This window comes from Bradyrhizobium sp. UBA2491 (genome assembly GCF_002341725.1).
GTDB lineage: Bacteria > Pseudomonadota > Alphaproteobacteria > Rhizobiales > Xanthobacteraceae > Bradyrhizobium.
This window is the reverse complement of record NZ_DDOP01000100.1, coordinates 48,665-103,346: the sequence shown is the minus strand read 5'-3', so window position 1 is coordinate 103,346 and position 54,682 is coordinate 48,665. Positions and strand designations below refer to the sequence as shown.

Here is a 54,682-nt window from a genome sequence, read left to right as displayed (position 1 = left end):
TTGATCAGCCGAAAGCCCCGACCGTGCGCCGCGCCGCGCCGACCCGGCGTGCGACGGCGCGCGCGCCGGTGCGCCGGCAGCAGGCGGCTGCGCCGCTACGGCAGACGGCGCCGGTTCGTTATCTGACGCCACCGACCGCAACGCTTGGCGCGCCGCCGTCGCCGTACGCCGGCGGCCAGGTCGCGAGCGGCGCAGGCCTCGGGCTGCTTGGGAATCGCAGCGTGATGGACACGCCGTTCAACCAGACGAGCTACACCGCCGAGCTGATCCAGAACCAGCAGGCGCGCACGATCCGCGACGTGCTGATCAACGACCCGTCGGTGCGGGTGATCCAGGCAGCCGGCGGCGGCGCCGACAGCCTGTTCATCCGCGGCTTCTACTACGACAGCGGTGACTACGGACTGAACGGCCTGTACGGAATCGCGCCATATTATTCGACCGGCGCCAATTTCGTCGAGCGCGTCGAAGTCCTCAAGGGCCCAAGCGCGCTGCTCAACGGCATGACTACCGGCGGTACCGGCGTATCGAGCGGCGGGGCGGTCGGTGGCAGCGTCAATCTGGTCACGAAGCACGCGCCCGACGTCGATATCACCCAGCTCACCACGACCTATGCCTCGAAGTCGCAGTTCGGCGAGACCATCGACGTCAGCAGGCGCTACGGCGAGAACAAGGAGTGGGGTGTTCGGCTGAACAGCACCTATTCGAACGGCAACACGCCGTGGAATCGCCAGACTGACGAGTTCGGTAACGCTGTGATCGGCATCGACTATCGCGGCGAGCGCGCGCGCCTGGCCGTCGATATCGGCTACCAGGCCGACAATCTCAACCCACCGCTGCGTTTCTTCACCGTCGGCTCCAGCATCATTCCGCCACCGCCCAAGCCGGGTAGCAATTTCCAGGTACCGTGGGCGTATTATGCGCCGACCGATTTCTTCTCGACGGTTCGCGGTGAGGTCGACGTCACCGACCAGGTGACCGCCTATGCGGCGTTCGGCTATCACGACAGCAACATCAACTATGCCTATCCGTCGCCGATCCTCAGCAACGCCGTGCCCGGCGCGCTGGCCTCGCCTCCCGGCGCCTTCCAGCTCGGTGGCCTGCGGTCGACGCCGTTCACCGGAAAGGAGACCTTCGAGACGCTGGCGGGCGAAGCCGGCGTCCGCGCCACGGTGGATACCGGGCCGGTCAATCACGCGGTCAACCTCAACTACGCGATCAATGACCGCACCTACACGCAGCGAGTCCGGATTCCCGGTAGTCAGATCTTCTGGAATCTGTACACCGAACCGACCAATATCCCGCTGCCGAACTTCACGACGCTCGCAGCCAACCAGTTGACCGGCGTCGACCTGTGGAGCGTCGGCGTGTCCGACACCATGTCGATCCTCGACAAGCGCGTCCAGCTCACGGTCGGCGTACGTCGCCAGACCGCCGGCAGCGAGGTCACGAACTATCTGACGCCGACGCTGAGCCGGCCAGAGACCGACACCTCGGTCTGGACCCCGGCCTACGCGCTGGTGGTGAAGCCGGTCGAGAACGTCTCGCTGTATGCCAACTACATCGAAGGGCTTCAGACGCCGGTCGTCGTAGGCGGCACCTTCGCCAATGCCGGAACGGTGTTTCCGCCGGCCCAGACCACGCAGGCCGAGGGCGGTGTCAAGGTCGATATGGGCCGGATCACCGCAACGATGGGTTACTTCGATATTTCGCAGCCGAGCATCATCACTGTTGGCTCCGGCTTGCTGGCGACGCAGCAACTCAACGGCCGCCAGCGCAACCGCGGTGTCGAGCTCAACGTGTTCGGCGAGCTCACGCCATCGTTCCGCTTGCTCGGCGGCGTAGCCATGATCGACGGCGTGCAGGAGAAGACCGCCGGCGGCATCAACGACGGCAAGAAGGCGGTCGGCGTGCCCGGCTTCAACGCCAATATCGGCGCCGAGTGGGACACCCCGTTCCTGCACGACCTGACGCTGACCGGGCGGGTGATCTACACGTCGTCGCAATATGTCGACGTAGCCAATCTCGTCACGCTGCCGGAATGGACGCGGGTCGATCTCGGCGCACGCTATACGTTCATCTCGCCCTGGAACGGCAAGCCGATCGTGGTCCGCGCCAATATCGAGAACCTGTTCAACAAAGCCTACTGGGCTTCCGCTTATAGCGGCGTGATCACGCTCGGCGCGCCGCGTACCTACCTCGTCTCCACCACCTTCAACTTCTGACGGGACATGAGCCGGGGCAGGTTGCAGACATCGTTGCGCGTCATCACTGTCGTGGTCGGCGGCTACGGCGCCACGTCCGTCATCGTCGCGCTGCTTGCGGTGGGGCTGCCGTTGTCGACTGGCCTGGCGCGCAGCGAGGCCGTGGTGCTGGCCTCGATGCTCGGCTTCCTGATCTATCTGGCGCTGCTGCTCTGGGGTTTCTCGGTGCAGAAACTGTCGCGGCTCGTGCTCGGACTTTCCGGGTTCGCGGCCGTGGCCCTCGCGCTGGTCGCACTGCTGCATCGTCACGGTGGATAGGATGGAGCCGACCTTCCGGCAATCGATGAACTGGCTGCACACGTGGGCGGGCGTGGTGGTTGGCGGGCTGTTGTTCGCGATCTTCTGGATGGGCACGCTGTCGGTATTCGACAAGGAGATCGACCGCTGGATGGCGCCGTCGACCCGGCTCGCAATGCCGTCCGGCACGCTGTCGCTCGACGCCCAGCGTTCGACCTATCGCGATGCCGTGGCCGACCGGGCCGCGACTTGGAACGTGTTCCTCCCCAACGATCGCCTGCCGGTGGCGCGCACCGCCTGGTTTGGCGCGCGGGGAATCCAGTCGCACTACCATGATCCCGCAGACGGGCATGAGCTTGGGGATCCCGGGACACTGGCGGCGAGCGGATTCTTGTATCCGTTCCACTACCATCTACATTTGCGCTTCATGAATCTCGGCCTGTGGCTGGTCGGCGCCGCCAGCATGGCGATGTTGGCGCTGTGCGTGTCCGGCGTCATCATCCATCGCCGAATTTTTGCAGACTTCTTCACCTTTCGGCCGGAACGAAGGCCACGACGCGCGATCCTCGATTTGCACAATATAGCCGGGGTGCTCGGACTGCCCTTTCATTTCGTCATCACGCTGTCTGGCCTCGTCATTTTCTACAATCTGTATTTCATGAGCGGCTGGGTTTCGGCGTATGGCGTGACCAATCTGCGCACGTTCAACCAGGGGGCCTTCAGTTCGTTCGCGCGGCCGAAGGCCAACAGGCCCGGCGAACTGGCATCGCTCGATGCCATGGCCGAGCAGGTGCGCCGGCTGTGGCCTGGTAGCGAACTGGCGTCGCTGACGGTCTTCAATCCCGGCGACGCCGCGGCCTATGTCCAGCTCAACGTTTCCAATGCCGATCGCATCACCAGCGCGGCAAGTACCGCGTTCTTCGACGGTGCCACTGGAAGGCTGCTGTTCCAGCGTTCCGAACTGGCGCCGGTCATGACGAGCTTTCGCTTTCTGTTCGGGCTCCACGTCATCCAGTTCCAGAATTGGGCGCTCCGCTGGATTTACTTTGTGCTGGGCGTTGCCGGCTGCGTACTGATCCTGACCGGATTTCTGTTCTGGCTGGAATCCCGGCGCAAGCGGCATGTGAGTCTCGGGCTGCACGGCGTTCGCGTCGTTGAGGCGCTCGCGGTCGGCGGCACGAGCGGCATCATCGCCGCGACCCTGGCTTTCTTCGTTGCCAATCGGGCGTTGCCGGCCAATCTGGCAGACAAGGCCGCGCTCGAGGTCTGGGTGTTCTATTTGGCCTGGCTCGCTACCTTTGTGCATGCCGGAGTGCGGCCCGGCGTGCGGGCCTGGCGCGAGCAGGCCGGTGCGATCGGTGTTCTCGCCATCGTCGCTGTGACGCTCAATGCCGTCACCACCGGCGATCATCTGCTCCGTAGCCTGACGCAACCTTATCTCTGGCCTGTCGCAGGAATGGACATCCTCCTGCTACTCTGCGCAGCAATCGCCGCTGTTACGGCATGGCGGCTACGCGCGGCGGCGCGCCTGACACCGCTTGCAGTGGAAGGGACGGCGGAGCATGCGTGAGGCGATGTTGCTCGTCGCGTTGCTTGCGGCCGCCTATTGCGGCTTTGCCGCGTTGGCGCTCGCTCAGCCGCGGCATTGGGGGCGGGCGATCGGTCAGGGTGCGCCATCACGGCGGCAGGTCTGGCGGCTTCGCGTCGGCGGTTACGGGCTGCTGGCACTCGGCCTTGCTCTCGCGCTGCTGCGCGATGGCGCAGGTTTCGGCACTGTGCTGTGGGCGACCACGATCAGCGTTGCGGCGATCGCCGTTACGCTCACCCTGGCTTGGCGGCCGCGATGGGCCCGCGCGATCGCCGCGCCGTTTGGCCTGCCGGGCGCGGCCCCCTAGCGTTGATTTGCCGATGACGCAAGCCTCTTCGTGAAGAGTATGGTCTCTGCCTGCGCAGGGACGACGGCGAGTAGCTGGCGCTATGGCCACACAGCTCCTTCGGTGTCATCACCCGCAAGGCTTTCGCGGGTGATGACACCGAACTTGGCGGCTACCGGACGGACTGCTTCGCATCGCTCGCAATGATCGGTAGGATGACAGCCGCTCGCAAATGGAGACACAACTCCAATGGCCAAACAACAAGCCGGGCGCTCGCGGCGCGCCTTCATCGGTGTCGCGATCGCAGGACTTCCCGCCGCACTTCTGCTGCGAACTGCGGCAGCTTCCGACAAGATGACAAAGCCGCAGGCCGAATATCAGGGCGCGCCGAACGGCATCTACTCCTGCGGCCTGTGCACGCTGTTCGTCGCGCCCGATGGCTGCAAGGTGGTCGAGGGGACGATCAGCAAGGACGGCTGGTGCAAGGCCTTTGCCGCGGTCGATTGACGCATAGCCCTTCTCCTCCAGGGGAGAATTGAGACGAGCCTACAATTCCCGCGCATTCGAGAATGCGAACGACGACACCCGACGCGTGGTCTCGTCCAGGATCAAGGTGCGCGTGATCGGCGGCTCGGCGCGCTGGCTGCAATTCTCGCGCTCGCAGAGCCGGCAGTTGACGCCGATCGGGGTGCCTTCGGTCTTTTCCAGGTCGATACCGGTCGCATAGACGAGCTTTGCCGCATGACGGATCTCGCAGCCGAGCCCGATCGCAAAGCGTGGCTGCGGCTGCGGGTAGGGCGCCACCGGCCGCCGCACGGTCTGCGCGATCGAGAAGTAGCGCGTGCCGTCGGGCAGCTCGATCACCTGGCTAAGCAGGCGGTCGGGCACGTCGAAGGTCGAATGCACGTTCCAGAGCGGGCAGGTGCCGCCGAACTTGGAGAACGGGAAGGTACCCGAGGAGAACCGTTTCGACACGTTGCCGGCGGTGTCGACCCGCAGCAGGAAGAACGGCACGCCGCGCGCGTTCGGCCGTTGCAGCGTGGTGAGGCGGTGGCAGACCTGCTCGAAGCCGGCGTTGAAGCGCTGCGCCAGCACGTGGACGTCATAGCTGAGCGCTTCGGCCGCGGAATGAAATGTCGGATAGGGCATCATCGCGGCGGCCGCGAAGTAGTTGGCGAGCGTGATGCGGTAGAGCCTGCGCGCGGTGTCGTCGAGTGCGCCGGCGCGGCTGACGATGGCGTCGATCGCGGCGCCGCATTCGACGAAGCCGATCTGGAGCGCGAGCTGGAAGTTGCGGCCGGAGCTGTCGACCAGTTCGGAGATCAGGAGCTGCCGGCGGTGCCGGTCGAAACGGCGCAGCGTCTCGCGCATCACGTCGACCGGCATCACGCGGCAGACGATCGAATGCTTTTCGCGCAAACGCGCGGCGAGCGCCGTGAACAGGCCCTCGGTCGGCACGTTGAGCTCGTCGCGCAGATTTTCCGCTGCGGTCTCGAGCTCCGGAAAATAGTTGCGGTTGGCCTCGATCAGGTCACGCACCCGCTCGATCGGGTTGGCGTCGAATTGCGAGCCCTCGCGGCGGTCGGCCATCTGCGCCGCCACCAGCGTCTCGCCGCGGCGCGCCTCGGTGTATGCGGCATAGAGCCGTTGCAGCGCATGGGTCACGCCCGGGCAGAGCTCGGCGAGGTCGCGCAGCTCCTGCTTCGGCAGGTCGATCTGGCGGAACAGTGGATCGGAGAAGATCTCGTTAAGTTCCGCGAAAAAGCGGTCCTCGTCGGCAGTGGCGAGGTCGCGCAGGTCGAGGTCGTAGGTCTCGGCCAGCCGCAGCAGGATCTGCGCCGTCACCGGGCGCTGGTTGCGCTCGATCAGGTTGATGTAGGAGGGCGAGATGCCGAGCCCCTCGGCGATCTGGGTCTGCGACAGCCCCAATTGCTGGCGGATCCGCCGGAACCGCGGCCCGACGAACAGCTTCTTTCCGGACTCGCCGGGCATGGCAGTCTTCCTGACCTATTTTGTGACAAAATTTACAAATCGACATTTATTACAAGTTCAGATGTTACATGACATCACCAATAAGAAACAAGCTATCTATACGAACTTCGCCTTTTCGCGTTTATCTCCTGACACGCGCTTCGCGATGCTCTGTCAAGAATGTCGCTCCGGCGAACAGGCGGCGAGGATCAGGTTTCAGGCGGCCGAGCAGAGGCGGCCCGAATTTTAGAGGAGACTGACGATGAGCAAGGGCAGCAATTTCTGGGTGATCGGCGGCGAGTTCGGCTCGATGAACTTCCACAAGCTCGTCGAAGGCTCGGCTCAGGTCCGCGGTCCGTTCAAGACCCGCAAGGAAGCCGAAGAGTGCTGGAAGGAAGTCTCCGAGGAGAGCCGCCACAAGGCCGGCGTGCGCTTCTCCATCGTTGAGGAGCCGTCGCGGGTTTCGGCGTAACCGCCAAAATCATCAGAGCTAAGAAGACGTCCAAGGACGGCGGCCCCATCCGGTTCATCCGGGTGGGGTCGACCGTTTCCGGGACCCGGCCCGGGGCATTTGATCTGGGGATAAGTGGCGGCCTAAGTGCTTGGGAACCAACGCCCTTTGCGGGCGTCATGGTTGCTGATAGGTTAACGTCCCGGAAACCCGTCAGTGCGAGACCGCAAGGCATGTCCGATCCGCAGAATACCGGCAGCGAGGCGCGCGATATGCGGCCGACGCTGCGTGAGGCGCTGCGGCGGGCCCGGATCGAGGCCGCCGACCGCACCGGCGTGGTGGTCGAGTTGCGCGATGCCGAGGTGGCGCGGCTCGAGATCCTCAACGAGGCGCTCGATCCCCTGTTCGCGCAGGTGCCCGACAAGGTCGACCTGTTCGACCGCGGCATCAGCCAGGGCGAGACCCCGCGGCTATGGATCGACGTCGTCGCCCATGTGCTGATGGGGCGCGACAAGCGCATCTACCGCTTCGTGCAGGACACCAGGTTCGGCCGCATCGTGCTCGCCGAATCGCACGACGTGCCGGTCATCGTCGACGCCGTCACTGACTATGTCGCACGCCGCATGATCGAGCGCGAGCACGCGATGGTGGCGACGCCGCTTCCGGTCGCCGAAGCGCCGGCGGCGCCGCCGCCCGCACCCGCGGTCGTGCCGAAGCGCCGCGGCGGGATCGGCATGTTCGTGTTCGGCTTCGTCGTCGGCGCGCTGGCGCTGTTCGGCCTCGCGTTGCTCACGAGTTGGCAGAATTTCTGAAGCATGATCCGGAAAAGTGCGAAGTGGTTTTCCGAGAAGATCATGCTCAGATACCGGCCGGGGGCATCGTGGTCATAACGCCCGCCTCGGCGTTCTTCGGCATCCTGGCGACGGCCGCGGTGGTCGGGAGTGCCGTGCTGTTCAGCAAATGGCAGGCGCTGCGGCGCGCCGAATACATCCGCACCTTCGCTCTCCCGCGCGGCCTGCTGGCCCGGCTCGAGAAGCGCCATCCCGGCTTCACCCGCAAGGACAGCGCGCTGGTCTCGCGCGGCCTGCGGCAGTTCTTCCTCGCCTATCTGATGAGCGGCAAGCGCTACGTTGCGATGCCGTCGCAGGCTGCCGACGACCTCTGGCACGAGTTCATTCTCTACACCCGCGAATACGATGCGTTCTGCCGCCGCGCCTTCGGCGGCTTCCTGCATCACACGCCCGCGGTCGTGCTGGTGAAGGAGCGACGGCAGAGCAATGAGGGCTTGCGGCGGGTCTGGTGGTACTGCTGCAAATACGAGAACATCGATCCGGTCAGGCCGACGCGGCTGCCGCTGCTGTTCGCGCTCGACGCCAAGCTGAACATCGCGGGCGGCTTCATCTATCACACCGATTGCGAGGCGCTGCGCCGCAGCGGCATTGGCGGCAGCAGTCCGTATTGCGGCGGTGATTTCTCGGATTCATCGATCGACGGCTCGTCGGCGGGTTTTGGCGATGCCGGCAGCGACGGTAGCCACGGCGGGGATGCCGGCGGCCATGGTGGCGACGGCGGTGGTCACGGTGGCGATGGTGGGGGCGGCGGTGATGGTGGAGGCGGTGGCGACGGCGGAGGCGGCTGCGGCGGTGGTTGTGGTGGCGGCGGCGGAGGCGATTAGGACAGCCGCACCTGCTTGAGCTCGCGAATGCCGTCGTGATCGCCGAGGCCGCGCACGGTCTGCTCGCAGCGCCAGGTATTGCCGTCCCGCTCGATCGAGAACAGATTGTAGGCCGCCGCCGGATAGTGCTTGCGCGCCAGCGCCGATGCCGACGGCACGCCGATCGCGGGAATCTTCCGCTCGGGGCCGTCGAACCACATCGTCGAATGGATGTGGTCATGGCCATGCAGCACCAACTCGACGCCGTGCCGCTTCAGCAGCGCCAGCAACTGGTGCGAATCGGTCAGCCGCTTGGCGCGGCCGTCGGAGTGCAGCGGATGATGCACCAGGAGGACACGGAAGGCATCCTCCCGCGACAGCTGCGCAAGGATCGCATCCAGTGCATCGAGCTGGGCATGGCCGAGCCAGCCGGTCGCCATCAGCGGCGGCGTCGGCACCGCCGAGGAGACGCCGATCAGCGCCACCGGGCCACGCCGACGCACGAACGGAAAATGCGTGGCGCCGTCGGCGTCGCCGCGCAGATAGTCGCCGAACATGCCGACGAAGCGGTGCCGGGTCGCGCGCACATAGGCGTCGTGATTGCCGGGAACCACGGTCACATCGGCGGGCGCGCCGACGCCCTCCAGCCATTGCCGGGCCGGATTGAACTCGGCGTCGAGCGCCAGGTTGACGAGGTCGCCGGTGACGGCGATATGGTCCGGCTGCTGCGCCTGCATGTCCGATACCAGCGCGTCGAGCACGTCGCGGCGGTGATATTTGTGACGGTTGCGCGTCCAGTTCAGATAACCCAGCGCGCGTTTGCCGGCGAGATCGCGCAGCCGCGCCGCCGGCAGCGGCGGCAGATGCGGATCCGACAGATGCGCGAGCCGGAATGCTGCCGCCATCATGCGATTCCCTTAAGGATTGTCCGTGAAAACTGGCCGGCAATCGGTCATGTCGTGCTATCCCGAACGTCCTGCCCTGTATTGGCAAGAGCTGCGCGGGTGCGCAAGGATCAAAGCAAGGATCAAACACCGGATGGCGAGGACTCAGTGACGATCCTTGACGATCTACGCAAGCGCTGCGAGCCGCAGATCAGGTGGGTGTTTCATTTCTACTGGCGGCTGGTCCGCAGCATGACGCTCGGGGTCCGCGCCGTCGTGCTCGACGCCGACAACAAGGTGTTCCTGGTCAAGCACAGCTACGTCCAGGGCTGGTATCTGCCCGGCGGCGGGGTCGAGGTTGGTGAAAGTTTCATCGAAGCGCTGCGGCGCGAGCTCGAGGAGGAGGGGCGGATCGAGCTCGTTGGCACGCCGGCGCTGCATGGCATCTTCTACAACAGCCACGTCTCGCCGCGCGATCATGTCGCTGTTTATGTCGTCAGAAACTACCGGCAGGACCGGTTGCCGGAGCCGAATCGCGAGATCGTGGCGTGCGGCTTCTTCGATCCGGCTGAGTTGCCCCATGACACCACTCCCGGGACGCGGCTGCGGATATCGGAGGTGCTCGACGGCAAGCCGCCGACCGCCACATGGCGGTGATGGACCGCGCCCGCGCCAGATGCTATCCCCCGCCCCACGATGACCGAACTGACCCTGACCATCCTGCCCGAGACCCCGAAAGACGCCCAGGCGATCGAACGCCTGCACGAGCGTACCTTCGGGCCCGGCCGCTTCGCGCTCAGTGCCTACCGGCTGCGCGAGCATGTCGATCATCTGCTCGATGTCTCCTTCACGGCGCGGATCGGCACGCTGCTGGTCGGTTCGGTGCGGCAGCTGCCGGTGTGCATCGGCGAGACGCCGGCTTTGATGCTCGGGCCGTTGACCGTCGAGCCGCCGTTCCGCAGCCGCGGCGTCGGTCGTGCGCTGCTCGAGCGCGCGATCAATGATGCCCGCGCCAAGGACCATCGGATCATCGTGCTGGTCGGCGACGAGCCGTACTATTCTCGCGTTGGCTTCAAGCCGGTGCCGAAGGGACGGATGACGATGCCCGGACCTGTCGACTACAGTCGCCTGCTTGTCATGGAACTGGTCGACGGCGCATCCGAGGGCGTGTCCGGCCCGATCCAGCCGGACTGGAGCAAGGCGATCTGACATTCCCGCGAGCGCTGCCGGAACGGTTGCGCGCTCTTGGAAACTGAAGCACAGTTGAGGCAAGCGCCGGGGCAGACCGGCGCATGTCATATCAACAGGGAGAGTGCGCGCCATGATCAAGGTCAGTGTGATGTATCCGAACAACCCCGGCGCACGCTTTGATCACGACTATTACCGCGACAAGCACATGCCGCTGGTGAAGGCGCGGCTGGGCGACGCTTGCAAATACTACACCGTCGACAAGGGGCTCGCCGGCGGCGCCCCTGGAACGCCCGCCACCTATGTCGGCATGTGCCACATCTTCTGCGACTCGGTCGAAGCCTTCGGGGCCGCCATGGGCAAGCACGCCCAGGAGATCATGGGCGACATCCCGAATTACACCGATCTGCAACCGGTGATTCAGATCAGCGAAGTCGTCGTCGGGCATTGAAGCCGGACGTTGGATTGTGATCCCTCTGCCGCATGCGGCAGAGGGATAGGGTCGTCTCAGAACTTCAAGTTCGCAAAGGCCCGTACGCCGAGGCCCGGCATCAGTACCTCGTCCTTGGTGTAGGAGACGGAGCTGCGGATGTTCTGGTTGAGCAGATTGTTGCCGACCAGGCCAAGCGTCATCTCGCGCGCGCCGATCCAAGACTGACTGAGCTTGGCGTTGTAGGTGATCTCCGCGTTGAGGAGATTGTAGCCTGCGGTCGGGGTCTCGCCGATGTCGGCGATATTGCTCTGCGCGAAAGCGTGCACCAGGTTGACCCGGGTGAACCAGTTGCTGTCGCGCCAGTAGACGCCGCCGCCGAGCCGCACCGGCGGAATTCGCGGCACGTTGCTGCCGTCGGTGAAGGTGGCGCGCACCACGTCGAACTGGTTCTCGATGCCCCAGATGCCGCCATTGAACGCGCCGATATCGAACTGGCTCTGGAATTCGGCGCCACGGAAGATCGCATCACGCTGCGAATAGACCGCCTGACGTCCCTCGTTGTTGGGATCGCCATTGCCGCAGGAGTCGAAGTCCTCGCCGCACATCACCCCGGTCAGGCGACGATAGATGAAGTTGCTGAAGCGGGTGTAGTAGGCGGTGGCCTCGAACCGGAACGGGCCAGTCGCCTTGCGCAGGCCGATCTCGACCGATTTCGCGGTCTCGATGGTCAGGTTCGGATTGCCGATGTCGAAGGTCGCGGTCGCATCGTGCGCACCGCGTGAGAACAGCTCGGCGGGCTTCGGCGCGCGCTCGACATACTGCGCGGTGACGCTGCCGACGAGATCGCCGGGCAAGTTCTGGATCAGCCCGATGCTGCCGCTGACCGGCGTGTAGGACGGGTTGCGTGTGATCGAGCTTTGCGCCGCGCCGTCGGGCAGGAAGTCGGCCGGGAAATCCGGCGTCGCGCCGTGTAGTTCGATATGCTCGATGCGGCCGGCGACCTGCGCCTTGGTCTGGTCCGTGAACTTGAACTCGTTGAACACGTAACCCGCGACGCGGTTGTTGTTGTTCGGGCTCCACAGGCCGTTGAACAGCGCGCCGGGATCGTCCGGGCTCGGCGCGGTCAGCTCCTGGTGCCCGGCTTGCAGGCCGAACGCCGTGGTCACGGTGGCGAACCGCGCGTTGAACGGCATCATCTGCACTTCGAGGCGGGCTTCCTGCTCCTTGTTGGTGAAGGTCTGGCGCACGCCGTCGCTGAACAGGTTGGCCGGATCGGCGAGGCCGAGTTCGTTGTGGCGGTAGTCGGTCGCGCCGACCCAGAACCGCACGGCGTCGATCGCGGCCGTGTCGGGCCGGTACTCACCCTTGACCGCGATCTTGGTCTGGTGCGCGTCGATCCGGGTGCGGTGATCGGAGCCGTCGATGCCGGGGATATGGTACAGCGAGTCGTTCTGGGTGATCGCCGCGCCGATATAGCCGCCCTGGAAGAAATACGACGCGCCGACCGAGGCGCCGTCCGACTGCGTCGCGGAGTTCGGCTGGCGGCCGTTCACCGATCGGGTTTGGTCGAACAGATAGGGATAGCTCGGGATGCTGTAGTCGCTGGTGGTGCGACCATAGACGTCGGCATGAACGGCGACATTGTTGCCGCCGGCGTCGAGCAGCATGCCGCCCTCGACGCCGCGATTGACCGAGCTCACCGACGTGCGGGTCTCGACATTGAGGCAACCGGGACCGCCGGCATCGGCCAGCGGTGCCTTTACCGGCAGCCCATAGCTCTGGAACGGCGTTGCCGCGCAGGTCGGCATCGCGTCGGGAATGCGGTTGTTGGTGGCGCTGACCACGCCGCCGATCGAGGTCGAGCCGTAGCGCAGCGCAGCGGGTCCCCGCACCACCTCGATCTGATTGGTCGAGAATGGATCGATCGGTACGAAATGATCTTCGCCGAGATCGGATACGCCGCCGCCGCCGAGACCGTTCTCGACGATGCCGACGCGGTTGACGTCGAGACCGCGGATGATCGGCCGGCTCGATGCGCCGGGCGCGAAGCTCGAGCCGGTGATGCCGGGCTTCGAGAACAGCAGGTCGCCGAGCGTGGCGCCGCCGGCGCGCCGCAGTTCCTCGTTGGGCACCACGGTGACGGTCGCGAATTGGTCGGTGACGACGGGCAGCACACCCTGCTGCGGCGCCGCTGCCGCGGGTGCCGGTTGCACCGCTGCGGCGCGTTCGCTGTTGCGGCTCGGAGCGGCCCGGACCGCGCGGGTCGGCGTGCGTGTTGGCACGATCCGATGCCGCTGGATCGGGCTTGGCGCCGTCACCGTGACGTCAGGGAGTTGCGTCGGCGTGTCGTCGGCCAGCGCGCCGCCATGCATTGCGCCAAGCAATAGCCAGCTCACGCCCCCGATGTGGAGTGCTCGTTTCTTCTGAAGTGTCATTGTCCCGATCCAGGTCCGTCGACATGACGGATCGATTCCGATGTGCCCCGCTGCAACGGGTCGCGTATGCGACGCGACACTCGTCAGTCAGCTCAGGGCGTGCAGCAATCAGTTGGACGTCAGGACAGCGGCGGTGCGCGGGAATGGAAGGCCGCGGGCGCCGATTTCAGATGGAGGAATTCGGCGCTGGTGGTGCGAAACAGGAGCTCGACGGCTTCGGGGAGCAGCAGGACCGGCGGTGCCGTGAACAGTATGCTGCTCGCGAGCGAGACGACGGCGCAGATCGCGCAATGGTCGGCCGGATGCCGTTCGCGGTCCTGTTCGGTGGGCGGCTGTGTCCCGGTGACCTGGACTGCGAGGTCCGGCGTCGCCGAAGTCCCGATATAGGCGAGATCGGTCAGCGTCAGGCCGTTCTGGATCGCGGGGGCTGCTTGCGCAGCCGCGATCGGATGGAAATGCCCGAACGACAGCACGAACTGGACGGCGAGCGCGAACAGCGCCAGCCGCGAGCCAGTCCTGATGCGTCTCAGGAACCATTTCATGCCGATTGAGCCCCATCGATCGGGACGGCGCTCATCACCCCAGCGGCCCGATGTTACATTATAACATCGGAGGCAGGCCGCGATGTCAACGGTGGTTCAGACACACTGTATCGATCCGTTGCTGGTGTGTGATTGCAGCAACGGCCGTGGTTGGATGTCGGGAGTTCTCAGCGCCCTTCGCGCAGCCAGGTTGCGGAGAATGCGCCGAGCAACAGCAAGAGGCCGACCAGGCCGGCGAACATCGGCAGCACGCCGACGCCCTTCACGACGCTGGCGTCGCGCATCTTGACGCCGAGCCAGCCGTCGCCGCGGAAGATCGAGGACGCCCGCACCGGCACGATGCGCGGCATGTCGAGGCTCGATCCGTCGACGATGCGCCGCGCGTCGCCGCCGGTCGCCTGCGTCAGCGGCTTCAGGGTCTCGGTCGTCGAGGTGACTTCCGAGAATTCCTTCGGGTTGGTCGGGCCGACATTGATCAGTGCCTTCAGCGTGCCGTCGGTGGCTTGCCAGAGACCGAGCTCGCTTGCCGGCAGCGTGGCGCGCCACTCGCCGGGATCGCCGGCAGTCAGCGTCAGTTCATGGGTGGCGCCGCTCGGCGACGTCACGGTGACCGGCGCGACGGTGTCGGCCATGGTCTGGCGCACCACCATCAGGTCCTTGCCCTGCACCTGCATGCGCAGCGCCTCTTCATCGAGATCGGGCTGCTTCATCAGCCAGTGCGACACCCGTCGCAACAGATCGAGATGCGGGCCGCCGCCCTCATAGCCGCGCGCCCACAGCCAGATGTGGTCGGTGAGCAGCAGCGCAACGCGGCCTTCGCCGAACCGCGACAGCAGCAGCAGCGGCTTGCCGTCGGCGCCGGTCATGACCGGCGGCGTCACCGCGTTGCGGGTGTCGACGGTGCGGAAGAACCGGCTCCAATGCGGCGGCTCGGCGTTCGAGCCTTCCAGCCCGCGCGTCACCGGATGGCGTTTCCCGGCGTCGCTCAAGTGTGCGTAGAACGGCTTCTCGGTGACGCCGACCGGTTCGGCCGGCAGCACCGAATCCAGCGGCGTGCGCCAGATGCTGGTGGTCGAGGCATAGTCGGGGCCGGCCGACACCAGCACCGCTCCGCCGGAGCGGACATAGCGCGCGATGTTGTCGAAATAGGCGATCGGCAGCACACCCTGGCGGGCGTAGCGGTCGAAGATGATCAGCTGGAATTCGTTGATCTTCTGCTGGAACAACTCACGGGTTGGAAACGCGATCAGCGACAGCTCGTTGATCGGCGTGCCGTCCTGCTTCTCCGGCGGCCGCAGGATGGTGAAGTGCACGAGATCGACGCTGGGGTCGGACTTCAGCAGGTTGCGCCAGGTGCGTTCGCCGGCATGCGGCTCGCCGGAGACCAGCAGTACGCGCAGCTTGTCGCGCACGCCGTCGATCGAGACCACGGCGCGGTTGTTGACCGGCGTGAGTTCGTTCTCGAGCGGTGAGGCCTCGATCTCGACGATGTTCGGGCCGGCATGCTTGATGTCGATGTCGACGCTGGAGGTCTGGCCCGAGGTTAGCGTCCGCTCGTTGATCACTTCGCCGTCGCGGCGGACGGTGACCTTGGCACGCTCGCCGGTGACGCCCTGGTCGTCGAGCCGGTAGGTGATGGTCTGGGTCTGGCCGACGATGCCGAAGCGCGGCGCCGCCGTGATCGCGATGCGGCGGTCGCGCTCGTCCTTGCGGCCGGTGATCAAGGCGTGCACCGGTGCCTGGAAGCCGAGCGCCTGGGTGTTGGCCGGAATATCGTGCACCCGGCCATCGGTGATCATGAAGGCGCCGGCGACGCGCTCGACCGGAACATCCGACAGCGCCGAGGTCAGCGCGCCGAACAGCTTGGTGCCGTCGGTTTCGCCGTCGGCCTGGCCGGCTTCGACGACACGGACCTCGAGGCCCTTGATCTGCTTCAGGCTGTCGACCAGCGCCTGCCGCGCCTTCTCGGTCTCCTGGTTGCGCGTGCCGAAGTTCTGGCTCGGGCTCTTGTCGACCACGACGACGGCGACCGAGGACAGCGGTTCGCGGTCCTCGCGGGTGAAGGAGGGATTGGCCAGTGCGAGCAGGATCAGCGCCAGCGCAGCAACGCGCACCGCGGCGCCGCGCGCGCGCGACACCAGCAGCAACAGCGCGATGACGACGATCGCGCCGAGCGCGAGCCACAGCACGAGCGAAGGAACCAGCGGTGTGAACGCGATACCGTAGTTCATGACGCAAACCTATCAGCGTCGTCATGGCCGGGCTTGTCCCGGCCACCCACGTCTGCCTTTCCTTCTACAGCAAGGAAGACGTGGATGCCCGGGACAAGCCCGGGCATGACGGCGAAGTTGTGGAGACAATGTTTGCTCATGATACGCATCATTGTCCCAGCCGCTCGATCAGGGCGGGTGCGTGCACCTGGTCGGCCTTGTAGTTGCCGGTCAGCGTGTACATCACGATGTTGACGCCGGCGCGGAAAGCGAATTCGCGTTGGCGCGGCTCGCCCGGCGTCAGCGGCAGCATCGGCTGGCCGTCGGGACGGATCGCCCAGGCGCCGGCGAGATCGTTCGAGGTGATGATGATCGGCGAGACGCCGTCGCCGCCGCGCGCCGGGCGCTGCGCGGCTTCCTCGTCATCCTCGCGCGGCAGCGCCTCGACCCAGGTCCGGCCGGTGTTGAAGCGGCCGGGGAAGTCGCGCAGCAGGTAGAATGTCTTGGTCAGCACGTGCTCGCGCGGCACCGGCTCGAGCTCCGGCACGTCGAGGGTCGACAGCAATTCGCGCAGCGTCTGCATGCCCGGCGTTTGCGAGGCCCCGTTGTCGCCCGGCGGCGCTTCGACGGCGTCGCGGGTGTCGAAGATCACGGTGCCGCCTTGCTTCATGTAGGCGTCGATCTTGTTGATGGCGTCCTGCGGCGGCTTCGGCGCGCCCGGCACGATCGGCCAGTAGATCAGCGGGAAGAACGCCAGCTCGTCGCGCGCCGGATCGATGCCGACAGGATCGCCGGCTTCCAGCGCGGTGCGCTGCCCGAGGAACAGCGTCAGTCCGGACATCCCGGCCTTGACGATGGAGTCGACGTCGGCATTGCCGGTGACGACATAGGCGAGCCGGGTCTGCGACACCGCCTTGATGGCGAAGTCGTCGGCAGCGCTGTTCTGCGCGCGTGTCGGCGAGGGCACCATCGTCGTCGCGAGCACGAAGGCGAGCGCGAGCACCGCCGGCGCGGCGCGCCGCCGGATCAGCGCCGCAAGTCCGCCGCCGAGCATCGCCACCACGATCGCATCGAGCAGGAACAGCGCCAGCGCGGTCGACAGCATGATGCCGCGCAGGTCTCGCGGCTCGGCGTTGGTGTAGCTCGCATGCGTGGCGAGCAGCGCGGAGGTGTCGAGCGGCGCGATGCGATCGGCGGAAGCGAGCGTGTTGACCGCGATCGGGCTCTCGGCGGTGCCGTAGAAGCCGGGCGGATGCTCCGCGGTGCCGCGGTCGCGATAGTCCGCCGACATCGGCCGCGCGGTCGAGGGCGGCGGGCCGAAGGCGCCGAAACCGTCGAGCGTGCGCAGCGGCGCAACCGTCTCGGCGTTGGGGTCGCTGGCGACGCCGGGGCCGGGCTTCGAGGTGTAGCCGGACATGTCGATCAGCCGCCGCAGCATCTCGACGAAGGTGCCGGACATCGGCAGATCCGACCAGCGCATGTCGGCGCCGACATGGAACAGGCTGACCACGCCCTTGCCGCGATGCTCGCCGGTGACCAGCGGCGTGCCGTCTTCCAGCGAGGCCCAGCTCTTGGTCGCGAGCACGGCGTCGGGCTCGGCCAGCACCTGGCGGTTGACGGTGATGTCTTTCGGCACGTTGAGGCCCGCGAACGGACCGTCGGCTGCGAACGAGGCCATGTGCTGCGGCTTCTCCCAGGTCAGGCTGCCGCCGAGCGTGCGGCCGCCGCGGCGCAGCTTGACCGGAACGAGGTCGTCATCGGCCTGGGCGAGGCGGGGACCGGCGAAGCGCACCAGCACGCCGCCTTGCTCGATCCAGGCGTTGAGACGGTCGCGGATCTCCGGCGACAGCGTGCCGACATCGGCCATTACGATCATCGGCAGCCGCTGGTCGAGGAATTGCGCGATCACCTGCTGCGGCGCGCCGCGATCGCCGAGCCTGACGTCAGCGAACGGCGACAGCGCGCGCGACAGATAGAAGGTCGAGGCCAGCAGCGGCTGCGCGGTGTCGCTGCTCGATCCCGAGACCACGCCGATGGCGCGGCGGCGCCAGCGCCGGTCGAGCAGCTGCACGGCGCCGGCGGAATGCTCGCCGGAAATCTCGAGCCGCGCGATGTCGTTGCGCAATTCGACCGGAAGATCGAAGGCGGCCTCGGTCTCGCGCTCCTGCGGACCGAAATTGTAGCGCGCCTCGCCGATCGGCGAGCCCTTGGCATCGACCGCGCGCACCGTGCCGGCCGCGAGGCCGTTCTCGGTGCGCAAGACCTTCACTGTCATCTTCGCCGCCGCGTTCTCGGCCGCGACCAGCGCCTGCGCCGGCTGCGCGCCGCCGGCATAGATCGTCAGGTTGCGGTTCTCGATCACCTTGCCGAGGCCTTCGGTGAACTCGCTGCCGCGGCCAGTATCGACGCCATCCGACAGCCAGGCGATGTCGCAGTCGCCGGTCGATTTGAGGAAACGTTCCAGCGTCGGGAGGGTGTCGACGCGGTCGACCGAGTACGGCTTCGGCGCGAGCTGGCGCAGTGCGACGCGTGCGGTGCCGGCCGGCATCAGCGTGATGTCGCGCGCCGGCTCGGACAGCGGCACCAGCGCGACGCCGCGGCGGTCGCTGTCGGCATTGGCGATCAGCTCGTCGGCGGCCCTGATCCGCGCGTCCCAGCTCGAGGCCGCGCTCCAGCCATCGTCGAGCAGGATCACCAGCGGCTGCTTGCCGGCGGCAACGCCGGTCTGCGGATTCCAGATCGGACCGGCGGCGGCGAGAATGACCAGCGCGGCGGCGGCGAGCCGCAGCAATGTCAGCCACCACGGCGTGCGCGACGGCGTCTCCTCCTTGGGCGCGATGTCGAACAACAGCCGCGTCGGCGGGAATTCGACCCGCCGCGGCCGCGGCGGCATCACCCGCAGCAGCCACCACAGCACCGGCAGGCTGACCAGCCCCAAGAGCAGCAGCGGTTCGGCAAAGGAGAGCGGGAGGCCGGCGATCATGCGCTGCGTCCCGCTTTGACGGGTGAGCGGCCGCCACCCTTGCTGACCATCATGCCGGCGTGCAGGAACAGCAGCAGTTCGGCGGCGGAGCGGCTGGTGGTATGGGTCGAGAACAGCCAGTCGAGCCGATTGGTCTCGGCACGAATCTGGTCGCGATGCAGCGCGACCCGGGCGACGTAATCGCTCGCCCAGCTTTCGGCGCGGCCCGCGGTGATGACGCTGCCGGCCTCGGGCTCGACGAATTCGACGCGGCCGGAATAGGGGAAGGTCTCCTCGGCCGGATCGACCACCTGGACCATCGTGCCATGCGCGCCTGACGAGGCGAGCCCGGCCAGCATGGTCGTGATCTCGGTCAATGGCGACCAGAAGTCGGATAACACCACGATCTCGGCGAGCGACGACGGCACGAATGACGGCGGCAAGCTGGCGCGCGTCGTCTCGTCATGCAGCATCGCCTGCGCCATCTTGTCGATCACGGCGCGGCTGCCGGTCGGGTTCATCAGGCCGGGAACGCCGACCCGCTCGCCGCCGGCGACCAGCAGTTCGGCCAGCGCAAAGGCGACGATCAAGCCGCGCTCGAGCTTGCTGTCGCGCGCCTCGCGCGAGGCAAAGGCCATCGACGGCGAGCGGTCGGGCCAGATCCACACCGTGTGCGCAGCCTCCCACTCCTGCTCGCGGACATAGAGATGATCGTCACGCCCGGAGCGGCGCCAGTCGACACGCTGCGCCGGCTCGCCCGAGACGAAGCGGCGATATTGCCAGAAACTTTCGCCGGTGCCGGCGCGACGGCGGCCATGCAGGCCATGGATGACGTTGGCGGCGATGCGGCGGGCTTCGAGCACCAGGCGCGGCAGCGATGCGGCGAGCGTACGGCTTTCGCCATCTGCACGTCGAACCGCAAGGATCTCCCCGTTCTGTTGCCTGGTGTCAGCGGCCATCAACCAATCCGCGTCTTCAATTGCTTGATCACGTCGGGAATGGTGCGGCCCTCGGCGCGCGCCGCGAAGGTCAGCGCCATGCGGTGCTTGAGCACGGGCTCGGCCAGATCGAGCACGTCGTCGATCGACGGCGCGAGCCGGCCGTCGAGCAACGCGCGGGCGCGCACCGCGAGCATCAGCGACTGGCTGGCGCGGGGGCCCGGTCCCCAGGCGATCAGCTTGCCGGCGTCGCCACCCTCGGTGCCGGGACGCGCGGCGCGAACCAGCGTCAGGATCGCCTCGACCACGGAATCGCCGACCGGCAGGCGCCGCACCAGGCGTTGTGCCGTGAGCAGCGTCTCCGCGTCCATCGACGGCTTTGCCGTTGCCTCCTCGGCACCGGTGGTCTCGAACAGGATGCGCCGCTCGGCGTCGCGATCGGGATAGTCGACGTCGATTTCCATCAGGAAGCGATCGAGCTGCGCCTCGGGCAGCGGATAGGTACCCTCCTGCTCGAGCGGATTTTGTGTCGCGAGCACGTGGAACGGCTTCGGCAAATCATGCCGCGCGCCGGCAATGGTGATGTGCTGCTCCTGCATGGCTTGCAGCAGCGCCGACTGGGTGCGCGGGCTGGCGCGGTTGATCTCGTCGGCCATCAAGAGCTGCGCGAACACCGGGCCTGAGATGAAGCGGAACGAACGTTTGCCGGCCGAGCTCTCATCGAGCACTTCGGCGCCGAGAATATCCGACGGCATCAGGTCGGGCGTGAACTGGATGCGCTTGGCATCTAGCCCGAGCGTGACGCCGAGCGTCTCGACCAGCTTGGTCTTGGCGAGGCCGGGCACGCCGATCAGGAGTGCATGGCCGCCGGAGAGGATCGTCACCAGGGTGTTCTCGATCACGCGATCCTGGCCGAAAATCACCGTGGAGACCGCTTCCTTGGCGGCCTTGATCTGGCCGGCGACCTGTTCGGCCGAGCGGACGATCACATCCTCCAGTTTTTCGACGCTGTCTGCACCAGCCATTCGGTCCGCTCCTTACTTGACGATCCGCGTGATTCCCGCGTCGCCATCTGTCGTCATCGCCTGGCCCACATGCTAAACCTGCACGAAGGCCATGTATTCGTTGAATTAAACTATCCCCACCTTATCGGTATTTCAGAGTATGAACGGCATCACGATGTGGCGAGAATGACATCCCGACCACATCTCAGGATACGTGCACCAAATGTGCCAGATTGAGGGTAGGAAATTTAAGGCAAACAATGGCGAAGCAAGGGCAGAGCGATCCCGGCGGTGAAACTACGGGTCTCGGAAAGACGGGTCTCGAAGGGCTCACCACCGCCGCCAATCAAGCTGCGACATCCGGTACGGCCGGACGCAAGGGCCTGCCGCCGGTTCATTTGTGGAATCCGCCATTCTGCGGCGATCTCGACATGCGAATCGCGCCCGACGGCACCTGGTTCTACATGGGAACGCCGATCGGCCGGCCCGCGCTGGTGCGGCTGTTCTCGACGATCCTGAAGCGCGAGGACGGCAAGCACTTTCTCGTGACGCCTGTGGAGAAGGTCGGCATCCGCGTCGACGACGCGCCGTTCCTTGCCGTGGAAATGCAGACCGAGGCCGACGCGCGCGGCCGGCTGCTCAAGTTCCGCACCAATGTCGACGACTGGGTCGATTGCGAGAAGGGGCATGGCCTCCGATTCGAGGCGGCCGAGGATGGCGGATTGACGCCCTATCTGCATGTCCGCGCCGACCTCTGGGCCAAGGTCACCCGCGCGCTTTATTATGATCTGGTTGACATGGGCGAGGAGCGGATGGTCGATGGTCAGCAGATGTTCGGCATCGAGTCCGGCGGCGAGTTCTTCGCGATGGCCGATGCCAGCCAGGTGAGGGACGCACTTTGAACGAGCCGTTGCTGAAGGTGAAGCCGGCGACGATCACCTCGACGGAATTCTTCGCGCGGGCCCATATGCGGCTCAATTTCGAAGTGCCGCCGGGCCTGGTCGATCCGCATATCATTCCGCGCACCGGCGATTCCGGCAACGACCGCATGCTCGAGATCGTGGCGCAGGAGCAGCCGGTGCGGCCGGCCGCGGTGCTGATCCCGGTGGTCGACCATCCCGAGCCGACCGTGCTGCTGACGCAGCGCTCGCCGCATCTGTCGAGCCACGCCGGCCAGATCTCGTTTCCCGGCGGCAAGATCGATGCCACCGACGCCTCGCCGCTGGATGCCGCGCTGCGCGAGGCCTGCGAGGAAGTCGGGCTGAAGCGGGAATTCATCGACCCGGTCGGCTATCTCGACCTCTATGGCACCGCGTTCGGCTTCCGCATCCTGCCGACGGTCGCCAAGGTGAAGCCGGGATTCACCTTGAAGATCAACGAGGCCGAAGTGGTCGATGCATTCGAGGTGCCGCTCGCCTTCCTGATGAACCCCGAGAATCACCAGATCCACACTAAGGAATTCCGCGGCATGGACCGCTCCTATTATGCGATGCCGTTCGCCGAGCGCTACATCTGGGGCGCGACCGCGGGCATCCTGCGTGTGCTCTACGAGCGGATCTATCTGTCATGATCCGCACGGTGTTGACCGAGATCGGAGTCTTTCTGATCCCGTTCGCGGTCTATGCCATCTTCCTCAGCGCGACGCGGTCCGGCGTGATGCTGCCGGCATCCTGGCCGCTCGACATGCTGGCGAAGCTGACGCTGGCGGCGCTGGTGCTGGTCATCATCAGCTTCCTGCTGCTCGCCGAATTGACCGGCGCGCCGCCGAACTCGACCTACGTTCCGGCCCATATCGAGAACGGCAGGCTGGTGCCGGGAGCTGAGAGATGAGCGGAGTGCGCCTGCTGTCCGACGCGCCGTGGCTCGCTTCGGGGCCGGCTGCGCGCGTGCTCGGCCTGCTCAATGCCGACGGCGAGGAGGCGCGGGTGATCGGCGGCGCGGTGCGCAACGCGCTGATGCGGATTCCGCTCGCCGACATCGACATCGCCACCACGGCGCTGCCGGAGGAGGTGATCCGGCGCGCCAAGCGGGCGGGCATCAAGACCGTGCCGACCGGCATTGAGCACGGCACGGTGACGCTTGTCGTCGACGGCCAGCCCTTCGAGGTGACGACACTGCGCGAGGACACCGAGACCTATGGTCGCAAGGCCAAGGTGGCGTTCGGGCGCGACTGGGTGCGCGACGCCGAGCGGCGCGACTTCACCATCAACGGCCTGTCGGTCGACGCCTCGGGCGTGGTGCACGATCATGTCGGCGGCCTTGCCGACATCGAGGCAAGGCGGCTCCGCTTCATCGGCGATCCCGCGCAGCGGATCGCCGAAGATTACTTGCGCATCCTGCGCTTCTTCCGTTTCCACGCCGCCTATGGCGCCGGCCAAGTCGATCGCGCCGGCTATCTCGCCTGCATCGGCGGCCGCGCGGGATTAGCCGGCCTCTCGGCCGAGCGCATCCGCATGGAGATGCTCAAGCTCGTGGTCGCGAACGGCGCCGCGGGCGCGGTGGTCGCGATGGCGGATGGCGGGTTGCTGCAACCGCTGTTCGGCGGGGTCGCCTATACCGGACCGTTCGCGGCGATGATCGGGATCGAGGGCCTGCTGGCGCTTGCGCCGAGCGCGATGCGCCGGCTCGCCGCGCTGACGGTCGCCGTCACCGAGGACGCGCGCCGCGTCGCAAGCCGGCTGCGGCTCTCCAACGCGGAGGCCAAGGCGCTGGATTCGATGGGCCATCGCTGGTGGCGCCTGCCCGGCATGGACGAAGCGCATGCCAGGCGTCGGCTCTACCGGCTCGACGAGGGGCCCTATCGTGATCGCCTGCTGCTGGCCTGGGCGCGAACCGGCGCGGGCCCCGATGTCGAGCAGTGGCGCGCGCTCGCGACGTTGCCGCAGCGCTGGCGCGCGCCTCACTTTCCCTTGAGGGCGTCGGATTTCATCGCGCGCGGCATTGCCGAAGGGCCGGCATTGGGGCATGTACTGACCTTGGCCGAGGATGCTTGGCTAGCCGCGGATTTTCCGCTCGATCCGCAGGTGTTGTCTGGCATCGCCGACCAGACCGTTTCCCGTTTCACCCGCGACCATCGGCTTTGAATTTCCTCTCCGGCTTCTCAGACATCTCGCTCCTTCAGCTTGTTCTCGTCGCCGCCGTCGCCCTGTTTGCTTCCGTGATCGGCGGTCTCGCCGGCTATGGTACCGGCGCGTTGATGCCGCTGGTGCTGGTGCCGCTGGTCGGCGCCGAGCCGGTGGTGCCGATCATCGCGATCTCGTCGATCTTCACCAACACCAGCCGCTTCGTCGCCTTCGTCAGGTTTGCCGACCGCCGCAAGGCGATCATCGTGATCGTGGCGGCGTTGCTCACCACGGCGCTCGGCGCCTACGGCTACTCGCGGCTGACCGGCGCCGGCGCGTCGCTGGTGATCGGAAGCATGCTGATCCTGAGCGTGCCGCTGAGGCGGTTGTTGCGCAAGCACAGCGTCAGGATCGGGGAACGTGGATTGGCGGCGGGTGCCGTTGGTTACGGCGTGCTGGTCGGCGGCACCGCGGGCTCCGGCGTCATCCTGCTATCGCTGCTGATGGCGGCGGGGCTCGAAGGCGCCGCGGTGGTCGCGACCGATGCTGTGATTTCGCTGACCAGTGCCGCGGTCAAGATTTCGGTGTTCGGCCTGACCGGCATCATCACCGCGCAAGTCCTGGCGCTCGCATTCCTGATCGGCCTGGTCGCCATTCCCGGCGCGTTCCTGGCCAAGGCCTTTGTCGAGCGGATGCCGGTGCATATCCACACCGCGATCCTCGATGCCGCCGTGATCACCGGCGGCGCGGTGATGATCACGAACGCGCTGCGCGCGTTCTGAGACGGAAGGCAGACGATGCCGCCGGCGCCTGCCGGGCAGCATCGCGCCAACGAATCTCACGCCGCTTTGCGCTTCTTCTTGCGGTCGCCGTCGTCGTCCTCGTCTTCGTCGTCCTCTTCTTCCTCGTCGTCGTCTTCTTTGTCATCTTCCTCGTCGTCGTCTTCGGGATCGAGCGATTCGAGTGCGACGAGCGGCAGGGTTTCGCGGAACAGGTCGCCGTCCGTGCCCATCCAAAGGCACTCGACCTTGTCCTCGTCGACTTCCACCACCGTGATCGGATGGCCGCCGGATTTCAGCATGACGACATCGCCTGGTTTCAGTTCCATGATTTTCCCTCCGCGCATGATGACGCGATCGGCACGCTAGCGACCGGTGATGACAGTCAAATCACGACCGGCGGCGGGATCGATGGAATTGACGTGGAAAACAGCCGCGATGCTTGTTTAGGCATGATCTTCTCGGACAACGAGCTTCCACGTTTCCGGATCATGCTCTACTGCGCGGCAGGAACCAGTTCGGTCAGCGAGCGGATGATGCGGTCGGGCTTGATGGTCGATCCCGGCGGCAGCCCGACACCGTGCACGTCCATCCAGATCGCGTAGATGCCGAGCCGCTGCGGCGCCACGACTTCCCACTCCAGATTGTCGCCGATCATCCAGGTATCCGCCGCGGTGACGCCGAGCGCGTCCATCGCGTGCAGATAGGCGCGCTCCTCCGGCTTGCCGAAGCCGTGCTCGCCTTCGATCTGGATGTGATCGAAGCGATGGCCGAGCGCGAAACGCTCGACCTTGGCGCGCTGCATGTCGGCGGCGCCGTTGGTCACCAGCGCGAGCTTGATGCCGAGCGCCTTGAACCTATCAATTGCCTCATGCGCGCCGGGGAACACGAACATCTCTTCCTCGCGATAGGCGGTGAAGCGATCGGCGATGCGGTCGGCGAGGTCGTCCGGCAGCGCGCGGTGGCCGGCCGCGGCGAGCTGGGCGAAGCCGCCCTTCACGGTCAGCCGGCGCGCTTCGCCGAGCTTGATCCGCCAGATCGGCTCGGCGGTCGACCAGAATTGCCGGGCGTAGGCCAACAGCGCGGTGGCGACCTGATCCGGGGGCAGGGGCGCGAGCTCCGCGGCGAATTCGGTGGTGATCGTGTTCCAGGCGATCTCGGGACGTCCGTAGGCCGACAGGATGGTGTCATCCATGTCGATCAGCATCGCGCGCGGCAGCTTGGTCACGGCCATTTCACCTCCGGCGGCAGCGACGACAGGATCGAATCCACATTGCCGCCGGTCTTCAGCCCGAAGATGGTGCCGCGATCATAGAGCAGGTTGAACTCGACATAGCGCCCGCGGCGGACCAACTGCTCGTTGCGATCCTCCGCGCTCCAGGCCGCCGCGAAATTGCGCCGTACCAGGTCGGGATAGATGTCCAGGAAGCTGCGCCCGACGTCCTGGGTGAAGCCGAGATCGGCTTCCCAGTCGCCGCTGTCGTGCCAGTCAAAGAAGATGCCGCCGATGCCGCGGGCTTCCTTGCGATGGGGCAGATAGAAATATTCGTCGCACCATTTCTTGTACTTGTCGTAGTCGGCGACGCCGTTCGGCCCGCTGCACGCCCCCTTCATCGCGGCATGGAAGGCGACCGTATCGGGGTCTTCCTGGGTGCGCCGCCGGTTCAGCACCGGCGTCAGATCCGCGCCGCCGCCGAACCACGCCTTGGTGGTGACGACGAACCGGGTGTTCATGTGCACCGCTGGCACGTTCGGATTGCGCAAATGCGCGATCAACGAAATGCCCGACGCCCAGAACCTCGGATCATCGGCGGCACCGGGAATCTGGGCGCGGAATTCGGGAGCGAACTCGCCATGCACGGTCGAGCAGTGCACGCCGACCTTCTCGAACAGCCGGCCCTTCATGATCGACATCACGCCGCCGCCGCCGGGCTTGCCGGTGTGGTCGGTGCGGTCCCAGGGGGTGCGCACGAACCGGCCGGCGTCGCCGGGATAGAGCGCTGCGGGGGCATCGTCCTCGAGCTGCTCGAACGCGGCGCAGATCTGGTTGCGCAGCGTCTCGAACCAGCTGCGCGCACGCGCCTTGCGGTCTTCGATGATGGCGGGGTCTGTGGGCAGCATGACTAACCTTGCGGGCCGAAGTAAGTGCAGCTCTCGTTGCAGCTGTCGCGATGGACGCTGACGCGGGTCAGCTTGCCCGCGTGCTGCAACCGCTCCCAGATGAAGCGCGAGAGGTTCTCCAGCGTCGGTACGCCGATCGCCTCGATCCTGTTCAGGAATTTGTGGTCGAGCGTCTTCTGCACCTCGGCCATTGCGCGCTCGAGCAGGCCGAGATCGACCACCATCCCGGTGTTCGGGTCGGGCGTGCCGCGCACGGTAACCTCAGCGCGAAACGAGTGACCGTGGATCTCCTCGCTGGCAGTGCCAAAGGTCGTTCCGGACAGCGCATGCGCAGCCTCGAACCGAAACGCTTTCGTCAATTCCCACATCTCTCTCAACAATCCAGTTCTGTCTCTAGGTTGGTCGCGTTTTCTCAATGCGAACCGGTACCCACTTCGCTTGAAAACGCTCCGGTTGGTTCAACGTATTCCGAGCGTCTTGTGCGTCTGCACGCTGAGGCGCCATTGCGGGTGCTTCAGGCAGTATTCGATCGCGCGCTCGGTATTCTCGATCACGTCGGGGCCGTCCATCGGTTGCAGCGAGAAGCGTTCGAATGACAGCCCCGCGAAATCCTCTGGTCTGTTTTCCGGCTGCGGATAGACCAGCTTCAACTCGTGCCCCCTGCGGACCACGAGTTCGGATGCGGCCTTGGGGCTGACGCAGATCCAGTCGAGCCCGTCGGGCGGCGCGATGGTACCGTTGGTCTCGATCGCGATCGCAAAGCCGTGGCCGTGCAGGGCCTCGATCAGGTCGGTATCGACCTGGAGCAGCGGCTCGCCGCCGGTCAGCACCACATAGCGGTCGGCATCGCCCCCGGTCCATTGCGCCGCGATGGTGCCGGCGAGCTCGGCGGCGTCGGCATAGCGGCCGCCCAGCGTGCCGTCGGTACCGACGAAATCGGTGTCGCAGAACCGGCAGACGGCGCCTGCGCGGTCCTGTTCGCGGCCGCTCCAGAGGTTGCAGCCGGCGAAGCGGCAGAACACGGAGGCCCGGCCCGCATGGGCGCCTTCGCCCTGCAGGGTGAGAAAGATCTCCTTGACCGCGTAGCTCACCAAAAATCCCTTAAATTGCCGAACCTGCGGACGGCGAGCCGGCAAATCCTGAACCCGTCTGCCGCAGCGCCTCGCCGACGGCCATGGCCGCCGAGACGGCCACATTGAGTGAACGCATGGTCGGCCTGATCGGAATCACCAGCCGTGCATCCGCAGCGGTCACCACCGCATCGGTCACGCCAGCCGTTTCGCGCCCGAACAGCAGCACATCGGAGGCCGCATAGGTGAAATCAAGGTATGATTTCGCGGCCTTGGTCGTGAACAGGACCAGCCGGCAGCCGGCCTCGGCCCGCCACTCCTCGAATTTCGACCATGAGTCGTGACGCTTCAACCGCACATGGTCGAGATAGTCCATACCCGCCCGGCGGAAATTCCGGTCCGAGGTGTCGAATCCCGCCGGTTCGATGATATGGGCTGCCACGTCCAGGCAGGCGCAGAGGCGCAGAATCGTCCCTGTATTCTGGGGGATGTCGGGCTGGAACAGCGCGATCTGCATGGTGCGGACGACCTGTGAAATCCGGATGAAATTGTCTCAATAAAACATCGCCCGGCGCGGATTTCGTGCATTGCACGTGTGCGAGCCGATAGCGGGCTTGCGCTCGTCCGGCAAGGGTGCCAATAGAACGATTCTGGACTGCTGTTCCGCCATTTGGGGTGGGGAATAGCAGTTTTCTGCCGCCGCGGGGGCCGCGGGCGCCGGCAGCCTTTCTTGGGGCGCTCTCCGCGTCTCCGGGGCGGTTCCACCGGCTGCAGAAAAGAAAGGGCTAGGAATCGTGACGACAGCGTCTTCGGCGGACCATCCGACACGCCGTGATTTTCTTTACGTAGCAACCGGAGCTGCCGCCGCCGTTGGCGCAGCCGCCACCGTATGGCCGCTGGTTGCCCAGATGAACCCGGACGCCGCGACGATCGCGGCCGGCGCGCCGATCCAGGTCGACCTGACGCCGATCGCCGAGGGCCAGGACATCAAGGTCTTCTGGCGCGGCAAGCCGATCTACATCAGCCATCGCACCAAGAAGCAGATCCAGGAGGCCCAGAGCGTGGCGCTCTCCAGCCTGCCCGATCCGCAGCCCGACTCGGCGCGCGTCAAGGCCGGCCACGACCAGTGGCTGGTGGTGATCGGCATCTGCACCCACCTCGGCTGTATCCCGATCGCCCATGAGGGCAATTACGACGGTTTCTTCTGCCCCTGCCACGGCTCGCAATACGACTCCTCCGGTCGTATCCGCCAGGGGCCGGCGCCCGCCAATCTGGCGGTACCTCCCTACGCCTTCCTTTCCGACACCAAAATCCAGATCGGCTAAGTCCCGGACCCCCCGGGGCTGCGGCTTCCACTTGGACCCATCGCGTCGTTTTTCTTCTTCAGGATCGCATCAATGAGCGGACCATCTGATTTCCAACCGAGCAACCCCGCCTTGAAGTGGATCGAACGGCGCCTTCCGATCTTCGGCCTGATCCACTCTTCGTTCGTGGCCTATCCGACGCCGCGCAACCTGAACTACTGGTGGACCTTCGGCGCCATCCTTTCGATGATGCTGGGTCTACAGATCCTGACCGGCGTGATCCTGGCGATGCACTACACGCCGCATGCCGATCTCGCCTTCAAGTCGGTCGAACTGATCGTTCGCGACGTCAATTACGGCTGGCTGCTGCGCAACATGCATGCCTGCGGCGCGTCGATGTTCTTCTTCGCTGTCTACATCCACATGTTCCGCGGCCTCTATTACGGGTCCTACAAGGAGCCGCGCGAGGTGCTCTGGATCCTTGGCGTCATCATCTACCTCTTGATGATGGCAACCGGCTTCATGGGCTACGTGCTGCCGTGGGGCCAGATGAGCTTCTGGGGCGCCACCGTCATCACCAATCTGTTCTCGGCCGTGCCGTATTTCGGCGAGAGCATCGTGACCCTGCTGTGGGGCGGCTATTCGGTCGGTAACCCGACGCTGAACCGCTTCTTCTCGCTGCACTACCTGCTGCCGTTCGTGATCGCCGGCGTGGTCGTGCTGCACATCTGGGCGCTGCACGTCGCGGGTCAGAACAACCCGGCCGGCGTCGAAGCCAAGACCGAGAAGGACACGGTGCCGTTCACGCCCTATGCGACGATCAAGGACGCGTTCGGTGTGGCCTGCTTCCTGATCTTCTTCGCCTGGTTCATCTTCTACATGCCGAACTATCTCGGCGACGCCGACAACTACATCCCGGCGAACCCCGGCGTGACCCCGGCGCACATCGTGCCCGAATGGTACTACCTGCCGTTCTACGCGATCCTGCGTTCAATCCCGAACAAGCTCGCCGGCGTCGTCGCGATGTTCTCGGCGATCATCATCCTGTGCTTCCTGCCCTGGCTCGACAGCGCACGGACCCGGTCGTCGAAGTATCGTCCGCTGGCCAAGCAGTTCTTCTGGATCTTCGTGGTGGTCTGCATCCTGCTCGGCTATCTCGGCTCGCAGCCGCCGGAAGGCATCTACGTGATCGCCGGCCGCATCCTGACGGTCTGCTATTTCGCCTACTTCCTGATCGTGCTGCCGCTGCTCGCCCGTATCGAGACGCCGCGCCCGGTGCCGAACTCGATCGCCGACGACGTGCTGGCGAAGAGCAAGGGCAGGGCGGCGACCGCGGCTTCGGTGGTGCTCGCGCTGGTGCTGGCCGGTGGCCTGTTCGCCGGCAGCACCCAGAACGCCAAGGCCGAAGAGGGCGGCGACGTCCCGCCGGCGCAGAAATGGTCGTTCTCCGGCCCTTTCGGCAAGTATGACCGCGGCTCGCTGCAGCGTGGCCTGAAGGTCTACAAGGAAGTCTGCTCGGCCTGCCACAGCCTGAACTACATTGCGTTCCGCAACCTCGCCGATCCCGGTGGTCCCGGCTATTCGGAGGCACAGGCCGCCGCCTTCGCGTCCGACTACAAGATCAAGGATGGTCCGAACGACCAGGGCGAGATGTTCGAGCGTCCGGGCCGCACCGCGGACTACTTCCCGGCGCCGTTCCCGAACGAGCAGGCCGCGGCCGCGGCCAATGGCGGCAAGGCGCCGCCGGATCTGTCGCTGATGACCAAGGCGCGGTCCTACAAGCGCGGCTTCCCGCAGTTCGTGTTCGACTTCTTCACCCAGTACCAGGAGCAGGGACCGGACTACGTCGACGCCATCCTGCAGGGCTTTGAAGACAAGCCGCCGGCCGGTGTCACCGTCCCGGAGGGCACCTACTACAACAAGTACTTCCCCGGCCACGCCATCAAGATGCCGAAGCCGCTGTCCGATGGTCAGGTGACCTACGACGACGGCTCGCCGGCGACGGTCAAGCAGTACGCCCACGACGTCACCACCTTCCTGATGTGGGCCGCCGAGCCGCGCCTGGAAGAGCGCAAGCGGATCGGCATGCAGGTGTTCGTGTTCCTGATCATCTTCGCGCTGCTGATGTACTTCACCAAGCGCAAGGTCTGGGCCGACGCCCACTGAGCTTCGGTGATCGCGAGTTTGAAAAAGCCCCTTCGGGGGCTTTTTTGTTGACCTGCGTCATTGCGAGTGCAGCGAAGCAATCCACCTATCCTTGATGCGCAGGCATGGATTGCTTCGCTGCGCTCGCAATGACGGCGAATGGATTGCGTCCGCCACCGAGTGCGGACAAAATGCCGGTCAATCAGCCGGCAAACATTGCGGAGGAACCCATGGGTACGATCATCAACTTCAAGCGTCCGGACGGCAAGGAAGCGTCGGGCTATCTCGCCAACGCGGCGCGCGGCAATGCGCCGGGCGTGGTCGTGATCCAGGAATGGTGGGGATTGCAGGACCAGATCAAGGGCATGTGCGACCGCTTCGCGCGGGCCGGTTTCGATGCGCTGGCGCCCGATCTCTACAAGGGGACGGTGGTGCCGTATCACGACACCGACGCGGCGGGCAAAGAGATGAACTCGCTCGATTTCATGGACGCCACCACCCAGACGGTGCGCGGCGCCGCGCAGTACCTCGCCAAGAACGGCGCCAAGGTCGGTCTCACCGGCTTCTGCCTCGGCGGCGCGGTGACCATCATCGGCGCCACCAAGATCCCGGAGTTGACCGCCGGCGTGGTGTTCTACGGCATTCCGCCGGAGCAGGCGGCGAAGCCCGCGGACGTCCGGATTCCGCTGCAAGGGCATTTCGCCACCAAGGACGATTGGTGCACGCCGGCGCTGGTCGATGGTTTCGAGAAGGGGATGAAGGCCGCGGGCAAGTCGCTGGAGCTATTCCGCTACGATGCCGAGCACGGTTTCGGCAACGAGCAGCGCCTGTCGGTGCACGACCGCCACTGCGCGGAACTGGCCTGGGACCGCGCGACCGAGTTCTTCCGGAAGCACCTGGGGTAAGCGAGCTAGCCGCAAACTCCGCGTCGTCCCGGCAAAAGCCGGGACCCCTACGCCGCGGCGGCGGTAATGGGTGCATTGGCAGTCATCGCGCCAAAACAACTACACCCTGTGGTTATGGGTCCCGGCCTTCGCCGGGACGACGCAGGTGCTACGAACCGCGCACCCCGTCCCACCACGGGCAGGTGCCCGACATCAGCCTGAAATTGCCTTCCATCACCTGCACCGGTGCGCGCTTGCCCTCGGTGGCGGCGCGCATCCGCATCTCGCGCGCGACGGCGCGATCCTCCGGCGACAGCCAGACCCGCTCGTGGCCCCACAGGCTCGGACCGTCATGCATCTCGAACGGCGTCCAGTTCGCGGGGGCGATCTCGCGGCCGCCCCAGCCGCACTCGACCATGAAGGCCGACGGCGTCTTGGCGTAGAACGACGTCATCAGGTCATTGGTGTGACGGCCGAGCGTGACGTTGACCCGGTCTTCCTGCTGCGCGATGTCGTAGGCTTGGCCGACATCGTCGAGCGAGAACAGCTCCACCATCAGATGATGCATGCCGTTCGTCCCGGTCTCGATCAGCGCCAGCGAGTGGTGCCGCGCATTGACGTGGAAGAAATAGGCGCGGAACGGCTTTTCGATGTAGTCGCTGAGGCCGAAGCCGAGCACATCGACATAGAAGCTCATGACCGGCGCGATCCGTTCGACCGTCAGCACGGCATGGCCGAGCCCGAGCGGCCCGGTACGGAAGCCGGAGATCGAGCGGCCCGGCTTGAACGGCGTGTCGTCGATCTCGGCGCCGTGGAATGCCTCGAGCCGGTTGCCGGCGGGGTCCCGGAACGAGATCAGGCTGCGCACCCGCCGGCTCTCCGCGAGCGCCTGCGGCTCGGCGGTCACAGCCACGCCGGCCTGCTCCAACCGCGCTGCCAGTGCATCGAGGGCTGTGGCATCCGCCACCTCCCAGCCGAAGAACCTGGTGCCTTCGCCCTGCGCGCGGTCGATCACGATGCGTTGCTTGCGGTCGTCCATCCGGAACGCGAGCAGCGAATTGCCGCGCTCGACCGCCTGCAACCCGACCAGGCCGGTGCCGAATTGTCGCCAGTCGTCGAGCGCGTCGGAGCCGAAGCCGGCATATCCGAGACCCAAAATCGTCATCTGCGCGTCTCCGCCATCTGTCTGTTTTTTGGGCGGCCGATCGGTCGCCATTTCAGCAAATCCTACGCGGAATCCGGTCGCTTCAAACCCCGAAAATGACGTCCCGGTCCGGGGCAGGGCGCCGGGGCCTCCCTTGACACGGCCCGCGCCGGGTGGTGTGTAACTGCTATGAGCACCGTCGCCAGTCCATCCCGTCGTTGGTGGCCCACCTTCTCATAGGTGGCCGGTGCGTTTTCTTTTTTCACAAACGTCGAAGGTCGCCATCGCAGTGCGACGGTACCTTCCCTTGTCCTGTGTGGCGCTCTCTTCCCAAGTCTCGTAAGAGGATCACATGAACAGGACAGTCTTCTCCCTGCCGGCCAAGAGCGAGTATCTGACCAATGGCGGCCTCGCGGTCGCGCGCGTGGTCGAACAGTTCACCGGCGGCGCCAACCGCCTTGACGATCTGATCGCATTGCTCGACCGCCGCCGCGGCGTGGTGCTGTCCTCGGGCACCACGGTGCCGGGCCGCTACGAGAGCTTCGACCTCGGCTTTGCCGATCCGCCGCTGGTGCTGGAGACCTCGGGCACCGACTTCTCGCTACAGGCGCTAAACCCGCGCGGTGAGGTGCTGATCGCCTTCCTCGGCGACGTGCTGCGCGAGCCGTGCGTCGTGATCTCGGAGCGCAGCGCCACAAAGCTCGCCGGCCATATCATCCGCGGCGAGGCGCCGGTCGATGAAGACCAGCGCACTCGCCGCGCCAGCGTGATGTCGCTGGTGCGCGACATGGTGGCGGCGTTCACCTCCAATGCCGACCCGTTGCTCGGCCTGTTCGGTGCCTTCGCCTACGACCTCGTGTTCCAGATCGAGGACCTCAAGCAGAAGCGCGCCCGCGAGGCCGACCAGCGCGACATCGTGCTCTACGTGCCGGACCGCCTGCTGGCCTATGACCGCGCCACCGGCCGCGGCGTGGCGTTGAATTACGAGTTCGCGTGGAAGGGCAAATCCACCGCCGGCCAGCCGAACGAGACCGCGCCGAGCCTCTATGCAATGGCCGGACGACAGGGCTTTGCCGATCACGCCCCGGGTGAATACCAGGCGACCGTCGAGGTCGCGCGTGCGGCATTCGCGCGCGGCGACCTGTTCGAGGCGGTGCCCGGGCAGCTGTTCGCCGAGCCTTGCGAGCGCTCGCCGGCGGAAGTGTTCCAGCGGCTGTGCCGCATCAACCCGTCGCCCTATGGCGCGCTGATGAATCTCGGCGACGGTGAGTTCCTGGTCTCCGCCTCGCCCGAGATGTTCGTCCGCTCCGACGGCCGCCGGGTCGAGACCTGCCCGATCTCGGGCACCATCGCGCGCGGCTCGGACTCGATCGACGACGCGGAACAGATCCGCAAGCTGCTGAACTCGGAAAAAGACGAGTTCGAGCTCAACATGTGCACCGACGTCGACCGCAACGACAAGGCGCGGGTCTGCGTGCCCGGCACCATCAAGGTGCTGGCGCGGCGCCAGATCGAGACCTATTCGAAGCTGTTCCACACCGTCGACCATGTCGAAGGCATGCTGCGGCCGGGCTTCGATTCGCTCGACGCCTTCCTGACCCACGCCTGGGCCGTGACCGTGACCGGTGCGCCGAAGCTCTGGGCGATGCAGTTCGTCGAGGACCATGAGCGGTCGCCGCGGCGCTGGTATGCCGGCGCGATCGGCTGCGTCAATTTCGATGGCAGCATCAACACCGGGCTCACCATCCGCACCATCCGCATGAAGGACGGCCTCGCCGAGGTGCGGGTCGGCGCCACTTGCCTGTTCGATTCCGATCCGGCGGCCGAGGATCGCGAGTGCCAGGTCAAGGCGGCGGCGCTGTTCCAGGCGTTGCGCGGCGATCCGCCGAAGCCGCTGTCGGACTCGGCGCCCGACGCCACCGGCTCCGGCAAGAACGTGCTGCTGATCGACCACGACGACAGCTTCGTGCACATGCTGGCGGATTACTTCCGCCAGGTCGGCGCCAACGTCACCGTGGTCAGGCACATCCATGCCCAGGACATGCTGAAGCGGAAGGGTTGGGACCTTCTGGTGCTGTCGCCCGGACCAGGCCGCCCGGAGGATTTCGGCATCGCGAAGACCATCGACACCGCGCTTCAGGACAAGCTGCCGATCTTCGGCGTCTGCCTCGGCGTGCAGGCGATCGGCGAATATTTCGGCGGCGAGCTCGGCCAGCTCGCCCAGCCGGCGCATGGCCGTCCCTCGCGGGTCCAGGTGCGTGGCGGCAGGCTGATGCATAATCTGCCCAATGAGATCGTGATCGGCCGCTACCATTCGCTCTATGTCGAGCGCGACAGCGTGCCCGAGGTACTGGCGGTGACCGCGACCACCGAGGACGGCGTCGCGATGGTGATCGAGCACAAGACCTTGCCGGTCGGCGGCGTCCAGTTCCATCCGGAATCGCTGATGTCGCTCGGCAACGAGGTGGGCCTGCGCATTGTCGAGAATGCATTCCGGCTTAGTCCGCCGGCCAATTGAGGATTGCGAGACCAATGACCTTCGACCACGACCTCAAGGCGACCGTTCGCACCATCCCGGACTACCCGAAGCCGGGCATCCTGTTTCGCGACATCACGACGCTGTTGGCCGATGCCCGCGCGTTCCGCCGGGCGGTCGATGAGCTGGTGCATCCCTGGGCCGGGTCTAAGGTCGACAAGGTCGCGGGCATCGAGGCGCGCGGTTTCATCCTCGGCGGCGCGGTGGCGCATCAGCTTTCGGCCGGCTTCGTGCCGATCCGCAAGAAGGGCAAGCTGCCGCACACCACGGTGCGGATCGCCTATTCGCTGGAGTACGGCATCGACGAGATGGAGATGCATGCCGATGCCGTGCAGCCCGGCGAGCGCGTGATCCTGGTCGACGATCTGATCGCGACCGGCGGCACCGCGGAGGGCGCGGTCAAGCTGCTGCGCCAGATCGGCGCCAATGTGGTCGCCGCCTGCTTCATCGTCGACCTGCCCGATCTCGGCGGCGCCGCCAAGCTGCGCGCGATGGATGTATCCGTGCGCACGCTGATGGCGTTCGAGGGGCATTAGCCCCGCTCTCTCCACACGTCGTCCCGGCCTTCGCCGGGACGACGGCTAACCTCGTTGCAGCAGCATGCTCAGTTCGAGATCCCGGAACGTGGTGTAGTTCCTCCGGACCCACTGGTGCAGCTCGGTCGAGGAATCCTTCTCCTGGCGCAGATAGCCGGTGAAGGAGAAATTCAGCCGGTCGATATAGGTCTTCAGGAACACCGGCAGCGCGCGGAAGCGCAGCACCCGGCTCGCGGTCATGACCGGCGGCAGCTCGCCGCGTACCACGAATTCATTGTCGATCACGACGAGCCCGTTCGGCGGGATCATGCCGGCCAGCGTCTGGTAGCCGCGCACCGAGGCGCGGTCGGTATCCGCGACATACAGGATGACAGGCGCGACGCGGCGGCGCAGCGCTTCCTTCATCAGCCCGATCTGGTCGCACATTTTGAAGAACTCGTCGAAGGCGTGGTAGCCGAGATCGACCACCTTGGCGATGCCGTCATTGACGATGACGCGGTCCATCAGCTGCATCTTGCCGTAGGTGTCGATCACGTCGGCGGTCTCGGTGATCCGCGGCAAATAGTCGAGCAGCGACGGCTCCTTCAGATTGATGTCGAAGCAGACCACGTCGCCGTTCTTCAACAGCAGGAATTCGCCGAGCAGCCGCGCGATCAGCGTCTTGCCGACCTGCGGGCGGGGCGAGCAGATGATGTAGACGGGCGTCGATGACATCGCCCGCTATATCAGGCCAAATTTCTACCCAATCCAGCCCCAACGCGGCCGCAGCCGCGACTATTTTTCGCCCTTGGCCGACTTGGCGCCGACCAGGTCGGTCAGCTTGATCCGGTCGTACTCGCTCCAGACATTGGCGAGCCAGTGCCGGACATAACCGCGCAGCACGAAAGAGTAGTTGGCGGCGTCGTCGTTGATGCCCTTGTTCGCCACGAACTTCAGGAACGGGACCGACGAGACCTCGACCTGCTCATAGGCCATTTCGTTGAGCTTGGGGATCGTGAGGTCGGTCGCATCCTTGATGCGGTGGAAGTAGGAGTTGTAGGTCGCCTGGTCCCACTGGAAGAACTGGGTGTCGTTGATGAAGTTCTTCACCAGGAAGTATTTCGCGCCGGTCATGAAGTTGGCGGTCTCGGCGATCTCGTCCAGCGAGGCGATCGAGGGACCCAGGATGTGGAACACGGCGAAGGTGATCTGGCCGGAGCGCGCCGCATCGAGGAAACCGATGTCGCGCAGCGAGGCCAGCGCGGGCGACAGCAGGCCGGCGCGGACGTCGATCACGGTGACGGCGGGTCCCGAGTTCAGCGTATCGAAGATCTTCATCTGGTCCGCGGTCGTCGTCATGTCGACGATCTCGGTGATGTCAGGATGGAAGCGCTTCAGCGTGCCGCGCGGCGACTCGGTGTCGAACGCCCGGGTCTGCACGTTATTGGCACTGAAATAGTCCAGGAGCGTCCGCGAGACGGTGGTCTTGCCGACCCCGCCCTTGTCTGCGCCCACCACGATCACGACCGGTTTTGCCATGGAAATCCCTTAAAAGCGCGCTCCCGATCGCGATGGCGATCGGCAAGTCCCCACACCTGCTTTGGGCGCGAACATGGCAGAAACGAGGGAGAATTCAATTCCTTAAGGTGCCCACATTCGGTTTGGTAGGGATTTCCTTAATGGACTGAGGTGCCTAGCGCATGATCCGGCCATGTGCGTGACGATTTCCGCCGCGACATGCGCGCAAGCCTGTGCGGGTCGATCAGCGATGCCGGCCCCAAGGTCCCTGAAGCGGTCCAAATGGTCCCTGTGCCGGGCCAACGCCCGGCAGCGGCGGCGGATTGTTCGACGGCGCCGGCGGCACGTCGCCCCACGGGCCATGGGTCACCGGCGGAGGCTGGTCGCCCGCCACCGGCGGCTGGTCCTGCGTCGTCGTCTCATCCGGCAGCGCCAGCGGTCCGGGATCGTGGCCGCCGGCATATTTCACCAGCGCATCGACCCGGGACTTCACCGACGGATGGGTGGCGAACAGGTCGGCGAAACCTTCGCGCGGATTGTCGACGCAGAGTTCCATCACCGCCGATGTGGCGCCCGGCAGCTCGCCGCGGTTCTCGATCTTGCGCAGCGCCGAGATCATCGCATCGGGATTCTTCGTCAGTTCGACCGATCCGGCATCGGCGAGATATTCGCGCGACCGCGACAGCGCGAGCTTGACCACCTGCGACAGCAGCCAGGCCAGCACGATCAGCGCGACCGCGATGATGATCACGATGATCGCGCCGCCGCCCGAGCTCTTGCTGTCGCGGTCCGAGGAGGATGACGACGATCGGGAGGATGACGAGGACGACCAGCCTCCGCCGCTCCACGACAGATTTGTGAACAGGCGGAAGAACAGCTCGCCGAAGAAACCGACCACGCCGGCGATGATCACGGCGACCACCATCAGCTGCACGTCGCCATTCTTGATATGGGTCAGCTCGTGGCCGAGCACGGCCTCGATCTCCTGGTCGTTCAGCGCGTTCAGCAGACCCGTGGTGACCGTGATGGAATACTGCCGCCGGTTCAGGCCGGCCGCGAATGCATTCAGCGCCGGACTGTCCATCACCTTCAGCTTCGGCATCGGGATGCCGCGCGAGATGCAGAGATTTTCCAGGAGATTGTAGAGCCGCGGCTCTTGCTGCCGGGTCACGCTTTCGCCGCCGGTGACGGCATCGATCATGTTCTGGTGGAAGAAATAGGCGATCACGATCCAGGCGACGGCTGCGATCGTCGCCCACGGGAAGGCCGAGACCAGGTCGCGCCAGGCCCGCGCAAGGTAATAGTCGACCGTGCGGCCGCTATCGGTCATCACCTCCGCGACCAGCGCGCCGGCATAGACCAGCACGTAGATCAGCAGGAACAGGCCGGCGAGCAGCAGCATCGAACGAAACTTGTTCGATGCGATGTGCGTGTAGAGACCATAGGCGGCCATGACGGAGCAGCCTCTCGCCGGCGCGCTGTGCGCCTCAGAACTTCACGCTCGGCGCCGTCTCGACTTCGGCGCGGCTGGCGCCGAGGTCGAAGAAATCCTTGCGGGTGAAGCCGAACATGCCGGCGAACAGCGCGGCTGGCATCTGCTGGATGCCGGTGTTGTATTCCTGGACCGCGTTGTTGAAGAAGCGGCGGCTGGCGGCGATCTTGTTCTCGATGTCGGAGAGCTCCGAGGCGAGCTGCTGGAAGTTGGCATTGGCCTTGAGGTCGGGATAGGCCTCCGACAGCGCGATCAGCCGGCCGAGCGCGCCGGAGAGCTGGTTCTCGGCCGCCGAGACCTGGGCCGGCCCCTGCGCCGAGATCGCCGAATTGCGCGCCTTGATGACATCTTCGAGCGTGCCGCGTTCATGGGAAGCGTAGCCCTTCACGGTCTCGACCAGGTTCGGGATCAGGTCGTGGCGCTGCTTGAGCTGCACGTCGATGTCGGCAAAGGCCTGGCCGACCCGCTGGCTGAGCGCGACGAGGCGGTTGTAGGCGCCGAACGCAAACAGCACGAGAAGAACGATGACGCCGATAACGATCCAGCTGGTCGACATGACAGGGCAGCTCCTGATGGATGAGACGGCGGCACCGTAACCCAGGATCGGGGCACAGGGCAGCCCGCCGCGAAGAGGTGGGCACAGGTTGGTCGGGGATGGACGCGAACTGGTTCAACATCGTCGCCCCGCTGGTTCTGCGTCGTCCCGGCGAAGGCCGGGACCCATACGCCGCGGCCCGTGGAAAGGGCGCAAGCGGCGCCGGCTTCGCTTCAAGATCGGGGTCGGGGGTTATGGGTCCCGGCCTTCGCCGGGACGACGAGCGTCGGACATTTGCACCGCATCGCCCCATCGCCAGCGCCGGGCGCTGGCGTAATCGGCTTTGGCGCGGCGTGGGACCCTTGTCACCGATACGTCCTCCGGCGTGCATAGTTTGACCGCGATCTCGACCTTGCCGACGTCCGGCTGCGCCAACACCCGCGACGGCCGTGCGGCCACCGGTGCACGGCTCAGCGCCATATAGGCGAAGCGCTCGTCCTCGAACGGCAGCTCGGCGCCCTTGACCTGCTTGTGCGCGCGCGAGCGTTGCAGGCGTTGCGAGAAATGGCACCAGTCGGGCGCGACCAGCGGGCAGCCGCGGTCATGCGGGCAGGGGGCGGCGACATGCGCGCCGGCGGCGATCAGTCGGCCGCGCAGTGCGATGATCCGCGCGTAGCCTGCGGGGGTGCCGGGTTCGACGACCAGCAGCGTGTCGCGGGTTTTCGACCACAGCGCATCGGCGAGCGCGGTCCGCTCGGTCTCGCCGAGTTCGCCGATCATGTAGCTGGCGACGACGAGGTCGGCGGGGGCGGCCTTGTCGAGCAGGGCGCGGGCCTCGCCGAGTTCGTAGCTGGTGCTGTGCAGCCGTGCACTGTCGCGAAACAATTCCACCGCCAACGTCCGTAGCGCGCCGTTGGCGTCGAGCAGGGTGAAGCCGCGCAGCGGGGCAAAGGTCTCCGCCGCCGCCCAGGTCGCGGTTCCCGGGCCGGCGCCGACATCGAGCAGGCTCGCCGGCGCGAAGTCGGGCCTGATCTCCGCCAGCGCATTCAGGCTTGCGACCACGGCGGCATAGGTCGCAGGCATCCGCGCCAGTGCGTAGGCCAGTGCATCGGTCTCGGTCCTGATCGTCCTTGAGTTGCCGCCTTCGCGATAGGTCCGCGAGATCGCAGCGGCGCGGCCGGCGGCGTCATTGCGCGACAGGCCGACGAGCCGGGCGTTGAGCGCGGCGCGCAGTTCGACAGGGAGATCAGGTGAGGTCATACGACCGATTATCGCACGTCATCGCGAGCGGGGCGACTTGTCCGCCGAAGCCTTTCGGCGAAGGCGGAAGCAATCCATCACCCGCTTGCTGAGGCATGGATTGCTTCGTCGCTACGCTCCTCGCAATGACGACGCTGAGACGCTTGCGCCCAAAAACTCCGTGGCAACCCTACGCCACGTTCTGGTCGAGGATGTCCACTGCGCCTTGCAGGTCGACCGAGACCAGCTGCGACACGCCGCGTTCGGCCATGGTGACGCCGAACAGCCGGTTCATCCGCGCCATCGTGATCGGATTGTGCGTGATGATGATGAAGCGCGTGTCGGTCGAGCCGGTCATTTCATGCAGCAGGCTACAGAACCGTTCGACGTTGTGGTCGTCGAGCGGCGCGTCGACTTCGTCCAGCACGCAGATCGGCGACGGGTTGGTGAGGAACACCGCGAAGATCAGCGAGAGCGCCGTCAGCGCCTGCTCGCCGCCCGAGAGCAGCGACAGCGTCTGCGGCTTCTTGCCGGGCGGCTTGGCGATGATCTCGAGGCCGGCTTCCAGCGGATCGTCGCTCTCGATCAGATGCAGCGCCGCTTCGCCGCCGCCGAACAGCTCGGTGAACAGCCGCTTGAAGTGGTTGTTGACGGTCTCGAACGAGGTCAGCAGCCGCTCGCGGGCTTCGCGGTTGAGGCTCTGGATGCCCTGGCGCAGCCGCTTGATCGCCTCGACCAGGTCGTCGCGTTCGGTGGTCAGCGCAGTGTGCTGGGTCTCGACTTCCTTGAGCTCTTCCTCGGCGCGCAGGTTGACGGCGCCGAGCCGCTCACGGTCGCGGCGCAGCTTCTCGAGCTCTTCCTCGACCTGGCCGACCGGCGGCAGCTCCGCGCCCGGCTCGATCTCGGCCATGGCGACCACCGCGCTCGGCTCGACCTCGAGCATGTCGTGGATCTCGCGCTCGATATCGGCGAGGCGGCGGCGGGTGCCTTCCATGCGTTCCTCGGCGCGCGCGGTGGCCTCGCGGGAATAGGAGAGGGCTTCGAGCGTGGCCTTGGCGACGCGGTCGGTTTCTGCCATCGCGGCTTCGGCGCTTGCCAGCGCATCGGCGGCGATGCGGCGATCGCCCTCGGCGTGCTCGATCTCCGTGATCAGTGCGCTGCGCTTCTCGGCGAACACTTCCGGCGCGTTGGCGAGCTCTTCGCGCTCGATCGACACCTCGGCGATGCGTGCCTCGATCGTCCCGAGCTGCGAGGCGGCGCTGGTCTTGCGGGTCTGCCACTCGTTGCGCTCGGCGAGGATCGCCTGCACGCGGCGGTCGGCGAGCTCGGCCTCACGGGCCAGTGCCTGCGCCTCGGCGCGGACTTGCGCCGCGGCCCGGCGCTGGTTGTCGATCTCGGAGCGCACTGCGGCGAGCTGGGCCTCGGTCTCGACACCCGGCGGCAATTCGGCGAGCGCCGCAGCAGCGCTCTCATGCGCGGCTTCGGCCTCGGCACGGTCGGCGGCAACGCGGCTGTGGGCCTCGGTTAGCGCCGATTTGCGCGCGGCATGGCGATTGATCTCGCGCTCGGTCGCGGCATGGCGCTCGCGCGCGGCATCGGTCTCGCGCCGGGCGGCGCGCACGGCTTCGCGCGAGGCGCCCTCGGCTGCCGCGGCAGAGCGCAGTTCTTCCTCGGCCGTCTCCAGCGCCTGGCGCTTGGCGGCAGCATCGATGCGGGCCTGTTCCAGCTCATGCTCGATGTCGACCAGGCGGGCGCGCTCGGCGAGGCGGCGGGCTGCGCCGGTCGGGGCATGCGCGTCGGCGACGAAGCCATCCCAGCGCCAGACGTCGCCTTCGAGCGACACCAGCCGCTGGCCGGTCTTCAGCTGCGACACCAGTGCGGCGCCGCGCTCCTTGGCGATCACGCCGATCTGCGCGAGGCGGCGCGCCAGTTCCGGCGGGGCCTGGACGTGATCGGCCAGCCGCTCGACGCCATCGGGCAGCGCAGGATCCTCGGCAGCTTCGCCGACATTGGTCCAGCGCATCGGCGCCGAGGAATCCACCGGCGCATCGAGGTCGTCGCCGAGCACGGCGCCGATCGCCTTCTCATACCCCTTGGCGACGGTGATGCCGTCGATGATCGGCGGCCACAGATTCTTGGTTTCGCTGGTGACCAGCTTGGAGATGGTGCGGGCTTCGGTCTCGAGCCGCTGCACGCGCTTCTCCGCCTCGGCGAGCGGATTGCGGGAGGCTTCCAGCGTCTGCCGCGCGGCGGCGTGATGCGCCTCGCTGGACTGCACGGCGGCCTCGGATTCGGCGAGCGTCTGCTGCGCCATCTCCATGGCGGCGGCGAGCGCGTCGATGTCGCCGAGATTGCCGGTCTCCTGTGCGAGCTTGGACTCCTCGGCCTGGACGCTGGCGATCTCCTGATCCAGCCGCGCCAGCCGATCGCGATGGGTGCGGACGCCGGCTTCGAGCTGGTTGCGCTTGGCGGTGAGATCGGCGAGCTGCGTGGTCAGCTCGGAGAACTGGCGCTCGGTGGCGGCCAGGATCTCCTCGGCCTCCGAGACGCGCTCGTCGACGCCGGAGCGCTTCTCGACCCGCGACTTGATCTCTTCCTTCAGTTCCGCGTCTTCGGTGTCGAGGCGCTGCAACGCGATGTCGGCGTCGGAGGTCTGCTGCTGCTCGCGCGCGATGTCCTGGGCGAACTGGGTGAGGCGGCGGTCGAGCTCGCCGACGCGCTCCTTGGCACGCTGCTCCTCGCGGTCGAGCATCTCGCGCGCATTGGTCAGGCGCTGTAGGCCGGCGGCGGCGCGCGCCTCGGCATCGCGCAGCGCCGGCAGTTCGGTGGCACGGATCGCCTGGATGCGCGCGGCTTCGGCCTGATGCTGGGTGCGCTCGGCCATCTCGCGCACGGCGAGATCATGGTTCTGCGCGGCGTCGTTGACGTCGGCATTGGCCCCGATCCAGCGCAGGTGGAACAGCATGGCTTCGGACTTGCGCACCTTGGCCGCGACCTCGCGATAGCGGATCGCCTGGCGGGCCTGCTTCTTCAGGCCTTCCATCTGGCCGGTGAGCTGGCCGATCACGTCCTCGACGCGGGTCAGGTTGGTTTCGGCCGCCTTGAGCCGCAGTTCCGCCTCGTGACGGCGGGCATGCAGACCGGCCACGCCGGCGGCGTCTTCCAGCACGCGGCGGCGCTGCTCCGGCTTGGCCTGGATGATCTCGCCGATCTTGCCCTGGTGGACCAGGGCCGGAGAACGCGCGCCGGTGGCGGCGTCGGCGAACAGGATCTGCACGTCGCGGGCGCGCACGTCGCGGCCATTGATACGATAGACCGAGCCAGCCTCGCGCTCGATGCGGCGGGAGATTTCGAGCAGCTGGCTGTCGTTGACGGCGGCCGGCGCCGAGCGATCGGAATTGTCGATCGTCATCACGACTTCGGCGTGGTTGCGCGCCGGACGGTTGCCGGAACCGGCGAAGATCACTGCATCCATGTCGGCGGCGCGCAGCGATTTGTGCGAGGTCTCGCCCATCGCCCAGCGCAGCGCTTCGACGAGATTGGATTTGCCGCAGCCGTTCGGTCCGACGACGCCGGTCAGGCCCGGCTCGATCATGAAATCGGTGGGTTCAACGAACGACTTGAAACCGTGCAGGCGGAGGCGCGTGAGCTTCATGTACACAAATCTCGCTTGGCCGGGCGCGAATCTCCCTGCCGTGACAGTACCATGGATGGCAATGTCGGTGTCTGGGGTGAATAGCTGCGTGCAGCTCTCATGAGCGGCGACAATGGCGATGCCCGCGCGTCAGGGCAACCGCTTGACCCAGCTTTTCCCAAGGGATTTGCAGGGGTTTTGCCCTCGCTGCACGTCCCTGAAGATTCGCATCGCGCGAATCAGGTTTTCAACAACGAAATAATGCGACCGCTGCATGCCGTGATCGCAAGTCATCCACAACTATCGTGCCCGGCGCGAACGCGGGGCACGATGACGTCGGATTCGGAAGGCGCGTGATCAGCTCTTCAGCAGCGGGTCGATGTGCTTGCTGAATTCCTCGAACGAGGTCTCGCCCTTCAGCACTTCGCCATTGATGAAGAAGGTCGGCGTCGAATTCACCTTCAGCACCTCGTTGGCGTACTTCTGGTCGGCGGCGATCTTGTCGAGCAGCTTCTGATCCTTCAGGCAGTCCTCGACCTGCTGCTGGCTAAGGCCAGCCTGCTTGCCGATCCGGGTCAGCGTCTCGGTGGTGTTCTTCATCACCCAGTCGTTCTGCTGGCGGAACAGCAGGTCGATCACGGTGAAGTATTTCGGCGCGTCGTCCTTGGCGATGCAGCGCGCCAGCATCGAGCCGGCGGCGGCCTTGATGTCGAGCGGGAATTCGCGGAACACGTAACGGACCTTGCCGCTGTCGATGTAGGTCGACTTGATCTTCGGGAACACGGTCTCATTGAAATTGGCGCAATGCGGGCAGGTCATTGAGGCGTATTCGACGATCGTCACCTTGGCGTCCTGCGGGCCGAGGCCCATGTCCGGCAGCGACTGCGGCTTGGCGACCTCGGCGGCGGTCTGCGCGAATGCGTCCGAGATCAGGCGCAGCGGCGACAGGCCGGCGAGGGCGGCCAGGCCGGTCAGCGAGAGAGCGGTGTTGAAAGCGCGGCGCGTGATGATCAAGGTCAGCTCCCGGATTGGCGCGTTCACGCCAGAATGAAGGGGTCCCGAAAAGAAGCCTTCGCTAGCTTGAAACGACCATTGTGGCAATGCCGGGGACTTGCGGCAGCGCCATCGAAAAGCGTCAATTTCGCTTGATCGTGGCGCCCAGCCGGGCCAGCGCCGCGCGCAGCTCGTCGTCCTCCACGGCGGCGAGGTTTGCCGCCTCCCGGGCCACGCTCTTGGCGTCAGGCGGGCGCGGCCGCGCCGGGCGGCTGCGGCGCGACAGCGGGGCCTGCCGGATGGTCAGGCGGCCGACCGCGTGCCAGCCGAAGAACCGGTTGACCCGTTCCAGGATGACGTCGGAGGAATGCTGGATCTCCAGCGCCATCGGCCCCTCGACCCGCAGCACCAGCGTCGCCGGCTCCTGCGGCTGCCCTTCGACGGGGCGCGGCCATTGTATCTTCATGGGCTCGCAATAGGGCGCGATCCGGTCGCCGGCGATCTCGGTCCAGCGCGTCACCAGTTCGCGCGCGGCAAAGCCCTGCTTGGCATAGGCGTCCTTGAAGACGTCGCTGAGCAGGATCGACAGGGGCTTTGCGCTGATCGGGCCGGGTTTGGACATGGGAGGGTTATAGTGCGGTGGCGACGCCGCTGAAACCGTGTTCATCAATGTGGTGACGCTTCCGGGCCACGCAAAGAAAGACGTGGATGCCCGGGTCGAGCCCGGGCATGACGTGGTGGGATTTGCCTTAAGATACGTCCATGAGCTCTCGCACGGCCGCCATGACCAAATCGACCGAACAGCCCGCCGATCGCCCGGCGCGGCTGCTTGCGTGGTATGACCGGCATCGCCGGACGCTGCCGTGGCGCGCGAAGGCCGGGGAGCGGGCGGATCCGTACCGGGTGTGGCTGTCGGAGATCATGCTGCAGCAGACCACGGTGCGGGCGGTCGGGCCGTATTTCGAGAAGTTCCTGGCGCGCTGGCCAGACGTCACCGCGCTCGGCCGCGCGTCGCTTGACGATGTCCTGAGGATGTGGGCCGGGCTCGGCTATTATTCACGGGCGCGCAATTTGCACGCCTGCGCGGTCGCGGTGCTAGGCGATCATGCCGGGGCTTTTCCGGACACCGAAGAGGGCCTGCGCGAGTTGCCCGGGATCGGGCCCTACACCGCGGCTGCGATCGCCGCGATCGCATTCGACCGCCGCACCATGCCGGTGGACGGCAATATCGAGCGCGTGGTCAGCCGGCTCTACGCCATCGAGGAGGCGCTGCCGCAGGCCAAGCCGCTGATCAAGGAGATGGCCGCGACGTTGCTTGGCCCGGCGCGTGCCGGCGACAGTGCGCAGGCATTGATGGATCTGGGCGCCACGATCTGCACGCCGAAGAAACCGGCCTGTGCATTATGTCCGCTGAATAACGATTGCGCCGGCCGCATCCGCGGCGACCAGGAGACATTTCCGCGCAAGGCGCCGAAAAAGACCGGGACGCTGCGCCGTGGCGCCGCCTTCGTGGTGACGCGGGGCAGCGAACTGCTGGTGCGCTCGCGCCCGGAAAAGGGCCTGCTCGGCGGAATGACCGAAGTGCCGGGATCGCAATGGCTGGCCGGGCAGGAGGAGGCCGCCGCGCTGGCGCAGGCCCCGGAGCTCAGGGGCGTCATACGCTGGCACCGCAAGGCCGGCATCGTCAGCCACGTCTTCACCCACTTCCCGCTCGAACTCGTCGTCTACACCGCCAGTGTGCCGCCGCGGACCCGCGCGCCGGAGGGCATGCGCTGGGTGCCGGTGGCAACCCTCGATGGCGAGGCGTTTCCGAATGTGATGCGCAAGGTGGTCGCCCACGGCCTCGATCTCTGACCTGCTGACACCATGCTGGCAGCAGCGACCGGCTACGACCTCCGTCACAACGGAGGCCGCCATGATCGCAACCGCGCTCGACCAGATTCCGAAACCGCCCTGTGCCAAATTGCTGGGATGGCAGCTTGTCGATGCCCGCCCGCAGGACGGCTGGATCAAGATCGTCTTCGACGGCAAGCCGGAGTTCTGCAATCCCGCCGGCTTCGTCCAGGGCGGCATGCTGTCCTCGATGCTCGACGACACGATGGGGCCGGCGGTGTTCGTGATGACCGAGGGCAGGCTGTTCACCACGACCATCTCGATGACCGTGAACTTCCTGGCGCCGGCCAAGCCCGGACCGATCACCGGCGAGGCGACGGTGACCCAGCTCGGCAAGACCATCGCCTTCGTCGAGGGCCGGCTCACCGCCGCCGACGGCACCTTGCTCGCGACCGCGAGCAGCAGCATCCGCCTGGTGGAAGCGGCGCGGGTGCTGCGGTAGCGCCACTTGCGCTCCACCCAATTCCGTCACGCTGAGGAGCGCGGATCTCGCGCGCGTCTCGAAGGGTCGACGGCCACCGGCCGGGCCGTGCATCCTTCGAGACGCGCTACGCGCTCCTCAGGATGACGGGGATAGATTGTATGAGCCCGCCCGCTGCACGATCGGCGGCTTGGCGTTCAGGCCCTCGACCTGGAAGCCGGCGACGCGCTTGTAGTTGGCAGCGATGTCTTCCAGCTCCTGTTGCGACAGCACCTCGGTGACGATCCTGAAGCCATCGGGCGCGCGCTCTTCGACCAGCTGCATCACCTGTTCCGGGCCGTTGCGGCGGTTCAGCATCACGAGATCGGTCGTCGCCGGCCGCCGCTCGGCCTCATAGGCTGACAGCGCCGCCTGCGTCGGGCCATGCGCCAGGATCTCGCGCGTCAGCGTGCGCGCATCCAGGATGGCCTGCGAGGCGCCGTTGGAGCCGATCGGGTACATCGGATGCGCGGCGTCGCCCATCAGCGTGACGCGGCCGAAGGTCCATTGCGGGATCGGATCGCGATCGACCAGCGGATATTCGTAGGCATGCGGGCAGTTCCGGATCAGGCCGGGCACGTCGAGCCAGTCGAAGTTCCAGGTCTCGAACCAGGGCAGGAACTCGTCGAGCTTCGCAGTGCGGTTATAGTCCTCGCGGCGCCATTGATAGGTCGGCGGCATGTGCCGCTCGGCGACCCAGTTGATGTCGAACTTGCCGTCGGCGCCGGCCTCCTTCGAGATCGGGTAGCAGACGAATTTCAATGTCTCGTGCCCGGCCATGATCATGGTGCGGCCGGTCAGGAAGGCGTTCGCCCGCGTGATGCCGCGCCACAGGATGCGGCCGTTCCAGATCGGCGGACCCTCCTGCGGATAGAGCTTCTCGCGCACCGCCGAATGGATGCCGTCGGCGGCGATCAGCACCGCGCCGTCATGGCTGTCCGCCGGCTTGCCGGTTGCCTTGTCGATGAACTCGGCGCGGACACCGTCGGCGGTCTCGGTCCAGCCGGTGAGGTGATGGCTGGTCAGGATGTTGTCGCGTCCCAGCCGTTCGGTGGCGGCATCAAGCAGCAGTTGCTGCAAGCGGCCGCGATGGATCGAGAATTGCGGCCATTTGTAGCCGGCCTCGAGCCCGCGTGGTTCGCTCCAGATCGGCTTGCCGTGCTTGGAGAAATAGGCGAGCTCGCGCGTGCGCACGGCGGTCGCGTCGAGCACGTCGTGGAGGCCGAGCTCGATCAGTTCGCGCACCGCATGCGGCAGCACGTTGATGCCGACGCCGAGCGGCCGCAGCTCCGGCACGCTTTCGAACACGCGGCAGGGCACGCCGATCTGATGCAGGCTGAGCGCCAGCGTCAGCCCGCCAATTCCGCCACCTGCAATGAGTACAGTCATGAAAGGCCCTCTCGATTGGCCATGGTCTTCGCATGGCGGCCCCGCCGCGGGCAAGTCCGCGGCACCGCGCGGGGTGGACGGCGAGGGGTGGTGCCGCTAACGTCCGCCGCATCTCATAAAAAGGCAACGGCCGGGTTCGCCACGAACCGACAAGGCCCGCAGAGGACAACGACATGCTCAAGCTCTACACCGCCCCCGGCACCTGTGCGCTCGCCTCCCACATCGCGCTGGCCGAAGCCGGCGCGCCCTATACGGTCGAGCGGCTCGACTTCAAGAACAACCAGCAGAACAGCCCGGAATATCTCAAGATCAATCCGAAGGGCCGGGTGCCGACGCTGGTGACCGAGCACGGCGTGCTGACCGAGACGCCGGCGATGCTGGCCTATATCGCGCAGACCTATCCGCAGGCGAAGCTTGCGCCGCTCGACGACGCCTTCGCATTCGCCCGGCTACAGTCGTTCAATTCCTATCTCTGCTCGACGGTGCATGTCTGTCACGCCCACAAGATGCGTGGCGCGCGCTGGGCGACCCAGGAGAGCTCGTTCGCCGACATGAAGGCGATGATCCCGAAGACCATGGGCGCCTGCTTCAACCTGATCGAGCGCGACATGCTCAGGGGGCCGTGGGTGATGGGCGAGAACTACACCGTCGGCGATGCCTATCTCTACACGCTCACCCTCTGGCTCGACGGCGACGGTGTCGACATCGCGACCTTGCCCAAGGTCAAGGCGCACCGCGCGGCGATGGAGAGCCGCCCGGCGGTGCAGAAGGTGCTGGCGGAGCAGAGGGCGTAGGGCGGAGCGGTCGTCATACCTCGTTGTCGTCCCGGCGAAGGCCGGGACCCATAACCACCACTGCTAGACGTTTGACAGGGCTGTGGCCCGGCGTCGTGCCATACGAAGATTTGGGGTTATGGGTCCCGGCCTTCGCCGGGACGACGTGAGGATAAAGTTAGGACCTCTACACCTTCCCCGTCTCCAACTCCCGTCCGGTCTCCAGCATCAGCTTGCGCAGCCAGATCGAGCCCGGGTCCATCTGCGCCCGGGTCGGGTAGAACATGTACTGCTCGTCGATCCCGGGATCGAGCGGCGGCGTCACGATCATCAGCGACAATTGCTTCGACAGCGCCGCGATCAGCCGGTGCGGCACGAAGGCGACGAGGTCGGTGCGTGCGGTGACGTGCAGCGCCTCGATATAGCCCGGCACCACCAGCGCGATCCGCCGCTCGATGCCCTTGGCGCGCAGCCAGGTGTCGATCAGATCCTCGTTGTGGCCGCGGATGATCACGGCGACATGGCGTGCGGCGAGGAACGCCTCGCGCTTCCTGAGCTTGGTGCCGACGGGATGGCCGCGGCGCACCGCGAGCGCATCGATGTCGGTGTAGAGCCGCTGGCGGTGAAAGCCCTTGAAGGAGTTGCCGATCGAGATCACGAGATCGATGGTGCGGGCGAAGTCCGGCGTGAAGATCGTCGAGCTCCGCCACGGTACCACGTCGATGGTGACGTTCGGCGCCAGCCGGGTCACCTTCTCCATCAGCCGCGGCATCAGGAGCTCGACCGCGAGGTCGGGCATCATCAGGCGGAAGTGCCGGTCGCTGCGTGCGGCGTCGAAATCGTCCGCCACGAACAGCGTGCGCACCTGGTCGAGCGCCTGCGCCAGCGGCGAGCGCAGCGCCTGTGCCCGCGGCGTCAGCTCCATCCGGGCGCCGTTGCGCACCAGCAGCGGATCGCCGATCAGGTCGCGCAGCCGCTGCAACGCATGGCTGGTCGCCGGCTGCGATAGGTTGAGCCGCAGCGCGGCGCGGCTGACGCTGCCGTCGCGCAGCAGCGCGTCGAGCGCGACCAGCAGATTGAGGTCAAGCGAATTCAAATTCATCAGGTGAATATATATCATACCACCTATCGATTGGAAGAATGCGCGTCGCCGCCGCAGGATTGGTGGGCACGGCGTTTCACGCGAAGCGCCTCGATGTCAGCCAATCAATCACAGGAGACGCGCCATGAGCGCAGCCGACAACAAGAAACTGGTGCAGCAGATGTTTACCGTCGCCGGCGATCCCGACCCGGCGGTGCGCGAGAAATCGTTGTTCATAGCAACCCTCGCCGATGACGCGATCTGGACCGTGACCGGGCAATATTCCTGGTCGCGCACCTTCACCGGCAAGCCGTCGATCCTGAAGGATTTGCTCGGCCATGTCCGTTCGAGGCTGACGGAGCGCGGCCGCACCGTCGCCAACCGCATCGTTGCCGACGGTGACATCGTGGTGGTCGAAGCCAAGGGCAACAGTCTCACCAAGGAAGGCCGGCGCTACGACAACGACTATTGCCTGGTGCTCCGCTTCGACGGCGGTCGGATCAAGGAGGTGCGGGAATATTGCGACTCGGTCTTGACCGAGAGGGCGCTCGGTCCGTTTCCGTCGACCGAGGTTCGCGCGGCGGGTTGAGCCGTTGGCGGCCGCGTTGGCGGCACTGGTCTGGTTCAGGCAATGGCGCGAGAACCGGCGTTCGTGGCGGCGGCTCGCTGCGATGAGCGAGCGGGAGTTGCAGGACATCGGCGTCTGCGGCGCCGATGTCTCTCATCATCGCCGGCGCGATCACGGCCTGTACTGGCCGCCGTAGCGAAAATGCGCGGGGTGAGCGACGCGTCCGCGCGCCCACCCCGCGCAGCATCGGGGACTGCTTACGCCACCTTGTTCTTGAGGTGGCCGAACATGATGCCGCGGGCTTCGTCGTCCATCTCGGCCTTGAAGCTGTGCTTGTCCTTCAGCGCGATGGCGCGAGCCGCGGCCGGCCGCGCCGAGATCTCGTCGACCAGGCGCTTCACGTTGGGATATTTCGCGTAGTTCTCCTCGCCGAGCACGAACGGCGCCATCCGCGCCCAGCCCCAGAACGCCATGTCGACGATCGTGTAGCTGTCGCCGACCATGTAGCGGGACTTCGCGAGGTGATCGTCGAGGATCTTGTAGTGGCGGTTCGCCTCGTACTGGTAACGATTGTTGGCGTAGTCGAGGTCCTTCGGCGCGAAATGCTTGAAGTGCACGGCCTGGCCGGAATACGGGCCGAGGCCGGTCGCGATGAACATCAGCCAGGACAGCGTCGCGGCGCGGTTGGCCGGGGTGTTGGCGGGCAGGAATTTGCCGTTCTCCTCGGCGAGGTAAAGCAGGATGGCGTTGCTATCGAATACCAGCACGCCGTCATCGTCGATCGCCGGCACCTTGCCGTTCGGGTTGACCTTCAGGAACTCCGGCGCGAACTGCTCACCTTTGCGGGTGTCGACCGGGATCGCCTCGAACGGCAGGCCGGATTCTTCCAGGAAGAGCGCAACCTTGTTCGGGTTCGGTGCGCCATTGAAATAGAATTTGATCATGAAGGGGACTCCCTTGGTTCTTGTGGCCGGCGAGATCGGGACACGGCGGGAAAAGCCGTAGCGTCCCTCATGCGCAAAATTCGCTGCACGGCGCAAGCGACGAGTTTGTGAAGCAGGGGCGCGCAGCGCGCGGGTCGGCGGGCGTCATCTTTCTCCATGCGTCGGGCCGCCGCCAAGCGGCGAGCCCTCCGATGCGCAATCGCGCATCGGGGAATGACGAGTGGAGAGTCAGTGCGGCTTGCTCAGCCCGCCGCCATCTCGGAGCGGATCTCGGCACGCAGCTCGTCGATCAGCCTGAGGCCGGTCTTGGTCTCGACGTGCCAGAAGGTCCAGCCGTTGCAGGCGCCGGCGCCCTGCGCGACCGCGCCGATGCGGTGGATCGAGCCGACCTTGTCGCCGAGCATGATGGCGCCGTCGGCGCGCACCAGCGCGCCATGGCGCTTCTTGGCGTCGACCAATTTGGTACCGGGTACGATCATGCCGCGCTCGATCAGTTCGGAGAATGCCACGCGGGGCGCCTCGCGCGCGGTCATGAACGGGGCGAGCGTCGCCTCCGGCAGCGGTTCGATCGCGGCGATGCGGGCTTCGGCTGCGGCGGCATAGGTTCGGTCGCGCTCGAAGCCGATATAGTTGCGGCCGAGGCGCTTGGCGACGGCGCCGGTGGTGCCGGTGCCGTTGAACGGATCGATCACGAGGTCGCCGGGCTTCGACGACGACAGCAGCACGCGGGCGAGCAGCTGCTCGGGCTTCTGGGTCGGATGCACCTTCTTGCCGTCGTCGCCCTTCAGGCGCTCCTCACCGGTGCACAGCGGGATCAGCCAGTCGGAGCGCGCCTGCACGTCCTCGTTGGAGGCCTTCAGCGCTTCATAGTTGAAGGTGTAGCCCTTGGCCTTCTCGTCGCGCGCGGCCCAGATCATGGTCTCGTGCGCGTTGGTGAAGCGGCGGCCGCGGAAATTCGGCATCGGATTCGACTTGCGCCACACGATGTCGTTCAGGAGCCAGAAGCCGAGGTCCTGCATGATGGCGCCGACGCGGAAGATGTTGTGATAGGAGCCGATCACCCACAGCGTGGCCGACGGTTTCATCACGCGGCGGCAGGCCAGGAGCCAGGCGCGGGTGAAATCATCATAGGCGGCGAACGACGAGAACTTGTCCCAGTCGTCGTTGACGGCATCGACATGCGACTCGTCGGGACGCTTGAGATCGCCCTTGAGCTGCAGATTGTAGGGAGGGTCGGCGAACACCAGGTCGACCGAGCCGGCCTGAAGCTTCGACAACTCGGCCACGCAATCGCCAATGACGATGTGGCTCGACGGGGCACTCTCAAATTTAGTGCGGGGCGCCCTTGCAGACGCCCCGCGACGCGACACTACCATGACTCAAGAACTCTGACTCAGGCGACGCTGTCGGCGACGCGGGACTAAACAACCGACTGGCGCCACATTGACCCGGCAAAGTAAAAATCGACTTAATTGGAAATGTTCATGCAAAAGATTGCAGCAGCTTTTGCGTGAGGTGGCGCAATGCGGTTGGCGTTGTGCTGCAACATCAGCGCGTTC

53 protein-coding genes are annotated in these 54,682 nt (G+C 66.1%); 26 read left to right on the top strand and 27 right to left on the bottom strand.

The features are described 5' to 3' along the window. The 5 genes from B2W55_RS32865 to B2W55_RS32845 all read left to right on the top strand — a co-directional run. On the top strand, positions 1-2,222 hold a 2,222-nt coding region (locus B2W55_RS32865), incomplete at its 5' end, for a TonB-dependent receptor (RefSeq protein WP_349678889.1). 33 nt (positions 2,223-2,255) lie between these two features. Further along, positions 2,256-2,519, top strand: coding sequence for a hypothetical protein (locus B2W55_RS32860; protein WP_244442173.1), 264 nt, complete (start codon positions 2,256-2,258; stop codon positions 2,517-2,519). A 1-nt stretch (position 2,520) separates the two neighbouring features. Continuing rightward, complete coding sequence (locus tag B2W55_RS32855) at positions 2,521-4,068, top strand: PepSY-associated TM helix domain-containing protein (protein ID WP_024580427.1); 1,548 nt, start codon at positions 2,521-2,523, stop codon at positions 4,066-4,068. Next, on the top strand, positions 4,061-4,393 hold the full coding sequence (locus B2W55_RS32850) for a DUF3325 domain-containing protein (protein WP_024580428.1): 333 nt from the start codon (positions 4,061-4,063) through the stop codon (positions 4,391-4,393). Before B2W55_RS32855 ends, B2W55_RS32850 begins: the two co-directional genes overlap by 8 nt. Before the next feature lie 228 nt (positions 4,394-4,621). After that, positions 4,622-4,879 (top strand): hypothetical protein, encoded by a 258-nt coding sequence (locus tag B2W55_RS32845; protein WP_024580429.1) that lies wholly within the window; start codon positions 4,622-4,624, stop codon positions 4,877-4,879. Positions 4,880-4,918: 39 nt separating this feature from the next. Here the strand turns inward: B2W55_RS32845 and B2W55_RS32840 are convergent, their stop codons facing one another. Next, positions 4,919-6,364 (bottom strand): helix-turn-helix domain-containing protein, encoded by a 1,446-nt coding sequence (locus tag B2W55_RS32840; RefSeq protein WP_024580430.1) that lies wholly within the window; start codon positions 6,362-6,364, stop codon positions 4,919-4,921. 241 nt (positions 6,365-6,605) lie between these two features. Here B2W55_RS32840 and B2W55_RS32835 point away from each other — a divergent pair, with 241 nt between their 5' ends. From B2W55_RS32835 to B2W55_RS32825, 3 genes are all read left to right on the top strand, one after another. Continuing rightward, positions 6,606-6,815, top strand: a complete 210-nt coding sequence (locus B2W55_RS32835; protein WP_016839740.1) for a DUF4170 domain-containing protein — start codon at positions 6,606-6,608, stop codon at positions 6,813-6,815. A 212-nt stretch (positions 6,816-7,027) separates the two neighbouring features. Further along, a complete protein-coding gene (locus B2W55_RS32830) occupies positions 7,028-7,606 on the top strand; it encodes a hypothetical protein (RefSeq protein ID WP_024580431.1) in 579 nt (192 codons plus the stop codon). A 68-nt stretch (positions 7,607-7,674) separates the two neighbouring features. After that, complete coding sequence (locus B2W55_RS32825) at positions 7,675-8,469, top strand: glycine-rich domain-containing protein (RefSeq protein ID WP_029878982.1); 795 nt, start codon at positions 7,675-7,677, stop codon at positions 8,467-8,469. Here the strand turns inward: B2W55_RS32825 and B2W55_RS32820 are convergent. Beyond that, positions 8,466-9,353, bottom strand: coding sequence for a metallophosphoesterase family protein (locus B2W55_RS32820; RefSeq protein ID WP_024580433.1), 888 nt, complete (start codon positions 9,351-9,353; stop codon positions 8,466-8,468). The genes B2W55_RS32825 and B2W55_RS32820 overlap by 4 nt on opposite strands. A 147-nt stretch (positions 9,354-9,500) precedes the next feature. Here B2W55_RS32820 and B2W55_RS32815 point away from each other — a divergent pair, with 147 nt between their 5' ends. The 3 genes from B2W55_RS32815 to B2W55_RS32805 all read left to right on the top strand — a co-directional run bounded on the left by B2W55_RS32815 (position 9,501) and on the right by B2W55_RS32805 (position 10,971). Further along, the gene (locus B2W55_RS32815; protein ID WP_024580434.1) at positions 9,501-9,989 is read left to right on the top strand and encodes an NUDIX domain-containing protein; all 489 of its coding nucleotides are present in this window, start codon (positions 9,501-9,503) and stop codon (positions 9,987-9,989) included. Between the two features lie 39 nt (positions 9,990-10,028). Next, the gene (locus tag B2W55_RS32810; protein WP_024580435.1) at positions 10,029-10,541 is read left to right on the top strand and encodes a GNAT family N-acetyltransferase; all 513 of its coding nucleotides are present in this window, start codon (positions 10,029-10,031) and stop codon (positions 10,539-10,541) included. 112 nt (positions 10,542-10,653) lie between these two features. Next, positions 10,654-10,971, top strand: coding sequence for an EthD family reductase (locus tag B2W55_RS32805; protein WP_021076009.1), 318 nt, complete (start codon positions 10,654-10,656; stop codon positions 10,969-10,971). A 56-nt stretch (positions 10,972-11,027) separates the two neighbouring features. Here B2W55_RS32805 and B2W55_RS32800 read toward each other — a convergent pair whose 3' ends face one another. The 6 genes from B2W55_RS32800 to B2W55_RS32775 all read right to left on the bottom strand — a co-directional run bounded on the left by B2W55_RS32800 (position 11,028) and on the right by B2W55_RS32775 (position 21,065). Then, the gene (locus tag B2W55_RS32800; protein WP_024580436.1) at positions 11,028-13,388 is read right to left on the bottom strand and encodes a TonB-dependent receptor; all 2,361 of its coding nucleotides are present in this window, start codon (positions 13,386-13,388) and stop codon (positions 11,028-11,030) included. Positions 13,389-13,507: 119 nt separating this feature from the next. Next, complete coding sequence (locus tag B2W55_RS32795; protein WP_024580437.1) at positions 13,508-13,930, bottom strand: DUF2946 family protein; 423 nt, start codon at positions 13,928-13,930, stop codon at positions 13,508-13,510. A 167-nt stretch (positions 13,931-14,097) separates the two neighbouring features. Then, on the bottom strand, positions 14,098-16,161 hold the full coding sequence (locus B2W55_RS32790; RefSeq protein ID WP_024580438.1) for a membrane protein: 2,064 nt from the start codon (positions 16,159-16,161) through the stop codon (positions 14,098-14,100). A 148-nt stretch (positions 16,162-16,309) separates the two neighbouring features. Continuing rightward, entirely contained in the window at positions 16,310-19,120 is a 2,811-nt protein-coding gene (locus B2W55_RS32785; protein ID WP_024580439.1) for a DUF4159 domain-containing protein, read from the bottom strand. Further along, positions 19,120-20,061 (bottom strand): DUF58 domain-containing protein, encoded by a 942-nt coding sequence (locus tag B2W55_RS32780; RefSeq protein WP_024580440.1) that lies wholly within the window; start codon positions 20,059-20,061, stop codon positions 19,120-19,122. The genes B2W55_RS32785 and B2W55_RS32780 overlap by 1 nt, the downstream gene beginning before the upstream one ends. Further along, entirely contained in the window at positions 20,061-21,065 is a 1,005-nt protein-coding gene (locus B2W55_RS32775) for an AAA family ATPase (protein WP_024580441.1), read from the bottom strand. The genes B2W55_RS32780 and B2W55_RS32775 overlap by 1 nt, the downstream gene beginning before the upstream one ends. Before the next feature lie 239 nt (positions 21,066-21,304). On the opposite strand from B2W55_RS32775, the gene B2W55_RS32770 reads away from it, so the two are divergent. From B2W55_RS32770 to B2W55_RS32750, 5 genes are all read left to right on the top strand, one after another. Further along, positions 21,305-21,946 carry a DUF1285 domain-containing protein gene (locus B2W55_RS32770; protein ID WP_024580442.1) on the top strand — a complete coding sequence of 214 codons (642 nt, stop codon included), beginning with the start codon at positions 21,305-21,307 and terminating at the stop codon, positions 21,944-21,946. Positions 21,947-22,011: 65 nt separating this feature from the next. Continuing rightward, positions 22,012-22,614, top strand: a complete 603-nt coding sequence (locus tag B2W55_RS32765; RefSeq protein ID WP_371412494.1) for a CoA pyrophosphatase — start codon at positions 22,012-22,014, stop codon at positions 22,612-22,614. Next, positions 22,611-22,874, top strand: coding sequence for a DUF6111 family protein (locus tag B2W55_RS32760; protein WP_024580444.1), 264 nt, complete (start codon positions 22,611-22,613; stop codon positions 22,872-22,874). The genes B2W55_RS32765 and B2W55_RS32760 overlap by 4 nt, the downstream gene beginning before the upstream one ends. Continuing rightward, positions 22,871-24,127 carry a CCA tRNA nucleotidyltransferase gene (locus tag B2W55_RS32755; RefSeq protein WP_024580445.1) on the top strand — a complete coding sequence of 419 codons (1,257 nt, stop codon included), beginning with the start codon at positions 22,871-22,873 and terminating at the stop codon, positions 24,125-24,127. Before B2W55_RS32760 ends, B2W55_RS32755 begins: the two co-directional genes overlap by 4 nt. Beyond that, positions 24,124-24,888 carry a sulfite exporter TauE/SafE family protein gene (locus B2W55_RS32750; RefSeq protein ID WP_024580446.1) on the top strand — a complete coding sequence of 255 codons (765 nt, stop codon included), beginning with the start codon at positions 24,124-24,126 and terminating at the stop codon, positions 24,886-24,888. The genes B2W55_RS32755 and B2W55_RS32750 overlap by 4 nt, the downstream gene beginning before the upstream one ends. A 56-nt stretch (positions 24,889-24,944) precedes the next feature. On the opposite strand, the gene B2W55_RS32745 is transcribed toward B2W55_RS32750, so the two are convergent. The 6 genes from B2W55_RS32745 to B2W55_RS32720 form a co-directional block, all read right to left on the bottom strand. Beyond that, the gene (locus tag B2W55_RS32745; protein WP_024580447.1) at positions 24,945-25,214 is read right to left on the bottom strand and encodes a YodC family protein; all 270 of its coding nucleotides are present in this window, start codon (positions 25,212-25,214) and stop codon (positions 24,945-24,947) included. A gap of 167 nt (positions 25,215-25,381) precedes the next feature. Continuing rightward, a complete protein-coding gene (locus B2W55_RS32740) occupies positions 25,382-26,119 on the bottom strand; it encodes an HAD family hydrolase (RefSeq protein WP_024580448.1) in 738 nt (245 codons plus the stop codon). Next, positions 26,110-27,006: an oxygen-dependent coproporphyrinogen oxidase gene (gene hemF, locus B2W55_RS32735; RefSeq protein WP_024580449.1), complete on the bottom strand. Its 897-nt coding sequence runs from the start codon at positions 27,004-27,006 to the stop codon at positions 26,110-26,112. Before hemF ends, B2W55_RS32740 begins: the two co-directional genes overlap by 10 nt. A gap of 2 nt (positions 27,007-27,008) precedes the next feature. Continuing rightward, a complete protein-coding gene (locus B2W55_RS32730; protein WP_024580450.1) occupies positions 27,009-27,374 on the bottom strand; it encodes a 6-pyruvoyl trahydropterin synthase family protein in 366 nt (121 codons plus the stop codon). Positions 27,375-27,464: 90 nt separating this feature from the next. Beyond that, a complete protein-coding gene (queE, locus tag B2W55_RS32725) occupies positions 27,465-28,097 on the bottom strand; it encodes a 7-carboxy-7-deazaguanine synthase (RefSeq protein ID WP_024580451.1) in 633 nt (210 codons plus the stop codon). A gap of 10 nt (positions 28,098-28,107) precedes the next feature. Next, positions 28,108-28,593 carry a tRNA (cytidine(34)-2'-O)-methyltransferase gene (locus B2W55_RS32720; RefSeq protein ID WP_024580452.1) on the bottom strand — a complete coding sequence of 162 codons (486 nt, stop codon included), beginning with the start codon at positions 28,591-28,593 and terminating at the stop codon, positions 28,108-28,110. A gap of 277 nt (positions 28,594-28,870) precedes the next feature. On the opposite strand from B2W55_RS32720, the gene petA reads away from it, so the two are divergent. The 3 genes from petA (at position 28,871) to B2W55_RS32705 (ending at position 32,430) form a co-directional block, all read left to right on the top strand. Next, positions 28,871-29,401: a ubiquinol-cytochrome c reductase iron-sulfur subunit gene (gene petA / locus B2W55_RS32715; protein ID WP_024580453.1), complete on the top strand. Its 531-nt coding sequence runs from the start codon at positions 28,871-28,873 to the stop codon at positions 29,399-29,401. Between the two features lie 72 nt (positions 29,402-29,473). Then, positions 29,474-31,546, top strand: a complete 2,073-nt coding sequence (locus B2W55_RS32710) for a cytochrome c1 (RefSeq protein WP_024580454.1) — start codon at positions 29,474-29,476, stop codon at positions 31,544-31,546. A gap of 209 nt (positions 31,547-31,755) precedes the next feature. Then, entirely contained in the window at positions 31,756-32,430 is a 675-nt protein-coding gene (locus B2W55_RS32705; protein ID WP_024580455.1) for a dienelactone hydrolase family protein, read from the top strand. Between the two features lie 148 nt (positions 32,431-32,578). Here the strand turns inward: B2W55_RS32705 and B2W55_RS32700 are convergent, their stop codons facing one another. Further along, a complete protein-coding gene (locus B2W55_RS32700) occupies positions 32,579-33,574 on the bottom strand; it encodes a VOC family protein (RefSeq protein WP_024580456.1) in 996 nt (331 codons plus the stop codon). 331 nt (positions 33,575-33,905) lie between these two features. On the opposite strand from B2W55_RS32700, the gene B2W55_RS32695 reads away from it, so the two are divergent. Together B2W55_RS32695 and B2W55_RS32690 are read left to right on the top strand one after the other, a co-directional pair. Then, positions 33,906-36,071, top strand: coding sequence for an anthranilate synthase component I (locus tag B2W55_RS32695; RefSeq protein ID WP_024580457.1), 2,166 nt, complete (start codon positions 33,906-33,908; stop codon positions 36,069-36,071). 14 nt (positions 36,072-36,085) lie between these two features. Next, positions 36,086-36,625, top strand: coding sequence for an adenine phosphoribosyltransferase (locus B2W55_RS32690; protein WP_024580458.1), 540 nt, complete (start codon positions 36,086-36,088; stop codon positions 36,623-36,625). Between the two features lie 45 nt (positions 36,626-36,670). Here B2W55_RS32690 and B2W55_RS32685 read toward each other — a convergent pair whose 3' ends face one another. The 8 genes from B2W55_RS32685 to B2W55_RS32650 form a co-directional block, all read right to left on the bottom strand. Further along, positions 36,671-37,339, bottom strand: coding sequence for a hypothetical protein (locus B2W55_RS32685; RefSeq protein ID WP_024580459.1), 669 nt, complete (start codon positions 37,337-37,339; stop codon positions 36,671-36,673). A 60-nt stretch (positions 37,340-37,399) separates the two neighbouring features. Continuing rightward, positions 37,400-38,143: a hypothetical protein gene (locus tag B2W55_RS32680; protein WP_024580460.1), complete on the bottom strand. Its 744-nt coding sequence runs from the start codon at positions 38,141-38,143 to the stop codon at positions 37,400-37,402. A gap of 223 nt (positions 38,144-38,366) precedes the next feature. Beyond that, complete coding sequence (locus B2W55_RS32675; RefSeq protein ID WP_024580461.1) at positions 38,367-39,575, bottom strand: M48 family metallopeptidase; 1,209 nt, start codon at positions 39,573-39,575, stop codon at positions 38,367-38,369. Positions 39,576-39,609: 34 nt separating this feature from the next. Further along, complete coding sequence (locus B2W55_RS32670) at positions 39,610-40,170, bottom strand: LemA family protein (RefSeq protein ID WP_024580462.1); 561 nt, start codon at positions 40,168-40,170, stop codon at positions 39,610-39,612. A 231-nt stretch (positions 40,171-40,401) separates the two neighbouring features. Further along, positions 40,402-41,409: a small ribosomal subunit Rsm22 family protein gene (locus tag B2W55_RS32665; protein ID WP_024580463.1), complete on the bottom strand. Its 1,008-nt coding sequence runs from the start codon at positions 41,407-41,409 to the stop codon at positions 40,402-40,404. A 169-nt stretch (positions 41,410-41,578) separates the two neighbouring features. Continuing rightward, entirely contained in the window at positions 41,579-45,043 is a 3,465-nt protein-coding gene (gene smc, locus B2W55_RS32660) for a chromosome segregation protein SMC (RefSeq protein ID WP_024580464.1), read from the bottom strand. A 336-nt stretch (positions 45,044-45,379) separates the two neighbouring features. Next, complete coding sequence (locus B2W55_RS32655; protein WP_024580465.1) at positions 45,380-46,036, bottom strand: DsbA family protein; 657 nt, start codon at positions 46,034-46,036, stop codon at positions 45,380-45,382. A gap of 121 nt (positions 46,037-46,157) precedes the next feature. Beyond that, the gene (locus B2W55_RS32650) at positions 46,158-46,637 is read right to left on the bottom strand and encodes a DUF721 domain-containing protein (RefSeq protein ID WP_024580466.1); all 480 of its coding nucleotides are present in this window, start codon (positions 46,635-46,637) and stop codon (positions 46,158-46,160) included. Between the two features lie 140 nt (positions 46,638-46,777). Here B2W55_RS32650 and mutY point away from each other — a divergent pair, with 140 nt between their 5' ends. Both mutY and B2W55_RS32640 read left to right on the top strand, forming a co-directional pair. Then, on the top strand, positions 46,778-47,869 hold the full coding sequence (gene mutY, locus B2W55_RS32645) for an A/G-specific adenine glycosylase (protein ID WP_024580467.1): 1,092 nt from the start codon (positions 46,778-46,780) through the stop codon (positions 47,867-47,869). 61 nt (positions 47,870-47,930) lie between these two features. Next, a complete protein-coding gene (locus tag B2W55_RS32640; protein ID WP_024580468.1) occupies positions 47,931-48,350 on the top strand; it encodes a PaaI family thioesterase in 420 nt (139 codons plus the stop codon). Positions 48,351-48,467: 117 nt separating this feature from the next. On the opposite strand, the gene B2W55_RS32635 is transcribed toward B2W55_RS32640, so the two are convergent. After that, positions 48,468-49,757: a flavin-dependent oxidoreductase gene (locus tag B2W55_RS32635; protein ID WP_024580469.1), complete on the bottom strand. Its 1,290-nt coding sequence runs from the start codon at positions 49,755-49,757 to the stop codon at positions 48,468-48,470. A 173-nt stretch (positions 49,758-49,930) separates the two neighbouring features. Between B2W55_RS32635 and B2W55_RS32630 the strand changes: the two genes are divergently transcribed. Beyond that, positions 49,931-50,551 carry a glutathione S-transferase family protein gene (locus B2W55_RS32630; RefSeq protein ID WP_024580470.1) on the top strand — a complete coding sequence of 207 codons (621 nt, stop codon included), beginning with the start codon at positions 49,931-49,933 and terminating at the stop codon, positions 50,549-50,551. Positions 50,552-50,717: 166 nt separating this feature from the next. On the opposite strand, the gene B2W55_RS32625 is transcribed toward B2W55_RS32630, so the two are convergent. Then, positions 50,718-51,632, bottom strand: a complete 915-nt coding sequence (locus B2W55_RS32625; RefSeq protein ID WP_024580471.1) for a LysR family transcriptional regulator — start codon at positions 51,630-51,632, stop codon at positions 50,718-50,720. Positions 51,633-51,756: 124 nt separating this feature from the next. Between B2W55_RS32625 and B2W55_RS32620 the strand changes: the two genes are divergently transcribed. Further along, complete coding sequence (locus B2W55_RS32620) at positions 51,757-52,200, top strand: nuclear transport factor 2 family protein (protein WP_024580472.1); 444 nt, start codon at positions 51,757-51,759, stop codon at positions 52,198-52,200. A 4-nt stretch (positions 52,201-52,204) separates the two neighbouring features. Next, positions 52,205-52,375, top strand: a complete 171-nt coding sequence (locus B2W55_RS32615) for a DUF1127 domain-containing protein (RefSeq protein ID WP_080891085.1) — start codon at positions 52,205-52,207, stop codon at positions 52,373-52,375. A 61-nt stretch (positions 52,376-52,436) separates the two neighbouring features. Here the strand turns inward: B2W55_RS32615 and B2W55_RS32610 are convergent, their stop codons facing one another. Next, on the bottom strand, positions 52,437-53,123 hold the full coding sequence (locus tag B2W55_RS32610) for a glutathione S-transferase family protein (protein WP_024580473.1): 687 nt from the start codon (positions 53,121-53,123) through the stop codon (positions 52,437-52,439). 242 nt (positions 53,124-53,365) lie between these two features. Further along, positions 53,366-54,499, bottom strand: a complete 1,134-nt coding sequence (locus B2W55_RS32605) for a site-specific DNA-methyltransferase (protein ID WP_024580474.1) — start codon at positions 54,497-54,499, stop codon at positions 53,366-53,368. Positions 54,500-54,682: the final 183 nt, after the last annotated feature.

Coding starts and splice junctions, on each gene's coding strand:
- B2W55_RS32790 (WP_024580438.1), bottom strand. CDS start 16,161: ATGAACTACGGTATCGCGTTCACACCGCTGGTTCCTTCGCTCGTGCTG.
- B2W55_RS32765 (WP_371412494.1), top strand. CDS start 22,012: ATGCGGCTCAATTTCGAAGTGCCGCCGGGCCTGGTCGATCCGCATATC.
- B2W55_RS32800 (WP_024580436.1), bottom strand. CDS start 13,388: ATGACACTTCAGAAGAAACGAGCACTCCACATCGGGGGCGTGAGCTGG.
- B2W55_RS32730 (WP_024580450.1), bottom strand. CDS start 27,374: ATGTGGGAATTGACGAAAGCGTTTCGGTTCGAGGCTGCGCATGCGCTG.
- B2W55_RS32760 (WP_024580444.1), top strand. CDS start 22,611: ATGATCCGCACGGTGTTGACCGAGATCGGAGTCTTTCTGATCCCGTTC.
- B2W55_RS32805 (WP_021076009.1), top strand. CDS start 10,654: ATGATCAAGGTCAGTGTGATGTATCCGAACAACCCCGGCGCACGCTTT.
- B2W55_RS32855 (WP_024580427.1), top strand. CDS start 2,521: ATGGAGCCGACCTTCCGGCAATCGATGAACTGGCTGCACACGTGGGCG.
- B2W55_RS32775 (WP_024580441.1), bottom strand. CDS start 21,065: ATGGCTGGTGCAGACAGCGTCGAAAAACTGGAGGATGTGATCGTCCGC.
- mutY (WP_024580467.1), top strand. CDS start 46,778: ATGAGCTCTCGCACGGCCGCCATGACCAAATCGACCGAACAGCCCGCC.
- B2W55_RS32830 (WP_024580431.1), top strand. CDS start 7,028: ATGTCCGATCCGCAGAATACCGGCAGCGAGGCGCGCGATATGCGGCCG.
- B2W55_RS32710 (WP_024580454.1), top strand. CDS start 29,474: ATGAGCGGACCATCTGATTTCCAACCGAGCAACCCCGCCTTGAAGTGG.
- B2W55_RS32635 (WP_024580469.1), bottom strand. CDS start 49,757: ATGACTGTACTCATTGCAGGTGGCGGAATTGGCGGGCTGACGCTGGCG.
- B2W55_RS32845 (WP_024580429.1), top strand. CDS start 4,622: ATGGCCAAACAACAAGCCGGGCGCTCGCGGCGCGCCTTCATCGGTGTC.
- B2W55_RS32755 (WP_024580445.1), top strand. CDS start 22,871: ATGAGCGGAGTGCGCCTGCTGTCCGACGCGCCGTGGCTCGCTTCGGGG.
- smc (WP_024580464.1), bottom strand. CDS start 45,043: ATGAAGCTCACGCGCCTCCGCCTGCACGGTTTCAAGTCGTTCGTTGAA.
- B2W55_RS32680 (WP_024580460.1), bottom strand. CDS start 38,143: ATGGCAAAACCGGTCGTGATCGTGGTGGGCGCAGACAAGGGCGGGGTC.
- B2W55_RS32840 (WP_024580430.1), bottom strand. CDS start 6,364: ATGCCCGGCGAGTCCGGAAAGAAGCTGTTCGTCGGGCCGCGGTTCCGG.
- hemF (WP_024580449.1), bottom strand. CDS start 27,006: ATGCTGCCCACAGACCCCGCCATCATCGAAGACCGCAAGGCGCGTGCG.
- B2W55_RS32770 (WP_024580442.1), top strand. CDS start 21,305: ATGGCGAAGCAAGGGCAGAGCGATCCCGGCGGTGAAACTACGGGTCTC.
- B2W55_RS32810 (WP_024580435.1), top strand. CDS start 10,029: ATGACCGAACTGACCCTGACCATCCTGCCCGAGACCCCGAAAGACGCC.
- B2W55_RS32690 (WP_024580458.1), top strand. CDS start 36,086: ATGACCTTCGACCACGACCTCAAGGCGACCGTTCGCACCATCCCGGAC.
- B2W55_RS32745 (WP_024580447.1), bottom strand. CDS start 25,214: ATGGAACTGAAACCAGGCGATGTCGTCATGCTGAAATCCGGCGGCCAT.
- B2W55_RS32780 (WP_024580440.1), bottom strand. CDS start 20,061: ATGGCCGCTGACACCAGGCAACAGAACGGGGAGATCCTTGCGGTTCGA.
- B2W55_RS32705 (WP_024580455.1), top strand. CDS start 31,756: ATGGGTACGATCATCAACTTCAAGCGTCCGGACGGCAAGGAAGCGTCG.
- B2W55_RS32835 (WP_016839740.1), top strand. CDS start 6,606: ATGAGCAAGGGCAGCAATTTCTGGGTGATCGGCGGCGAGTTCGGCTCG.
- B2W55_RS32630 (WP_024580470.1), top strand. CDS start 49,931: ATGCTCAAGCTCTACACCGCCCCCGGCACCTGTGCGCTCGCCTCCCAC.
- B2W55_RS32670 (WP_024580462.1), bottom strand. CDS start 40,170: ATGTCGACCAGCTGGATCGTTATCGGCGTCATCGTTCTTCTCGTGCTG.
- B2W55_RS32650 (WP_024580466.1), bottom strand. CDS start 46,637: ATGTCCAAACCCGGCCCGATCAGCGCAAAGCCCCTGTCGATCCTGCTC.
- B2W55_RS32610 (WP_024580473.1), bottom strand. CDS start 53,123: ATGATCAAATTCTATTTCAATGGCGCACCGAACCCGAACAAGGTTGCG.
- B2W55_RS32820 (WP_024580433.1), bottom strand. CDS start 9,353: ATGGCGGCAGCATTCCGGCTCGCGCATCTGTCGGATCCGCATCTGCCG.
- B2W55_RS32640 (WP_024580468.1), top strand. CDS start 47,931: ATGATCGCAACCGCGCTCGACCAGATTCCGAAACCGCCCTGTGCCAAA.
- B2W55_RS32700 (WP_024580456.1), bottom strand. CDS start 33,574: ATGACGATTTTGGGTCTCGGATATGCCGGCTTCGGCTCCGACGCGCTC.
- B2W55_RS32605 (WP_024580474.1), bottom strand. CDS start 54,499: ATGGTAGTGTCGCGTCGCGGGGCGTCTGCAAGGGCGCCCCGCACTAAA.
- B2W55_RS32685 (WP_024580459.1), bottom strand. CDS start 37,339: ATGTCATCGACGCCCGTCTACATCATCTGCTCGCCCCGCCCGCAGGTC.
- B2W55_RS32625 (WP_024580471.1), bottom strand. CDS start 51,632: ATGAATTTGAATTCGCTTGACCTCAATCTGCTGGTCGCGCTCGACGCG.
- B2W55_RS32850 (WP_024580428.1), top strand. CDS start 4,061: ATGCGTGAGGCGATGTTGCTCGTCGCGTTGCTTGCGGCCGCCTATTGC.
- B2W55_RS32695 (WP_024580457.1), top strand. CDS start 33,906: ATGAACAGGACAGTCTTCTCCCTGCCGGCCAAGAGCGAGTATCTGACC.
- B2W55_RS32795 (WP_024580437.1), bottom strand. CDS start 13,930: ATGAAATGGTTCCTGAGACGCATCAGGACTGGCTCGCGGCTGGCGCTG.
- B2W55_RS32620 (WP_024580472.1), top strand. CDS start 51,757: ATGAGCGCAGCCGACAACAAGAAACTGGTGCAGCAGATGTTTACCGTC.
- B2W55_RS32675 (WP_024580461.1), bottom strand. CDS start 39,575: ATGGCCGCCTATGGTCTCTACACGCACATCGCATCGAACAAGTTTCGT.
- B2W55_RS32665 (WP_024580463.1), bottom strand. CDS start 41,409: ATGACCTCACCTGATCTCCCTGTCGAACTGCGCGCCGCGCTCAACGCC.
- B2W55_RS32740 (WP_024580448.1), bottom strand. CDS start 26,119: ATGGCCGTGACCAAGCTGCCGCGCGCGATGCTGATCGACATGGATGAC.
- B2W55_RS32720 (WP_024580452.1), bottom strand. CDS start 28,593: ATGCAGATCGCGCTGTTCCAGCCCGACATCCCCCAGAATACAGGGACG.